A 57,671-nucleotide genomic window follows, 5' to 3' on the forward strand; every position below is an offset into this window, starting at 1 on the left:
CTACGGCGCATGTCTTGCGCCCGGTTGTTTTCTTGGCGCGCGCCCCCCGTAGGAGCGGGTTCACCCGCGAACACCGGCGCAGCCGGTGCCATGTTCCGCGTTGCCTGCTTCGCGGGTAAACCCGCTCCTACATCTACGGCGCATGTCTTGCGCCCGGTTGTTTTCTTGGCGCGCCCCCCGTAGGAGCGGGTTCACCCGCGAACACCGGCGCAGCCGGTGCCATGCCCCGCGCCGCTTGCTTCGCGGGTAAACCCGCTCCTACACAGGCCTGCAGCAACCCCTCGGCTTGCGCTAAGATGCCCGCTCATGTCTGTGGAAGTAGCCTGGATGAGCAAACCCGGTCAAATGGTGCTGGTTGCGCTGCGCAAGATGATCGCTTCGGGCGAGCTGGCGGCCGGCGAACGCTTGATGGAAGTCCCAACCGCTGAACTGTTCGGCGTTTCACGCATGCCGGTGCGCATGGCATTTCGCACCCTCGAACAGGAAGGCCTGCTGGTGCGCTTTGGCGGCCGGGGGTTTCAGGTGCGCTCGGTCAGCGCCGACGACATCGCGGGTGCGGTCGAGGTGCGTGGTGTGCTGGAGGGGTTGGCTGCGCGTCAGGCTGCAGAGCGTGGCTTGTCGGTGCAAGCACGCGCTGCGCTGCAACAGTGCCTGGTCGACGGCGATCAGCTGTTCGACAAGGGCTTTGTGAGCGAAGACGACTTGCAGGCTTATCACGACCTGAACATGCGTTTTCATCAGGTGATCATCGACGCCAGCCACAACCCGGCCATTGCCGTTGCCCTGGCGCGCAACGACCACCTGCCGTTCGCCTCGGTCACCGCACTGGCGGTGGATCGCCATGATCTGGCCCGTGAGTACCGGCGCTTCAACTTCGCCCACATGCAGCACCACGCTGTGTTCGATGCCCTGGTCAACCGCCAGGGTGCTCGCGCTGAAGCGATCATGCGCGAGCACGCCAATGCCACCTTGCGCTATGCCGAAACCTTTGGCGGGGCAGCGGCAGACGCGGGCATGAAAGTCATCCTGCCCTCGTCGTAAGCCGGGTCAGATATCCAGCACCAGCAGCGGCGTCTTCGAGCGCGAGCAGCAGGGCGTGAACTGATCGTTCAAGGCCTGCTCCTGTTCGGTGAGAAACAGATCGCGATGGTCCGGTGTACCCTGTAGCACGCGTGTCAGGCAGGTGCCGCAAATACCCTGCTCGCACGACATGGCGATCTCGATACCGTTCTCTTCCAGCACCTGCACCACGGTCCGCTCGGCTGGCACCTCGAACACCTGTCCCGTGCTGCCCACCTGCACCGAGAAACTGCCGTCGTTGCTGGCATCCACCGGCGCTGCAGCGAAGTACTCGCGGTGCAGGTTGGCCTCCTGCCAGCCCAGCCCCTTCGCGCTGTCCAGCACATGCTGCATGAAGCCGCCTGGTCCGCATACATACAGGTGCACATCATCTTGCGGATTGCCCAGCACCTGGGCGATGTCCAGCGCCGTTTCCGGCTGCTCGTCAAAATGCACGAACAGCCGATCAGCGAACGGCGCACTGCGAATCCGCTCGACAAACGCTGCACGCTCGCTGGAACGGGCACAGTAGTGCAGCTCGAAGGCCTGGCCGCTGTGGGACAGCTGCTCGGCCATGCACAGGATCGGGGTAATACCGATGCCGCCAGCAAACAGCAAACTGCGCTGTGCCCTCTCAGCCAGCGGGAACAGGTTGCGCGGCGCACTGATACGCAGCCGGGCACCGGCCTGCACCTGCTCGTGCAGGCTACGTGAGCCGCCCCGCGAAGCCGGGTCGTTGAGCACGCCAATCAGGTAGCGATGGCGTTCTTCGGGGTGGTTGCACAGCGAGTACTGGCGCACCAGCCCGTCGGGCAGGTGCACGTCGATATGGGCGCCGGCGCTGAACGCCGGCAGCAGGCTGCCATCTGCCGCTGCCAGTTCGAAGCTGCAGATACCCTGCGCTTCATCGTTACGGGAGACCACTACGGCATCGATCATGTCGGCTGTTCCTCAGGCAGGGGTGGCGCTGGTGGCGATCAGTTGCGGCTGCGGTGCACGCTCTTTGGCGATGATCCGCTCCAGCACCTTGCGTGACTGCACGCCGCCGGCATCGATGTTCAGCTTCAGCAAGTTGCGCTCGGGGTAGGCCAGCAGGTTTTGCTGCTGACGTTCGAGCATTTCCAGGTCTTCGCTGAAAATCTTGCCCTGGCCCTCCCGGATGTTGTCGGTCAGGGTCTGGTCGTGCGCAGCGAAGTTGCGCGCCATGCCCCAGAAGTACCAGATAGAGGTATCGCTTTCCGGGGTGATGAAGTCGACCACGATGCTCGACGCCTTGTGCTGTGCATCGGCGTGGTAGCCACCCTTGCCGGCATGCGCCACGCCCACTTCGATCAGTACATGGCTGGGTGGGGTGAAACGGCAGATCTGCCAGCGGTCCACCGGTACATCATCGGCCAGGCCGTTGCCACGCAAGGCCATGCGCCAGAAGGGCGGTGCCATGATGTTTTCCATGTGCCGGGCGGTGACCACTTCGTCGCCGGTGACGGTGGTGACCGGCGGTGCTTCGTCGATCTCCTTCTGGCCGATGCTGGACGCGTGCACATAGGTTTCATGGGTGAGGTCCATGAGGTTGTCGATCATCAGGCGGTAGTCGCAACCGATGTGGAACAGCCCGCCGCCGTAGGCCCACTCATCATTCACCGCCCATTCCAGATGCGGAATCAGCGCCGGGTCGGCCTGCGCCTGGTCACCGGGCCAGACCCAGATGAAGCCATAGCGCTCGACGGCCGCAAAGGTCTTGTTGCAGGGGAAGCCACGCACCCGTTGGCCCGGCATCGACACGGTCTTGCCGTCGCAACCCATCACCAGGCCGTGGTAGCCGCACACCAGGTTGCCGTCCTCGACATAGCCCAACGACAACGGTGCGCCGCGGTGCGGGCAGAAGTCCTCGACGGCGGCTACTTGGTTCTCTCGGGCGCGGTAGAACACGATTTTTTCCCCGCAGATCTGCCGGCCCAGGGGTTTGGTGGCGATCTCATCGGGGGTGCAGGCGACGTACCAGGTATTTTTGGGGTACATGGAAGGCTCTCCGGGGTTTTGTTTTTATTTAATGGATCCATTAAGGCAGCGCATGTAGTGAGTGGTCAATGAATTTTGCTTGTATTAAGTGAATTCTGTGCGATTATCGGTTTTTAGTGGATCCATTGATGGATGTCTCCAACGATTCGCGGGGGCGGCTACAGCAGCACGTCGTCTGACCAGAAGAGCGCTGGCGAGCGCCGGTGCAGAAGCAGGCCTGGCCGAACCTGCTATGCCTAAAGGGACACCCAACCCATCAAGGCCACTCGATGCTAGCCATCGAACAACTTTACAAATCATTCCCCACCCCCCAAGGCCCGCTCCCCATATTGCAGGGGGTCGATGTGCGCCTGGCGCGGGGCAGCAGCCTGGCGCTGATGGGCGAGTCGGGAAGCGGCAAGAGTACTTTGCTGCACCTGGTGGCTGGCCTGGACCGAGCTGACAGCGGCCGCATTCTGATCGACGATGTTCCGCTCGACGGCCGTTCGGAAGCTTCGCTGGCGCAGTGGCGGCGGGAGGGGATCGGCCTGGTGTTTCAGCAGTACAACCTGATCAGCAGCCTGGACGTGGGCCTGAACCTTACCTTCCAGGCCCGTCTCGCCGGGCGGCATGACCCGCATTGGGCGGCTTACCTGGCGCAGCGCCTAGGCCTGGCGGACCTGCTTGAGCGGTATCCGGAACAACTGTCTGGCGGCCAGCAGCAGCGCGTCGCGATCGGCCGTGCACTTGCCGGGCGCCCGGCCTGGCTGCTGGCTGACGAACCGACCGGCAGCCTCGATGAAGCCAGCAGTGACGAGGTGCTGAGTTTGTTGCTGCAGTTGGTCGCCGAAGCCGGCAGCGGGGTACTGATGGTGACCCACAGCCCGCGGCTGGCGGCGCGTTTGCAGCACCGTTGCTACCTGCAGGCCGGCCGTGTGCGGCCCGAGCAGGGCTGATGAAGCTTTTGTCGCTGGCCCTGTTGGCGCTGCTCAGCCACTGGCGGCGCCATCGTGTGCAGTGCTTCAGCATCTTCACTGGCCTGTGGCTGGCCACGGCGTTGTGGACCGGCGTGCAGGCGTTGAACAGCCAGGCACGCAGCGACTATGCCCGGGCCAGCGCGGTATTGACCGGGCCGTTGCAGGCGCAACTGATCGCGCGCAATGGCGAGCGCTTCGATCAGGCGTTGTACGTGCAACTGCGCAGGCTGGGCTGGGCTGTTTCGCCGGTGCTGGAAGGGCGCTTGCGCTTGCCGGGCGAGCCCGCACGCAGTGTGCGACTGATCGGCATCGAGCCGTTGAGCCTGCCGCCTGCCAGCAGCGTTGCCGGGGTGCAGGTGCAGGCATTCGACCTGCAAGCGTTCGTCGGCTCGCCCGGGCAAGCCTGGGTTGGGCCAGACACCTTGCGTCAACTGAACACAAGCCCCGGGTCGCCGACCCGCGACAGTGAAGGGCAGTTGCTGCCGCCTATGGTTTTGCAGCCTGCGTTGGCACCCGGGGTCATCGTGGTGGACATCGGCCACGCGCAGACGTTGCTGAACGCACCGGGGCAGTTGTCTCGTCTGCTGCTGGCCGATACGCCCGGGCCGTTGCCTGCAGATATCGCCCGCTACCTTGAACTGCAGCCGCGGCAGGACGATGGTGGCTTGCAGCGCCTGACCGACAGTTTCCACCTCAACCTGACCGCGCTCGGCCTGTTGGCGTTCGTCGTCGGCTTGTTCATTGCCCACGCCGCAATCGGTCTGGCGCTGGAGCAGCGCCGTGGGCTGATCCGCAACCTGCGCGCGTGCGGCGTCAGCCTGAAGACCCTGCTGGGTGCCCTGGTGCTGGAGCTGGGCCTGTTCGCGGCACTGGGTGGGCTGGCCGGGGTGGCCAGTGGTTACGCATTGGCCGCGTGGCTGCTGCCCGACGTGGCCGCCAGCCTGCGTGGCCTGTATGGCGCCCAGGTCGCCGGCACGTTGAGCCTGCCGGCGGGCTGGTGGCTGCTGGGTGTGCTGGTGAGTGTCCTCGGGGCATTGCTGGCCGGCCTGCAGAGTGTAATGCGCGCTGCCCGGTTGCCTTTGCTGGCGCTGGCGCAACCCCAGGCCTGGCGGCTGGCGCAGGGGCCATGGTTGAAACGTCAGGCTTTGATAGCGGGCTTGCTGCTGTTGCTGGCCTTGGCCTGTGGCGTGTTCGGGGCTGGCCTGCTTAGCGCGTTCGGCATGCTGGCAGGGTTGCTGCTGGCAGCGGCGCTGTTGTTGCCGGCCTTGCTTGATCGGGTACTGGCCTGGCTGGCGCGTTGTTGCCACCGGCCATTGGCGCAATGGTTCGTGGCTGACAGCCGCCAGCAGTTGCCAGCCCTGAGCCTGGCGTTGGTCGCCCTTTTGCTGGCGCTGGCTGCCAGTGTTGGCGTGGGCAGCATGACCGAGGGTTTTCGCAAGACCTTTGTCGGTTGGCTTGACCTGCGCCTCTCCGCCGACCTGTATGTCACCCCACGGGATACGGCCCAAGGCTTGCAGATAGTCGAGTGGCTCAAGCAGCAACCTGTGGCCAGCGTGGTCCTGCCCGGCTGGCGCGCAGACATGCAGCTGCAAGGTTGGCCGGTGCAAGTGCAGGGCATTGTCGATCACCCTGCCTATCTTACGCGCTGGCCATTGCTGGAACAGCATTCGCGTGCTTGGCAGCAACTGGCCAGCGGACAAGGCTTGATGCTCAGTGAGCAGTTGGCCAGGCGATTGAACCTGCAACTGGGAGACAGCCTGATGCTGCCCGCAGACACGCCAGCCATGCCCGTGGTGGGGATCTATGCCGATTACGGCAACCCCAAGGGGCATGTGCTGGTCAATGCCGACTGGTTGCGCGCCCACTGGCCACAGGCAACCCTGGCCGGCTTGAGTGTCGACCTGAGCGCTGAAGGGGGGGCATCGCTCAAGGACGCGCTGCAACGGCACTTTGCCCTGGATGACAGCCGGGTGGTCGAGCAGGCGCGCCTGAAACGCTGGTCGACCGACGTGTTCAACCGCACCTTTGCCGCCACCGCAGCCCTCAACAGCCTTACCCTTGGCGTGGCCGGTGTGGCGTTGTTCATCAACCTGCTGACCCTGAGCCAGGCCCGGCTGGGCCAGTTGGCGCCGCTGTGGGCGTTGGGGGTGCGGCGCATGCAACTGGTCTGGCTGAGCCTCGGGCAGACACTCATGCTAAGCAGCTTCACCGTGCTGCTGGCAATCCCGCTTGGGCTGTTGCTGGCCTGGTGCCTGGTCGCGGTGGTGAACGTGCAGGCCTTCGGCTGGCGCTTACCGCTGTATGTGTTCCCCATGCAACTGCTGCAGTTGACCGTGCTGGGCATGCTCACCAGCCTGTTGGCCTGCGCCTGGCCGCTGTGGCAACTGGCGCGCCGCCAGCCGCGCGAACTGTTGAGGCCGTTGGCCGATGAAGCTTAATGCGTGGCTGTTGCTGACCGGGTTGTTGTTGTGCGGCTGTGATCAGCCAGCACCGCAAAGCTATGCCGGGCTCGGGCAGCAGGCTGGCGAATTCAGCCAGGTGACCCGCGATCATCGTCTGGTATTCCCGCATGACCACGGCCCCCACGACGGCTTTCGTATCGAGTGGTGGTATGTCACCGCCAACCTCAAGGACGCCCAGGGCCGAGATTGGGGCGCCCAGTGGACACTGTTCCGCTCGGCCCTGCGCCCCGGCCCGGAGACCACCGGCTGGAACAGCCCGAACCTGTGGATGGGGCATGCAGCACTGACCGGGCCGGGTGGCCATCAGGCTGCTGAAACCCTGGCGCGGGGTGGTGTCGGCCAGGCCGGCGTGCAGGCCCAGCCGTTTCGCGCATGGATCAATGACTGGGTGTTACAGGGCCAGGGCGGTACTGAACACCTGCAGATGGTCGCAAGTGGCGACGGTTTTCGCTATGACTTGCAGTTGCACAGCGATCTTCCCTTGGTGCTGCATGGGGAGCAGGGCTACAGCGAAAAATCAGGCAAGGGCCAGGCTTCGTACTATTACAGCCAGCCGTTCTACCACGTCCAGGGGCAGGTCCAGCGTGGCAGCCTGTGCATCGCGGTTACCGGGCAGGCCTGGCTGGACCGGGAATGGAGCAGCCAGCCACTGGCGCCCGGACAGACCGGCTGGGACTGGTTTTCCCTGCACCTGGACAGTGGCGCCAAGCTGATGCTGTTCCAGGTGCGGGAGGCCCACGGGGAACCGTATCGCGCCGGGACCTGGGTTGGGCCACAGGGGGAGGTGGTGGTGCTGGACGCGGCACAGATCCGCCTGCAGGCGCTGGCCTGGTCTGCGCAGAAAAACGGCAAGCAGGTACCGACGCGCTGGCGGGTGCAAGTGCCGGAGCATGGGGTGGATGTGCAGGTCGATGCCGTTGAGCCGCAGGCGTGGATGCAGACACGGTTCCCGTATTGGGAAGGGCCGGTACGCTTGAACGGGAGTGCGGGCGGGCGCGGGTATCTGGAGATGACCGGTTACTAGGCGCTGTGTGTAAAGTCTTGAGACGAAGAGCTGGTTAGCCGGCGAGTTAGCATGCAAGCCTCAGCCAGCCATACCCATATCACACGATGCGCTGAGCCCACTTTCCGGCATAGGCACTGTCGACAAACAGGGTATTCACTGACGGGTACCTGCTCATCAATGAAGCTCAGGAAGAATTGGCTGTTTTAATTGGGGGGTATCATTTTCTGGACTTGCCTTTGGTGGGTTTAGATTAATTGATATTTGTACGGCGGTGGTCCGCGCGGTCTGTTGGTTAAATTCGTTGATATGGATCAATGCATTGCTGGTGCATTGAGTGCATCTGTTTGGCGCTACTCGATTGGGGGGGCAAGCAGAATCCTGGTCGAAGGTTTTCCTGTCGCTTGTAGGAAGTTTCCTAGTTTTGTGCGGGGGGTGGCGAAATGTGAAGAATTGGTGCATGTTTGATCTGGAAGCATTTCAAGTGTTGCCTTGGGGGAGCGGTAGTTGCTGGCAATGAATTGAATTCCATTGCAGTTGCCAATGGGCCTGAAATGGATCGTTGTCAGTGATGTCACTTTCGTCGAGGCCGTTTCCAGTGGCTTCAGGAGGAGTTATGGCTTCAGGCAGTTTTCAAAGTGAGGTGCCGAGGGCGCGCGTCAATATTAAACTTGATCTTCATACGGGTGGGGCCCAGCGTAAGGTTGAGCTGCCGCTTAAGCTCATGCTGATGGGGGATTACAGTAACGGAAAAGAGCAGCGTCCGCTGTCCGAACGGAGCAAGGTTAATGTCAATAAAAATAATTTTGACAGTGTGCTCTTGGAGTTTTCACCGAGCCTCAAACTGGTCGTTGAAGATACGCTGGCCAGCGAAGGTGGAGAAACGCCTGTTGAGCTGAGTTTTCAGCGGATGAAGGACTTCGAGCCCGAACAGGTCGCTCGACAGATACCCCAATTACGTGCGCTGCTGGCGATGCGCAACCTGCTGCGTGAGTTGAAAGCCAATCTCTTGGATAACGCCACGTTCCGTGCCGAGTTGGAACGCATACTGAAAGATGAAGCGCTGAGTAATGAACTGCGTAAGGAACTGGCTGCCCTTGCCCCTCAAGGCGGATGCTAGAAAACCATCATCTCTACAGACGGGAAGCTAACAAATGTCCGAAGAGCAATCCTCTGCGCAATCGCGTGGCGCCACTGTGCGGGTGGAAGACAGCCAGAATGTCTATCACACATTGTTTGAAAAAATAAATCTCGAACCCCTTGAGCAGATGGGCGGTATCGACGCCTACCAGAGTGTGGATGTTCTGTCTGAGGCAACACCCAATCAGCGTGTTACTGCGTCTGTAAGTGTTTTTCTTGAGCGGCTCAAGCAAGTCTCCCCGAAAGTGGAGCGTCTGGACAGGGCCCTGCTGGACGAACACATTGCCTCGATTGATGCCCAGATCAGCAGTCAGCTGGACGAAGTGATGCATCATCCTGACTTTCAGCGTGTAGAGTCGATCTGGCGTGGGGCGAAGTCGTTGATCGATCAGACGGACTTCCGCCAGAACGTCCGCATCGAGTTGTTGGATATCAGTAAAGAGCATCTGGCCCAGGACTTCGAAGATGCGCCCGAAATCGCTCAAAGCGGCATGTACCTGCATACGTATACTCAGGAATACGATACGCCGGGTGGTGAGCCTATTGCGGCGGCGGTCTCAAACTACGAGTTTGGCCGTGGGGCGCAAGACATTGCACTGTTGCGGAATATCTCGAAAGTTGCGGCCTCCGCTCATATGCCATTCTTGTGCTCGATGGGCCCTGCGTTCTTTGGCAAGCAAACAATGGAGGAGGTCGCCGCGATCAAGGATATCGGCAACTACATGGACCGTGCTGAGTACATCAAATGGCACGCTTTCGCTGAAAGCGATGATGCCCGCTATGTCGGCGCCACATTGCCCTGTACGTTGGGGCGACTGCCTTACGGGCCTGATACGAGTCCGGTTCGGCTGTTTAACTATGAAGAGCGAGTCAAGGGGCCAGATCACAGCAAGTACCTCTGGGTAAGCTCGACGTTCGCGTTTGCAGCCAATATGGTCAAAAGCTTTATAGCCAATGGTTGGTGCGTACAAATTCGAGGGCCGCAATCAGGGGGTGCTGTAACGAATCTGCCGATCCATCTCTATGACATGGGTACGGGCAGTCAGGTCAAGATTCCTTCGGAAGTGATGATTCCGGAAACCCGCGAGTTTGAGTTTGCCAATCTTGGGTTGATTCCGTTGTCGTACTACAAGAATCGCGATTATGCGTGCTTTTTCTCCGCGAACTCAGCGCATAAGCCGGCGATCTATGACACACCTGAGGCCACGGCCAACAGTCGTATCAACGCTCGGCTGCCTTATGTCTTCCTGCTTTCGCGCATCGCTCACTATCTGAAACTCATCCAGCGGGAGAACATCGGCACAACCAAGGATCGCCGCCTGTTGGAACTGGAATTGAATAGGTGGATCAGCGGCTTGGTTACCGAAATGACGGACCCCGGCGATGACTTGCAGGCGTCTCATCCGCTGAGGGAGGCAAAGGTGGTTGTCGAAGATATTGATGACAACCCAGGCTTCTTCAGAGTCAAGCTGTTTGCGGTGCCGCATTTCCAGGTTGAGGGTATGGACATCAACCTGTCGTTGGTTTCGCAGATGCCCAAAGCTAAATCCTGACGGCGAACCCGGGAGTTACTAATCGTGAAGATCGATCGGCCTATGTGGGCGTCCGGTGTGGTGTTGTCTGCGCAGCAGTTTCAGCAGCAGGCCCGCTTTGAATCGTGGACCAACCAGGCAGTTGCTTCCTTGGCATGGGTTCATCCGTGGGGTATTCGCGCAGTCGCATTTGATGCAGACGCACTGCAGCTAGGCAAACTCCTGGCCACTCGGCTGCAGGTGTGCATGCCCGATGGAACGCTGATTGACACGGATCGATTGGATCGGCTTCCCAGTGCCCTGGAACTGTCCCGGGCGCTGCCTGACGACAGTCAAGCGGCAACGGTGGTGCTCGCTTTGCCGCTGGAACAGGCCAATGGCAACAACTGTCTGTTCGAGGGTGCCCGAGTTGAGCGCCCGGTCAGATACCGCCAAGTGTGGCGGGATGTACAGGATCACTATACCGATGAGGTGCAGTCAATCAGCGTACTCGAACATGCACTGAGCTTGCGCCTGAATGAAGATGACAACGCAGACTACCTCACCTGCCCAGTGGCACGCCTTGTCCGGGATGGGCGGGGGCGTTGGGAAATTGATCAGGATTACATCCCCCCGTTGCTGAGGTTTGATGCGCACGCTGGATTGTTACTTCAGCTGGATAACTTGCTGACCCAGCTGTCCTCCAAACGTGAGCGGCTGATGGGGATGCGTCGCGAGAGCAACCAGCGCATGGCAGATTTTGCTGTCGCTGATGTGACATTGTTCTGGTTGCTCAACGCGTTGAATACCTATCAGCCGGTGCTGGCAGACCTTAAAGCACACCCTGCTCGGCATCCGGAGTTGGTGTACCAGCAGTTGGTGAAATGCGCGGGGGCGCTGTTGACGTTTTCGTTGGACCAGAGTGTCGAGGACATTCCTGCCTATCAGCATACGCACCTTGAGTCTGTTTTCCCGCCGTTGATGCGTACGCTCTCCACATTGCTGGAGGCGAGCCTGCCGTCACGTGTGCTGGCTTTGGTACTCGAAGCGCGCAGTGCCAACCGATGGCAGGTGGCCCTGAACGATCCTCGTTTGCTTGAGCCAGACGGGGCTGACTTTTACCTGTCGGTGCGCTGCCGGCTGCCAGCCGTGCAAGTGCAAAGCCAGTTCCCACGGCTGTGCAAGATCGGCTCGCCTGATGATGTGGACTATCTCGTCAATGCAGCACTCGATGGCGTTCCCTTGAAACCCCTCAGCCATGTGCCTGCGGCGATACCGCTGCGTTTGGAAAACCAGTACTTCGCACTGGATCTCGGGCATGAGAAAGGGCGTGCCATGTTGGAGGACGGCGTATGCGCGCTCTATGTGCCGAGCGTGTTCCAGGACGCCACACTTGAGCTGTTCGCGGTGCTGCGCTCATGAGTCTCGCTCAGCAGAAACCCGGCACAGCCAAGGTGGATATCGACGCCTTGTTACAGGATACCTACTTGCTGGTGGTCGAGTTGCGACATGGCACAGGTGTGCACAGTAGCCCGGAACTTTGGCCGCGTTGCGTGGCGGATGTCGAGCATGTTCGGGCCTCTCTTCAGGAGGAGGGCCTGGATCGCCATAGCATCGAGCTTATCAGCCATGCGCAATGTGCCTTGCTGGATGAGACAGTGCTCGCTTGCGCCGAAGGTAAGGCCCATGAGGACTGGGCAATGGAGACCTTGCAGGCCAAGTTTTTCAGCAGTCATCAGGCGGGGGAATCGCTTTATGAAGACATGCGCACCGTGCTTCGGGAGGCCTCTGCACACCCTTATGTCTTCACGGTCTTTCAGCGGGCGCTGATGCTCGGTTTTCGGGGGCGCTACCGCGATGTGAATCATCCAGAGCGGCAGCAATTGTTCGCTGCAATCGATGCGCATGTACCGCCCCTTGACACAAGTCAGTCCCTGGTCACCCAGATAGGGCCTACTTCACACCTCCCGATGTGGGGTTGGCTGCAGTCTCCTCTGGTCCACGTGGTGGCCGCATCTGGCCTGCTGATAGGCCTCTGGTGGGGGCTTGACCATACGCTGGGTGAGGCAGTGGCCTCGCTCCTGCCGGTGCAGGGGTGAGCGAGATGCAGCTGAGACAGGAGCAGGGGCTCTGGCTATGGGCCGGAACGTTGTCCTTGCTGCTCATTGCCACGCTTCCGCTTGCTGTTGAGTGGCAGCTCACGATCGCCGTGGTCGTCACGGGCGGAGTGTGGGCAGCATGGCGCCGAAGCAGGCGGATTGCCGGCGGCGAGGGACATGAACTGCAGTGGAGCAAGGGCACTAGCCTACCTGCAGGATCCTACCGCCATCCGGTTGTCTTGGTGGTAGGCGATTGTCTGGCTGAGCTGTTTGGTCCGTTACCCGCTGAGCAATGGGCATTGCGGGTAACGGGGGAGGGTTGCTATGTCCGGGTGCCCGACGCGCAGAAGCTGCCCACGACGATTGCCAGCCTGTTGCTGCAAAGGCCCGAATGGAATGAACAGCTGAGTGTCATGTGGGTCGTGGATCCCTCCGTCCATACAGATGTTGCAGTGTTGGCGAATGAACTGCGCAATGTGCACCGTCAGATTGTGAGGTTGCGCGAACGTGGTAGCCCACTGTCGCTGCTGGTGGTGGGGTTTTTCCAGAGCACTTCGCAGACCTCGGCCTGGTTTACCTGGGCAAGCGCCAAATCGAGCGTGCAAGTGCATGAATCAGGTATGTGCATGAGCCTGGCCGAATGGCAGGGTTGGAGCGCGGATCCTGATCTCCGGGCTGCTCGACTGCGAGACACGGTGCAATTGAGCGCTGCTGCTGGCTGGTTGAAAGCTCTCTGTATGTCGGAAATGCGCGTGCGGACTTCTCGCCAGGAGATCGCGGCCACCGCCTTTGCCCTTGCATGGACACCCAATTCCAGCGAGCGCCCTGACAACAACCTATGGCACCGCTGGCTGCAGGAGCGGACTGGGCTGAGCTTTGACCAAGGTACGTCTGATGATGCCTATGCTTCATTGCCGTTCCCTGACGCTCTGCTCCATTTGCTGCCTCGCAGTGCTCAACGTAATAGGCAACACAGAGCGGTGCTGGTGGGGGGCTGGCTGTTTGTGTTGGCAACCTCCATCGCGTTGGTAAGCTCTGCATGGCAGAACACATTGCTGGTACGCCAGGTCACCGAAGACTTACGGCGCTATGCCACTGCTTCGGTGAGTGCTGAGCCTGACAAGGGTCTCCAACGGGAGGGCGCGCTGGCAGTGCTTCGTCAGGATGCCGAGCGCTTGGACCACTATTACCGCCAGGGTGAGCCGTGGTCGCTGGGCCTCGGCTTGTACCAGGGCGAAAAACTGCGCCCGTCATTGCTGGCGGCCATCAACGGCCACCGTATCCCGACGATGCCTCAGTCTTCGCCTGCCAGCCCTCAAATGGTTCGCTTGGACAGCCTCTCGCTTTTCAGCAGTGGCAGTGCGCAGCTGAAGGCGGATTCAACCAAGGTCCTGGTCACTGCATTGGCGGGCATCAAGGCCCAGCCAGGTTGGCTGATTGTGATCACGGGGCACACGGACGCTACCGGCAGCGACGAACAAAACCTGCGTTTGTCGCGAGCACGTGCGGCCGCGGTACACGACTGGATTCAACACATGGGCGACATCCCCAGCAACTGCTTCGCGGTGCAAGGCCTGGGAGCCAGCCAGCCAGTTGCAAGCAACGACACGGAACAAGGACGGTCGGCCAATCGCCGAGTTGAGATTCGTCTGGTGCCGGAGGCGGGGGCTTGCCTGTCCTCGACTGCGGCCTCTGGGCTGCAACCCCTGTCGCATTCCGCGACCTCCAACATTTTAAAGAGGATTTTCTAAATGGCTATTCCTGTTTACCTGTGGCTGAAAGACGATGGCGGTGCCGATATCAAAGGTTCGGTCGATGTCAAAGACCGGGAGGGCAGTATTGAAGTGGTCGGCCAAGATCATGATCTTTATATTCCCACCGATAATAATACTGGAAAATTGACCGGTACGCGCATTCATACACCGTTTGTTTTCTCAAAAGAAATCGATGCTTCCTCCCCTTATCTCTATAAGGCCGTGACAACTGGCCAGACGCTCAAAGAAGCCGAGTTCAAATGGTACAAAATCAATGATGCTGGCCAGGAAGTTGAATACTTTAACACCAAGCTGGAGAACGTCAAGGTCGTGAAAGTTGCACCCAAGATGCACGACGTAAAAGACCCGGCAAAAGAGAAGCATAACCATCTGGAGTTGGTCGAGCTTCGCTACGAGAAAATTATCTGGACCTACAAGGATGGAAATATCATCCACTCGGATTCCTGGAATGAACGTACTACCGCCTGATGGAACTTGGCCGTCGGTCTGTAATTGCTGATGGTCCCCAGTGTATTGGGTTGAGCGTCCGCGTGCGGGCGCTCAGCCAAGTACACCATGGTTTCAGATACGTCCACTGATGACGTTACGTTGACCATTGACGACAAGGATGCCCTGTATGGCACATGATCCTACCCGCTTGCTCCGCCGTCTCAACGCTTATTGCACCCAGGCACTGACGGCGGCAGCGTCGTTGTGTCAGGCACGTGGGCACAGTCATATCAGCATTGAACACTGGTTGTTGAAGTTGTTTGAGCAAGGAGAAGGTGATCTTGTGGTCATCGCCCGCCGTTATGGGGTGGATGTGGATGCCCTGTGGCAAGGACTGCTTGAGTACTTCAATACCTTGCCGCGCAGCGTGCTCAGCAAGCCCCAACTAAGTCTCGAAGTGCAGCAACTGATCAGCAGCGCCTGGCTACTGGCATCGATGGATCGCGACTGTGAGCAATTGCGCTCCGTGCATGTGTTGGCGGCCCTGATTGAGACACCGGACTTACTCAAGTGCTCAGCCGCTTGGCCTCTATTGGGTATAGGTTCAACACAACTGCAACAGGTGGTAGCCCTGCTTGAATCGGATTCGGAAGAAAGGCAGCTGGTGCAGACTGTGTCGTTCAACCCCGCGACGGGACGGAAGGCCAAGCTTACAAGCGCTGCGGATAGCGATGTGGCGCAGCCAGCGATCCTCGATCAGTTCAGCCATGATGTAACCGCCAAGGCCGCAGCGGGGCAGATCGATCCAGTCTTCGGACGTGACGATGAAATTCGTCAGGTGATTGACGTACTGAGCCGTCGCCGCAAGAACAACCCCATCCTGGTAGGAGATCCCGGTGTCGGGAAAACCGCCCTGGTCGAAGGACTTGCTTTGCGCATTGCCAGCGGCGAAGTCCCGGATAGCCTGAAACCGGTGAGTATCCGTACGCTGGACCTGGGGCTGCTTCAGGCTGGAGCCGGGGTCAAAGGTGAGTTCGAGCAGCGGCTCAAGAACGTGATCGATGCCGTCCAGCAATCGGAAACACCCATCCTGTTATTTATCGATGAAGCGCACACCCTGATCGGTGCTGGCAACCAGCCGGGGGGCGCTGATGCCGCAAACCTGCTGAAACCTGCCTTGGCGCGTGGCGAGTTGCGAACCATCGCTGCCACGACCTGGAGCGAATATAAGCAGTACTTCGAGCGCGATGCTGCGCTGGAGCGGCGCTTTCAGATGATCAAGGTGGATGAGCCGGATGATGCCAATGCTTGCTTGATGCTGCGCGGGCTCAAAGCGCGTTACGCCACCTATCACGGCGTGCACGTTCAAGACGCTGCAGTGCAGGCGGCGGTTAGTTTGTCCCGGCGTTTTCTGACGGGGCGCCGCCTGCCGGACAAAGCGGTTGACCTGATAGACACCGCGTGCGCACGCGTTCGCATGAGCCTCGATTGCGAGCCGCAGGCGCTGGTCCAGCTGAAGTCGCAAAAGACGGCCCTGACTGCAGAGCGAACTGCGTTGGAAGAGGATGCACAGCTTACTGGCAGGCTGATGGAGCCTCGTTTGGCGAAGATCAACGCCCAGCTGGTTCATCTCGAGAGCCAGCAGGCTGCGCTGGAGCTGCAGTATCAACAAGAGCTTGAGCTTACCCGTCAGTTGCTCAATGTTCGTCAGGCCGAGCAGGTCGATACAGCGGCCTGCGCGAAGCTGCAACAGGAACTGAGCTACGTACAGGGGAGTCGGCCGCTCCTATCGCTGGACGTGTGTGCCCGCAGTGTGGCTGAAGTGATCGCCGACTGGACGGGGGTGCCCCTTGGTAGCTTGCTCAAGGACGAACATGCCAGCTTGTTGAACCTGGAAGATCAGTTGGCCGAACGCATTGTTGGGCAGGACTCGGCCCTGCTTGCACTCGCTCAACGGCTACGTGCCGCGCGAACAGGGTTGACGAACGACAACGCGCCGATGGGCGTTTTCCTGCTGGTCGGCACCAGTGGCATCGGCAAGACGGAAACAGCACATGCCCTGGCCAGTAGCCTGTTCGGCGGTGAGAAGTCGCTCATCACGCTCAACATGTCCGAGTACCAAGAGGCGCACACCGTCAGCCAATTGAAAGGGTCTCCGCCTGGCTATGTTGGCTACGGCCAGGGCGGCGTACTTACCGAGGCCGTTCGCCAGCGCCCCTACAGCGTCGTTTTGCTGGACGAGGTCGAGAAAGCCCACCGAGATGTACTCAACCTGTTCTACCAGGTTTTCGATCGTGGCTTCATGCGCGATGGTGAAGGCCGAGAGATCGATTTCCGCAATACCGTCATCCTGATGACCTCCAACCTGGGCAGCGACCTGCTGCAAAGCTGCATCGAATTGCAGCCTGCCACGGAAGACGCCGCCCTCCAAGAGCTGTTGCGCCCCGTGCTACGCGAGCACTTCCAGCCTGCACTGCTGGCACGTTTCCAGACATTGATTTTCCGCCCGCTGGGGGCTGATGCGCTCAGGCGCATTGTCGCGATCAAGCTCGACCAGGTTGCCAGGCGTTTGCAGCGTCATTACGGCTTGCAGTGCGAAGTGGACGGCTCACTTTGCGAAGCCTTGGTCGCCGCCTGCCTGCTGCCCGATACCGGCGCCCGCAACATTGACAGCCTGCTGAACCAGCAGATTTTGCCGGTACTTAGCCAACAGCTACTGCAGCGCCAAGCCCATGGCCAGCCAGCTCAAACGGTAACGCTTGGGTTCTGCGAAGACACCGGCATCAGTTTGAGCTTTTCCGATGAACACGACGCAGCGCTGCTGGCTGGCGAGAGGGCTTGATCATGGCGAAGCCTTTACTAGGTTCCACCCATAACCATTACACGCTCGAAATCGATGAACTGGATGCGGTTGAGCTCGATGTACTGTCGTTCATAGGTGAGGAATGGCTGAGTCAACCGTTCAAGTACACGGTGGCGTTTACCTCTTCCACGCAGGACATTGATGTCGCCAAAGTCCTCGGGAAGGACGCCAGTTTTCAGATGGGGTCGTCAGAGCAGACACCGGCCAATGCGATCTCTGGGGCGGCGTCACGCACGTTGCATGGCGTGATTACGGGTTTCAAGCGCCTCTCCAGCTCCAAAGATGAAGCCCGTTATGAGGTGACCCTGCAGGCTCGCTTGGCGCTGCTCAGCCGTGGCAAACAGTACCGGATTTACCAACATCAGTCGGTTCCGGAGATCGTCGAAAGCATCTTGCGCAGCCGCCACCAGTTTGAGGGGCAGCACTTTCTGTTCGACCTGCTACGCGAATACCCCAAGCGTGAACAGGTCATGCAGTACGGTGAAAGTGACCTTGCCTTCATCAGTCGCATGTTGGCAGAGGTGGGCATTTGGTACCGCTTCACGCACAACGACAAGCTGTTTATCGACGTTGTCGAGTTTCACGATCACCAGCAACATTATCAGTTCGATGTCAGTCTGCCGCTCCGCCCCCTGTCTGGCCTGACCAGCAACGGCCAGGATGGCGTCTGGGCGCTGCAGGTCAGCCATGCGGTGGTGGAGCAGCACATCAACGTTCGCGCCTATCACCACCGCGATGCTACGGCTTTCCTGGAGGGGGACGTAGATCACAGCCGGCATGCGACGACAACCTATGGTGAGGGTTACCACTACGGCGAACCCTACACCGCGCTGGGTGACGCAATTGCCCAGGATGAGGAACTGGAGAGTGAAAGTGGCTACTTCTACGCGCGCCTGAACCATGAACGCTTCCTCAACGGCCAAACTCGCTGCAGTGGCATTAGCAGCAGCGTGACACTCGCCCCAGGGCAAGTGGTTACAGTAACTGAAGGGGCACCGCAGGTCTTTGAGCCTGGGGTCGTCATGACGCATCTGACCGTCGAGGCTGCACGGGACCGTAGTCTGGAAGTCACCTTCGAGGCTATTCCCTACTCAGAGTCGATATGCTTTCGGCCGGCACTGCCGAACAAGCCACAGATCGCGGGCACGGTGCCGGCGCGGGTCACCAGTACCCAGCAGAACGATCCTTATGGCCATATCGACCTGGAAGGTCGCTACAGAGTGAACTTCCTGTTCGATCGGGACAGTTGGAAAGCGGGCGAGGAGAGTGTCTGGCTACGACTGGCGCGACCCTACGCGGGCGACACCCATGGCCTGCACCTGCCGCTGATCTGCGGCACCGAAGTGGCGGTGGCGTTTGAGCAAGGCGACCCGGACCGGCCCTATATTGCGCATGCTCTGCACGATAGTCAGCACCCCGACCATGTAACGCTGCGCAACTACAAACGCAATGTGCTGCGCACGCCTGCGAACAACAAGTTGCGCATGGACGATACGCGTGGGCAGGAGCACGTCAAGCTCAGTACCGAGCACAGTGGGAAGAGCCAGCTCAATCTGGGGCATCTGGTCGATGCCGATCGCCGGCCTCGCGGGGAGGGCGCGGAACTGCGCACCGATGGGCATGCCGCGATCCGTGGCGGCAGTGGCATCTTCATCAGTGCTGATGCTCAGCCTCAAGCCCAAGGGACAATGCTGGAGATGGGAGCAGCGTTGGCTCAGCTCAATAACGCTCTGGCATTGGTGAACGCACTGGCGCAAAGCGCAGCTGTGTCGGGAGCATTACCAGCTGATAATCAGGCCCAACAGAGCCTGCGGGAGGCATTGGCGCGGCTCAAAGATGCGGGACTCCTTGCCTCGGCACCTGCCGGGATAGCTATGGTTACACCTGCAAACATCCAACTATCGGCAGAAAACTCTATTACAGCTACGGCTGGTGATAGTGCTGACTTCAGCCTATTCAAACGTTTCAGCGTGGCCGCAGGTGAGGCAATCAGTCTGTTCGCCCAAAAGTTAGGGCTCAGATTAATTGCGGCTCGTGGCCCTGTGGATATTCAGGCACAAAGCGATGCGATGACGTTACAAGCAGACAAGGAACTTTCTTTAAATAGCAGTAATGGCGAGATCGTTCTCAATGCCCAACACGGCATCACTCTGGTTAGCAGAGGTGCCTATATCAAAATAAAAGACGGATCTGTTGAGATCGGTGCCCCGGGTGAACTGCATATCAAGAATGACAATATCGCTTGGGGAGGCACTGCCTCATTGGAGAAGGCCCTGGCACCGATGATTCTGGAAGATCCTGTTTACAGCAATCCCATGCAAGGTGGCTTTCAAGTTAGAGATAAAGTCAGTGATAAGCCAAAACCTTACGTACGGTATCGAATTGAAGCTGCCGATGGCAGCGTGCTGAGAGGCATGACAGATGGGAATGGTTATACACAATCCCACTATGGAGTTGATCTTCAAAGCATAAAGTTATTCTTTGAGTAACTTCGGAGTGATAGGAAATGAGCGGTGCGGATATTTCAGTAGCAGAGTGCACGGTTTGCAAAAGTAAACCCGTTGTAGTGGCTCATCATCAATCGGTGCAGTGTTATTTTTGTCCGGAAACCGAAGAGTTGGTTTTTATTGCTGACAGTGAGGCTGCAGAGTTTGAGGCGCATTGGAAGGAAATGCAACAGTGCGTAAATGATTTTCATCAGGAAAAAATTAATTACTCCGTTGCAATTGAAAAATATGGAATTGCTGCAGAAACCACGGCAGCGCCTGAGGCATCATTTCATGACGCTGTAGTGCGAGCTGAGAAAAATTTGGAGTTGAAGCGAGAAAAGTTAAAAGAAAAAATTGGTGAGTTTTCTACCCAAGACATGAAATATAATGATGTTGTGGAGCTTATTCCTGTTAGTGGTCAGTCTGCTAAAAGAAAAGCTGGTGAAAAACGAGCGCCTGTAGTTTATGTAAAGAAAGGTTACTACAGTAAAGGCAAGGATGGCAGAAAACTCCATACTGTTTCGTTGAAAAGTAGTGACAAAAAAGGCGGCGCTGAAAGTATCTTTGAGCGACGCAGTGATGGAAAAATTCGACGCATAGACGACAAGAAGCTTAAGCGGCAACTTGCCGGATTGAATTGGCCAAAAATAAAAATTGATCTGAAGGATGTTGTCAAATGGGCAGGCCTTGGTTTTGATCCGGAGGCGCTGAGTATGGATTGTTCACTCTTTGACTGGGCAGATAGCTGGAATGCTGCCGCACAAGGTGAGGCAACGTGGGGGGATCATATTGACTTTGAGGGCGGAGCACAGTTTATGCGCTTTGTTTCCAATTTCGGCGCAAATGTTGAAATTGATCCACGTAAGCAACAATTCTCCATCAAAGGAGAGGGTGGCGGCAGCTTGACTGCGGCTGCCGGCATAGCGTCCTTTTCAATTTACGCCCCGGATCGCATCGGATGGGCGCTTACAGTTAATCCCTCTGATGAGAACGAGGTCTCGTTTGATTTAGGGATGATGCGCTTAAGTTTGAGCGTTCGCTTGGCCGCATTTATTGGAGCGACGCTTCAGGTGGAGGCTCTATTCCAGGTGGTCAGGAGTGGTGACCAGCAAACCGTCATGGGCCAACCTGGTCGTTTGAGACCTTTCAGTGAAAGAAAAAGCAAAGCTTATGATTTTCATAAGCAGATGAGCAGTGAAGATGAAGGGATAAAACTTTCGGCAGAAGCTTTTGCGGGTGCGAGGGCGGAAGGAACACTGACGGGATCACTGCAATGGTTAAAGCCGACAGCGGCAGGGGAAACAAATGGCGGTATATTGGAGACTACTGGAGAGTACGTCGATTTTTGTAAAATAGGACCCAGTATTGCAGGGTTGGCGGGGGTGGGTGCCGGCTTAAGTTTTCATTGTACTTTTATTAATGGGAAGTTTTGTTTTCATTTTGCAGCCTCTCTATGCAAAGGGGCGGGTGCTAAAGGTGGCTTTGTTTGTGAAGTGAATGGCAATACCTTTCTAGAGTTTGGTGCTTGGTTGATTTATCAACTGAATCAAAGGAATTATGGTTTTTTTAGAGTCATGGATGTTGATGCATTTAGTGTGTATACGAAGTATTGTGTTATGCAAATGGAGCTCCTTGAAGTCGATGTGTATGAGCATTACTCATTCGCAAAAAAATCGATTGAAAACATTGTAAATGATTTCACAAAACAGGTTGGTGAATTGGCTGATGAGACGAAGAGGAGGGTTGATGCTTCGAGACGACGGAATCAGTTAGCTAAAAATGTTATCATCCGACAGTTGGATCTGTTGCGCTACACACCTGAAGCTAAGGGTATATTGCTTTATCTTCTAACGCGACATGGTAAGTGGGATAATATAGATCCAGGAAACATAGAGTTTCTCGATCGCTACGGCGAACGAAAAGAGGCGGTGCTTTGTGTGCTTAGAAGTATTCAGAGCAAGCCGGAGTGGCGTAAAGTATTGTCTCGTGTCAATGCGGAAGGGAATGGCCCATCAGAAGGATACGCTGAGTTGGACGCCGTCGAGGGGCATGAGCGAAGCTTGGCAGACTTTCTTAAGTTAGGGAAGGATCGAGATAGAGAATTCTATAAAATAAAATATGAGCGAAGCGAATTGGCCATAATTTATGATCGGTTGAAGGAGTTTAGTTCTTCTGGTTATGCGCTCGCTATGAATGATACGGTCTATTATAAGCTAAGCGTTGGTCGTAATCCGAATTACCCGCGACGCTGCAAGTTTGGTCCGTGTGGTGCGGATATTGTCTGAGTAAGTCCAATTGGAGTGGTCGTGATGATTTTTAAGGTGTCTGTATTTTTGTTGGTTTTTTTGAGTTTGTCAGGCTGTGACCAGTTGGCGAGTGGAGTTGATTATAAGGAGCTCGAGATAACGCCGATAGAGATGAAGCATTTTATCGAAGAAGTAAAAAGGGACTTGGTGTTTGTTGAGGGTGGTGAATATTTGATGGGGGATTATGGCTTAGAGTACGGGTCGGAGCAAATGTCTTATGATAGTGATGGAGACAGTCGGCCGGTACATAAAGTCAAGTTGAGCACCTTTTCTATTGCAAGATTCAAGGTCTCAAATAAAGAGTTTGAGATGTATCTTAAAAGCAATGGTCTTAAGTTACGTTCTTTTGAGGTGGGGGGAATACAGAAAAAGTGGAAGAACATTCATTCTTTACCTGATTTGCCGGCGCATATGGACTGGTATGAAGCCGACCGCTATTGCAACTGGCTGGCTAAAGTGTCCAATCTTCCCTTCTCATTACCCACGGAGGCTCAGTGGGAGTACGCGGCACGCAGCCGCGGGCAGTTTTTGATGGTGGCCACTGATGACGGTACTTATAAGCAGACCAATGATGGTTTTACTAAATATGGGGGAGGACCAAAAGGAATTAACATTTCTACTTCTCGAGATCGTCGGGATTTTGCTAGACAAATGGGGTGGAGCACGGAGGGGCTTACGCCCTTGCCGGTGGACAGGTTTCCCCCCAATCCGTTGGGCCTTTATGCCATGTCGGATAATGGGCTGGAGTGGGTTAAGGATTGGTATGACGAAAATTATTATCAGTACTCCCCTGAAATTGACCCTCAGGGGCCGGAAACACCAGTGACCAAGGACTACTATGGCCGGGATACAAAAGTTACACGTGGTCAGGCATATGCCAATCCAAGCTGGGGAGGAGGAGTGAATGTGCACAGAACCCCTGAGAATCCGCATGGTTATGCATCCGAAGATAAAATGGTTGTGTTGGGCGATAAAACGGCTCGGTGTGTTGTTAATAGTCACAATCGGATTGAGTAGCGGCGAGCTCTCTATTTCAGGGGCATTAAATATAGGCTGCCTGAAAGGTGGTAATGATTTTATTATTAGGTGCTTAATGATATGCGCGGAGTTATTCGTGTTGGCGACAAACTGTCTTCGGGAGGCAAGGTACTTGCCGGCACCCGTGGGTTGAAATTTATGCAGCTTGATGTCGCTTGCGTAGGTGATGCTGTTTTTTGTCCAATACCTGGGCACGGCGTGAATGAAATAGCAGAGGGGGATACAGGTTCGAAAGTTAAAGGTCGGCCCATTGCTTTAGACGGTCATTGCTGTTCCTGTGGTTGTGAGTTAATCACGTCGCTTCCTCAAGCAGGTAGGCTGTGAGATGGCAGTTGACCTGAACTCATTACCCGAGAGGCGATTGCTACCCCAGCAACCTCGGCACTGGCGATGGGGTGTGGTCATCTTGTTTTGTTCGATCGTCGTTGGCGGGTTGATGGTCCTGCTTTGGCGGGTGGACAGTTGGCATACATCATTGTGGTTTTGGATCTGCGCATTATTAGGGGTTTTGATTGCCGGGTTATTGTTCTACGCACTGCGTTTGTTGGCGTACGAGAAGCATCGAGATTATATAGAGAGTTGGAATGAGAGTCGCGACGAGTTGGAGCGGTCACTCATTCGGCGCGGCCAGCGTACGGTTGCCGTATTGGCCGTATCCTATTGTTCCGGGGCGGGTAATAATAAACTTGCTCAGGCCCTACGTTTGGGTAGTAAGCCTCTCCAGCCTATTTATCTGGAAGGACAAGCCTTGACAATGCGGTTGAGCCAATTAAAACCGTCGGTACAAAATCACTCAAAGTCCGAATACGCTAAGCGTTTACGTGGATTTTTACAACAAGTTGTACGTGGGTTGGAGTCTGATTTAGAGATCGGGGCGCGCAGTCTTGCTGTGGATGTTCGTATCAGGCATAACCAAGTGCTTTGCAATGAAGAGCTTCTGTCTATTTGGTCTGCAGTTACCACCAACCCCCGTTTAACTGATAGCGTGGTCTTTGCAAAGGCCGATGATGGCGTAATGTGGCTGGACACTTGGTTGGATGCGCCGGAACGACATCAGTTGTTAGTGTCCGTCGAAATTAATCTTTTTCTAAACCCCGTTGCTGAGCAGGCCGAGACCGTGACAGCTGTGTTGTTGGGCTCTTCGCAGTGGTGTAACACGCAAAAAATTGATTCGATCGCCCTGGTGCATCGCCCTGTCCAACTTGAGTGCGCTGGTCGCTCTATCAAGGATGCAGTTACGGATGCATTTCTTTGGGGGCAGCTGCGTGCCGGAGAAGAAACGTACTTCAGTTGGCAGGCTCAGGTGCCTGGTGACGTTTTACGTGAGACAAGTATCGCTATGAATGCAGCACGTTTCCCTTTTAACGTGGCCAGGTGTCATCGATTGGATGATTCGTTTGGTTTGCCTGGATGTGCAGTAGGTAATGTCGCATTAATCGTTGCTAGTGAGTGTGCCAAGGCGGAGGACGGCCCGCAGGTGGTCCTGCTACACGATGCCTCTGCTCAAATTTTTATTGTCCGGCCTGCATGAGATCTTGAAATAGGGATTGATCGTGAAAAAGAAGAGAATCAGCGTCTGGATAGTGATCCTGTGTTTGCTCGTTGCGGGTGGGGTATTGATCTGGGTCGATAATCCCGTAGTGCAGGTGAGGAGTGAGACTGCACGCTTGCAATGGTCAGCAGTGTTGTTGATCGGCTGTTTGATATTTCTCTTTCTCGATGGCGTCGGCGAATTGGCTATCCGAATGTTGGGCGCGAGAGATTTTAGTGCTCTGATGGGACAAAAGCTCGGAGTCAACTGGACTCGTTCGACTGGCAGTAACGTGGTTTCTAATGCTGAGGATCCATTCGGCGTACCCGAGTTGAGGGCGCATTTGAAGGGACGCTACGGCTTCTTCTGGCAGCGCAAAATTCGACTGTTGTGGGTGGTCGGTGAGTCTGAGCAGATCGAGGCGATTGCCCCTGGGTTGAGCGAGCAGCGTTGGCTGGAAGGGCAAAACACCGTGCTGCTGTGGGCCGGCAGCATCCAAGGTGAACCGCAAGACGCGTTGCTTTTGCAGTGGCGCGGCCTATGCCGCAACCGTGCGCTCAATGGGGTGGTCTGGGTGTTGAACAAAGACCAAAGCAATAACGTGAGCGCGATGAACGATAGCGTTCGTCGTTTGCAGAATCTGGCCAAAACCCTACGCTGCCAATTGCTGCTGCATGTGTGGCAGGTCTGCGACAGTATGTGGCCGCAGCACTCGCGCGAAATCGGAGCGGTAGGCTGCATGCTCCCGGTACCATTATCGCCAGTGCGGCTCGCCGACCACTTAGGCATGCTCGTACAACCCTTACGTGAGCAGGGTCTATCGCAGCTTCAAAAAGACTCTGATCATGATTTCTTGCTTCGATTGTCACGCGATGTTGCGACCGAGGGTGTCTCCGGATGGTGCGCTGCATTGTCCGCGCTGTTCCGGCGACGCGACGTCTGGTTGCGTGGAGTGTGGTTCAGCTTACCGCTGCGACTCCAGAACAACCTTCGCGTGGATCACCACTGGCCTGAAGACCCAGCATGGTCAGGGATCCTCAGCGATCGCTCCGCCCGAGCCCGGCGACTGGGCTGGCACCCCGCCAGAGTCGCCTACGTTTCTGCGCTCGGCCTCGCTTTCATTTGGGGCATCGGCTTGCTGTTGTCGTTTGCGAGCAACCGTGCCGAGGTCGGTCAGATAGCGGCGGCGTACAGCGCTTTGCAGCAGCCCGTAGCAGGTACAGACACTAAACAGGCACTGGGCGAGTTGGTACGTGAACTCTCCCGCCTGGACTACCGATCAGAACACGGCGCACCGTGGTATCAGCGCTTTGGCCTGAGCCGGTCGCACGAGCTGCGTGAAGCGGTGTGGCCCTTCTATACGCAGGCCAATAACCAGCTGCTCCGTGACCCAGCCGTCGCTGAGCTGGAAAAACGGCTCAAGGCGTTGGTCAACTTGCCTCCGGCGAGCTCTCAGCGGACAAAGCAGGCTTACATCTACCTCAAAGCCTATCTGATGCTGGCACGCCCAGAAAAAGCCGATGCTGCTTTCCTGGCCGAGACCTTGGGCGCTGCCGAACCGGCATTGTGGACATTCTACGGCCAGCATCTGCCCGAGCACCCTGACTGGGCGATCAAGGCCAATCTCAGGTTGATCGCCCAAACACGCCAGGTGCTGCTGCGTGAACTGGGTCAGCGAAACGCTGAAAGCAGCCTGTACCAGCAGGTCCTCGACACCGCGGCGAACCACTACCCGGCGTTGGGTTTGCAACAGCTGGTCGGCGACACCGATGCAAGCGCTCTGTTCGCCAGTGCTGAACAGGTCCCTGGTGTATTCACCCGCCAAGCCTGGGAAGGGCAGGTTCGTGCAGCCATTGAAGACTCGGCGCAAGCCCGGCGCGAAGAGATCGACTGGGTACTCAGCGACCACCCCAACGACATCGCCAAGGCGCTGAGCCCCGACCAGCTCAGGGAGCGGTTGACTACCCGCTACTTCCAGGATTACAGCAGTGCCTGGCTGACCTTCCTCAACAGCCTGCGCTGGCAGCAGGGCCATGGCCTGCGCGATGTGATTGCACAGTTGACGCTGGTGAGTGACGTGCGCCAGTCACCATTGATCGCCTTGATGAACACGTTGAGCTACCAGGGCCAGGCCGGCGTTCGTGGCCAGGCCCTGGCCGATTCCCTGATCGAATCAGCGCAGAAGCTGGTAGGGCAAAAAGCAGCACCGATCATCGATCAACTTCCCCAAACACCCAGCGGCCCGCTCGATAGTACCTTTGGCCCTTTGATGGCGTTGCTGGGCAAGGACACTGAAGGGCGATCAGTCGATGGCCGCCTGAGCCTGCAAGCCTTCCTCACGCGGGTCACCGGTGTGCGCTTGAAGCTGCAGCAGGTGGTCAATGCGCCCGATCCCGAGGCGATGATGCAGGCCGTGGCACAGACGGTATTCCAAGGCAAAGGCGCGGACCTGACCGACACCCAGGCCTATGGCAACCTGATCGCCGCCAGTCTCGGCGCTGACTGGGGGCCAGCGGCCAATACGCTGTTCGTGCAGCCGCTGGATCAGGCGTGGCAACAGATTCTGCAGCCGTCGTCGGCCGGCCTCAACCGGACCTGGCAGCGCGCGATCGTCGATGAGTGGCAGGGCGCTTTCAGCGGCCGCTATCCCTTCGCCGTCACCAGCAGTGACGCCTCATTGCCCATGCTGGGGCAGATGATCCGCGCCGACTCCGGGCGGATCGAACAGTTTCTGGCACAGCAACTCACGGGGCTTCTGCGCAAGGAAGGCAGCCGCTGGGTGGCCGACGCGGGGCAGAGCCAGGGGCTGCGTTTCAACCCGGACTTTCTCACCGCGATCAACCAGCTGAGCCAGTTGGCCGATGTGCTGTACACCGATGGCGGTATGGGCTTGAGCTTCGAGCTGCAAGGCAAGCCTGTGCGTGATGTGGTGCAGACCACCTTCGTACTCAACGGTGAAAAGCACCACTACTTCAACCAGCGAGAAAGCTGGCAACGCTTTCGCTGGCCCGGGCAGGGTGATCATCCGGGTATCAGCCTGACGTGGAGCAGTGTTCATACCGGCGAACGTCTGTTTGCGGACTACCAGGGCACCTGGGGGCTGATTCGTTTGTTGGAGCAGGCCAACGTCACGGCGTTGGATGATGGCGACAGTCGCTTTCGGGTCGTGCTGGATGCGCCAGATGGCCTGGGCCTGACTTGGCATTTGCGCACGGAGTTGGGCGAAGGGCCGCTGGCGCTGCTCAAGTTACGCGGGTTCAGCCTGCCGCGAGAGATCTTTCTGGTAGAGGGCCGTGATACCCCGCAGTACACGCACAATGGGGGCTTCGAATGAGCCTGAAAAGCCTGATCGAAAGCTGTTTGTCCACCAGCGAGCCACTGGTCATTGCCCGCAAACACAGCGAATCCTGGGAGCCTTGGCTAACGCCCATCAGCGGTGATGCACCGGTGGGAGAGGACCCGGGCTACGACGACGATTTCCAGCGCATGCGCGAAGAGGTCAACAAACTCTCCGGGGCGGATGTCGACCTTGTGGCCCAACTGGCGCAGAAGCTGCTCCAGCAGTCCTGCAAAGACCTTCGTGTTGCCACCTACTACCTGTGGGCACGCTTGCATAGGGACGGTGAGTCCGGCTTGGCAGATGGCCTGAGTTTGCTGGCGGCGCTGATGGAGCGCTATGCCTGCGACATCCTGCCGGCGCGTCCCCATAGCCGCAAAATGGCCCTGGAGTGGCTTGCCGGCAGCAGGGTCCTGGCAAGCCTGTCGCTGTACCCTCAGGTGGTCAAGGCTGAAACTGAGCGAACGGTGGCTGCGCTGGTGTGGTTGGAGCACGGCTGCAGCAACTGGCCCGCAGACCAGCGACCGCGGCTGGACGCCTTGTACGGCGCCCTCAGCAATAGACTCGCTATGTCGGGAGGTGTTGATGCAATCGTCCCGCAGACCAGCAATGACTCACCGCCGAGAAGTAGCGCCCCTGGCCCGAGCGCATCACCCATCAAGTCCGGTCGCGATTTGCTGGACAGTGGCCGGGGCTTGGCCAGCTACCTGCGTGAACAACCAGAAGGTTGGCTGGCAGCGCATAGGCTGATGAAGAGCCTGCGCTGGGACACCGTGCATCAGGTACCGCCCCAAGACGCACAGGGCATTACCCGGCTGGCGCCCCCGCGCGGTGAATACCGTGCCCAGTTAAAACGCCTGCACGTGCAGCAACGCTGGAGTGAGTTGATCGACCAGGCCGAGCGGATGTATGCCGAGGGCGTCAACCATTTCTGGTTGGACCTGCAATGGCATCTGCATCAGGCCTTGAGCAAATCACCCCATCCGCACAGTAGCTGGGCAGCCATCGTCAAACATGACCTGAACATGCTGCTGCAGCGCTTGCCTGGGCTGGACATGCTGTATTGGAACGATGGCTCGGCTTTCGCGGATGAAACCACACGCGAGTGGATCAACCAGCACGTCAGCGACAGCCGCTCCGCGCAATGGCTGCCTGCTGCAGCCTCGGCAACCACCACGGCAACCTGCGAAATCCTTGCGCTGGAACCTGAGGCACTGGCGCAAGCCGATGCTGAGGGTGTCGAGCAAGCGCTGGCGTGGCTTGCAAACCGGCCCGATACGCAGGCCGGGCGGCAACGCTGGTTGCTGCGCCTGCTGATGGCCCGGGTGGCCGAGCAGTACGGCAAGGCCGAACTGGCCATTCATTTGTTCACTGAACTGGATACCACCGCGCACCACCACGCGCTGACCGACTGGGAGCCCGAGCTGATCTTCGAGGTCAAGGCGCGTTTGCTCAAGCTGCTGCGTTTGAAAGCCCAGCGCAACGATGCCGACCGGCCAGTCCTGGCGCGGCAGATGGAACAACAGCTGGCGGCGCTGGTAGCCATTGACCCGGTACGCGCTGCGGTGCTGTGCAGCTAACTCACATTGATCAGGATCCTGTTTTGAGCAAGGACAACCCAACCCTACGGTACTTTGATGCCGAGATGCGCTACCTGCGTGAAGCTGGTAAAGAATTTGCCCAGGCGTTTCCGGACCGCGCGGCGGAGCTGAACCTGAATAAACCTGGGGCGCAGGACCCCTATGTGGAGCGCCTGTTCGAAGGCTTCGCGTTCTTGATGGGGCGCCTGCGCGAAAAACTGGACGACGATTTGCCCGAACTGACCGAAGGGCTGGTCAGCCTGCTGTGGCCGCACTACCTGCGCACCATCCCCTCGCTGGCAATCGTTGAGCTCATGCCTGATGTCAGCCAGATGAAAGGCACCGAATCCATTGCCAGGGGGTTTCAGGTGTTGTCTCAGCCAGTGGGTCCGCAACGTACCCGCTGCCGCTACTCCACGACACAGGACCTGCCGCTTCAGCCGCTCACGCTCGACACCGTGCGTCTTGATCACGAGCCTGATGGGCGCGCGGTGCTGCGTTTGCGTTTCTTGTGCGGGGAAATGGCAGATTGGAGCCGGCTGGATCTTGCTCAGATACCGCTGTACCTGAACGCCGATGCCGCATTGGCCAGTGCACTGCATCAAGCACTGACTTTGAAGGTACAGGCGTTATATGTGCGTATGCCGGGCGAGGCAGAACGCCAAACACTTGAAGGCCATTTCAAGCCCAAGGGCTTCGCCGATGATGACCGTCTTTGGCCCAAAGGTGATAGTGCGTTCAGCGGCTACCAGCTGCTGCTTGAGTACTTCACCTTCCGCGAGAAATTCATGTTCGTGACGCTGTGCGGTTTGGAGTCGTTGTCATTGCCACTGGGCGCTACTTGGTTCGAGCTTGATGTCGTGCTGTGTGAAGCATGGTCGCATGCCTTCACGCCCAGCGAGGAGCACATCCGTTTACACGCGGTCCCCGTGATCAATTTGTTCCCGCTGGATGCGGACCCGCTCAACCTGGACCCGCTGCAGAACGAGTACCTGCTTCGCCCGATGCGGCTGCAGGACGGGCACACGGAAATCTATTCCGTGGACAGGGTGTCCGGTTCCAAGAACAGTGTCCGTCAGGACTACGTGCCTTTCAGCAGCTTTCGCCACAAGGGTGGCATGCTCCGCGATGAAGCCCCCGAGCGGTATTTTCATACCCGCCTCAGGCAGGGCGCCAATGGTCTTCATGACACCTGGCTGATCCTGGGCGGGGAAGGCTTTGACAAGGATGTGCTGCTCAAGCGCAAAAGCCTGTCACTGCGCCTTACCGGGACCAATGGCCAACTGCCGCGCAAGGCCCTGCGCAGTACATTGCTCGACGCGGCCGCGCAATCCACCCAGGCGGGGCTGCAGGTGCGCAACCTGACCTCACCCACGCTGCCATGTTATCCGCCGAATCGTGACCGGTTCCACTGGCGGGTACTGAGCCACCTGGGCTCGAACTTCTTGCCCATGCTCAATAGTGCTGAAGTGCTGCGTGGCACGCTGGCGTTGTACGAGTGGACGGGTAGCGAAACCAATCGCCGTCGCTTGGAGGCCATCGTTGAGGTCAAGCATCACCTTATCCAGCGGTTCGAAAAAGGGTTCTTGCTGCGCGGCGTGGATATCCAGGTGACGCTCGACAGCAATGGTTTTTCGGGGGAGGGGGACATCTGCCTGTTTGGTGAAATGCTCAGCCGGTTCTTCGCACTGTATGCCGACATTCACTTGTGCACGCAACTGACGTTGATCCTACAACCGACGGGGAGGTGCCTGCGATGGAGCGAACATCACAGTCAGCGTATTCCAGGCTGAAGGCTGAAGGGTTTTTGCAGGTACTGGAGGGGCAGGTTGCCTCGGCCAACGTGTATCGCGTCTGCCAGTTGCTCGAGCAGGTACTGGCCGATCATCCTCCGCTGGGCAGTACCGCACACCCGGTTGATGACGGGGTCCGCTTTCGGCCCGACCCAGGCATGGGCTTTCCCGCCAGTGAGCTGAAGGCCATAGAGTTCGACGACGCCTGTCCCGAACGCCCTATAACGATACGAACGCGGCTACTTGGTTTGTATGGTGTCGATTCGCCGCTGCCAACGGCCTACCTGGACGACATCGCCCAGCGCCGTGAGGGCCACGAAGCAGTAGAGGCGTTTCTCGACATCTTCAACCATCGGGTATTCACCCAGTTCTATCGGATCTGGCGCAAATACTCGTATCCCGCCACCTTTGAGGCGGGCGGTAGCGATGCGACTTCACAGTGCCTGTTGGGCTTGATCGGCCTTGGAGTACCCGGTACTGCCGAGCGTATCGCCACGCCCATGTCTCGCTTTTTGGCATTGCTCAGCGTGATGCGCTTGCCGACCCGCAACGCTGAGGGCATTGGCGCGTTGGTCAAGCTGCTGGCGCCGAGCACGGAGGCACATGTCACCGGGCATTGGCCGCAACGTGTCGTGCTTGAGCGACCAGCCAGCCTGGAAACGAAAAGCCCGGTAAGTCTTTCCCAAGGCATGCCGCTAGGCGCTGTCGGAACGGATGCGAACAGCCAGTTGCGCCTGTTGCTGCACACCAATGATCCGGAAGAGGCGCGCGAGTGGCTTCCTGGGGGGCAGTTGCTGCTCGACTTGCGGGTGCTGCTGGAGGTGTACCTGGGGTGGCGCTGTACGGCCAAGCTACAGCTGTCGATTCCGCTGCGTCTGCTGCCCGTGCCGGTACTGGGCCGTGCGCAAGTCAGGTTGGGAATGACGGCAGTACTGGGGTTGCCGACCGGTGAAGAGGCTACAGCCAACACCGACACCATCACAGTCAACCTGGGCCGCTATCAAGGCCTACAACTGAATCCTTGCGACAGGGAGGTATCGCATGTGGCGTACCGCTTCTAAACGCTTCACGGTCGTGGCGCTGGTGACACTGCTGGGCGGCTGCGGCCTCACCCAGAAGGTTGTGGAGGGTACGGCTTCCACGGCCCGTGCGGTTTTCTACAAGCAAGTCAAAACATTGCATCTGGATTTCACCGGCCGGTCAGCGATGAATACCGACAGCATGGAGATGAGTGGGTTGTCCGTTTCGGTGCTGGTGCGTGTCTACCAGTTGCGGGATCACAAGGCTCTGGACAAGGCAACTTACGACGATCTGGTCAGCCACGGCGAGCGCGTGCTGGGGGGCGACCTGTTGAGCGAAAAAGCCGTAGTGGTCAAACCTGGTGAGGCGGCTCAGCTCAGCACGCCTTTGCATAGGGAGGCTCAGTACATTGCCGTGATTGCGTTGTTCCGAAATCCGGACATGGAGCAAGACGCGTGGCGTTTGACCTTGCAGCGTGATGACCTCGATCCGGACCAGCCCAGGGTTGTCGAGTTGGGTGATAACCGCTTGAAGTTGCGGCCGCGCAGCGAGGACTGAGCACATGATCGAACCAAGCCCTTCGCTTTACGAAACGCTGCTGCAGAATTTCAGCGGCGAGTTGGAGCTGGATCGGGTCAGTGATGATGATCAACTGACGCTTTCGGTTCTGGACAACCTTCAGCGCATTCTAAACAGCCGGGCCGGCACACTCGCGCATCTGCCGGACTATGGCTTGCCGGATATGGGCACGGTTCTTCAAGGGTTGCCGGCCTCGGCCCATGGTTTGATGAATGACATCGTGAGCACGTTGCGCAGGTATGAGCCGCGGCTCGCAGAAGTACGCATCGAGCTGGTGCCGCAGCGACGGCCCGGCCATTTGGAATACGCACTCGATGTACGCATCAAGGGCGGTGGCCGCGCCACCTTTGGGACCACGCTTGCACCTGACGGGAGGGTGGTTGTACGTCACCTGAAACAGGAAGGCTATCTCGCCAAGCTATAGACCTACGGACAAGGAGGCCAGATGACGGCGCTTTTTGAAATGCGGATTCTCTTGGGCGGCGACCCAGGCAGTTTTGATGAGTTCAACGTGTTGCGCGGCGAGTTGGCCAAGCTTGATCATCCTGCGTGTCCTGACGTTGACTGGGCAAAAGTTGAAGCGTTGTGCTTGAGGCTCTTCGAACGGAACGGGGTGGAGCTGCAGACCGCAGTGTCCTTTATCCTGGCGCGTAGCTACCGTACGGGGCTCGCTGGTTTGACCGAGGGGGTGGCATTGCTCGCCACTCTCACGGACGAGTGGCCGCGCTTGTGGCCGGTGCAGGCTTCAGCTCGGATCGAGCTCATCGCCTGGTTGTTTGCTCAGCTACATCCCCTGGTTCGAATGCTGGAATGGGGCGTATCGAGTCTGGCGACGCTGAGGGAACTGATCGTTGAGCTGGGGCGGCTTGAGCACCGTTTGGAGCGGCTTGGCCATGCTTCCTTGGCTTCGCTGAAGGTGTTTCGACAGCAGATCAGTAGCGTGATGCAGCGGATGTCGGGAAGCAGGGACGTGCCGATGCCGCTTCCGTTGCAACCATGGGCATCACCAGCCGAGCCAGCGCTTAGCCCTCCGATCGCTGCGGTTGTCTCAGCACCACCGACTTACACCTTTGTAGTTGAACCAGCGGCGCAGAAACGCGCGGTGTTGCCGTGGTTGCTGACACTGACGGTCACCAGTGTCTTTGTGGGGTGGCTGGGCTGGCAAGAATGGGCATCCAGGCAAGTCAAAGAGCCGCCCACGCCTGAGCCGATCCAACTCGACAGTCTGAATCTGTTTGATCCGGGCAGTGCCGAACTGAAGCCCGGTTCAACCAAACTGCTGATAAACGCACTGGTTGGCATCAAGGCTCAACCGGGTTGGCTGATTGTTATCTCCGGGCATGCGGATGCACGGGGTGACGCGGCCAAGAATCTCGACCTGTCCCGTGCCCGTGCTTCAGCCGTGCGCGACTGGATGCAACGGATGGGGGATATCCCGGACAGTTGTTTTGCTGTTCAAGGTGTCGCGGCCAGCCAGCCGGTCAGCAGCAACCACACATTCGATGGGCGGGCGGAGAATCGTCGTGTGGACATCCGGCTATTGCCGCAGAGCAGTGCGTGCGGGGGGGGAGAGCGATGACATTCGCGTTGAGCCGCGTAGCGATAGCATCTAACCCCAATATCCCGTCGATGCCGCCGCTCCCTTTCAGCGCGGTCTTGTGCCGCGAAAGGGTCGAGTCACCCTTTCAATCCTTGATCAGCCCTCGCAGCACTGCCCGCGCTTCTTCAGTACGCAAGCATTCGATGAACAGTCGGCTTTCCCGCGCCACCGTGGCCTCCAGCTCCGCCCGCTGGCTGTCCTTGAGCAGCCGCTTGCTGATCCGCAGTGCCGCCTGCGGGTAGCCTTGCAGCTGCCGCGCCAGCGTGCGGGCAGCGTCCAGGCACTGTTCGCCGTTTTCATGCAGCTCATTGGCCAGCCCCCAGGCCAGCATCTGCTCGCCATCCAGCAGCGCATTGGTCAGCAGCAAGCGTGCCGCCCGGGCCTGGCCAAGCACACGCGGCAGCAGCAGGCTGGAACCGAACTCCGGGCACACACCCAGCGGCGCGAAAGGCATGCGCAGCTTGGTCGAGCGGCTGACCAGCACCTGGTCGCAGTGCAGCAACAGGGTGGCCCCGATGCCGATCGCCGCACCACTGACCGCTGCGATCAGCGGCTTGTCCAGGCCCATGATCACCCGCATCAGGCGGAACACCGGGCTGTCCAGGTCGCTGGGCGGGTTGTCGAGGAAGTCGCGAAGGTCGTTGCCAGCGCTGAAGCAATGCGGCCCACCGGTGATGATGATGGCATCGACAGCGGGGTCCTCACTTGCCGCCAGCAACAGGTCACCCAGCAGCTGGTACATGGCAGTGTTCAGGGCATTGAGCTTGTCGGGGCGGTTGAAGGCCAGGGTCAGCAGGCCTTGGTCCAGTTCGCGTGTGATCAGGTTGTTCATGGCAGCCGCTTTTGTTGTTGTGAGGGGACCCTGCCGGGCAGTAGCGCTTAGGGTTTATCACGCAGTCCGGCTTGTTGTACAGTCGTTCAGTCCAGCCCCTAACCAGAGACCCACCGATGACTCAGGAAGCCCGCTACCACCGCATGCTGCCGGAATTGCGCAAAGCCAACCTGGTCGAGGCGACCCTGGTGTGCCTCAAACGCCATGGTTTTCAGGGGGCTTCGATCCGCAAGATTTCGGCCGAGGCCGGGGTCTCGGTCGGGCTGATCAGCCATCACTACGCCGGCAAGGACGAATTGGTGGCAGAGGCTTACATGGCCGTCACCGGTCGGGTAATGGGCCTGCTGCGTGAGGCCATGGCCCAGGCCGCGCCCAATGCCCGCGAGCGATTGTCGGCGTTTTTCCGTGCCTCGTTCTGCGCCGAACTGCTCGACCCGCAATTGCTCGATGCCTGGCTGGCCTTCTGGGGCGCGGTGAAGACCGCCGATGCGATCAACCAGGTGCACGACCACTCCTACGGCGAGTACCGCAACGAGCTTGGCCAGCTACTGGCCAGACTGGCCAAAGAGGAGGGCTGGCAGGGCTTCGATGCCGACCTGGCGGCCATCAGCCTGAGCGCCTTGCTCGACGGCCTGTGGCTGGAGTCGGGCCTGAACCCCGGCACCTTCAGCCCCGAGCAGGGCGTGATCATCTGCGAGGCCTGGGTCGACGGCCTGCAGGCTGGTGGCCGGAGGCGCTTCAGCCTGCCCGAGGGCTGTTGATCACCTGTTCAGTAACGAGTACGCTGCTGTTGCGAGTGTGTAGAACAACACCAATAAAAAGAGACAACACGCAATGACGCCTCGGGTATTGATCGTCGATGACGATCCGCTTATTCGTGACTTGCTGCAGGCCTACCTGTCCCAGGAAGGCTACGACGTTCACTGCGCCGATACAGCCGAAGGGGCCGAAGCCCTGCTTGCCAGCCAGGATGTCGACCTGGTGCTGCTGGACATCCGCCTGCCCGGCAAGGACGGCCTTACCCTGACCCGCGAACTGCGGGTGCGCTCGGAGGTTGGCATCATCCTCGTCACCGGGCGCAATGACGACATCGACCGCATCGTTGGCCTGGAATGCGGGGCAGATGACTACGTGATCAAACCGCTCAACCCCCGCGAGCTGGTGTCCCGGGCGAAAAACCTGATCCGCCGCGTGCGCCATGCCCGCGAGGCGCACCCCGCCCCGGCCTGTGCGCAGTCGCTGAAGCAGTTCGCCGACTGGGCACTGGATACCGACCGCCGGCGCCTGATCGACGCCCGTGGCGGGCAAACCCTGCTGACCCACGGCGAATTCCAGTTGCTCAGCGTATTTCTACGCAACAGCGGCCATACCCTCAGCCGCGACCAGTTGATGGACCAGATTCGCAACCGCGAGTGGGTGCCCAACGACCGCTCCATCGACGTGCTGGTCGGCCGCCTGCGGCGCAAGCTGCATGACGACCCGGCCGAACCGCAGTTGATCATCACCATTCACGGCACCGGCTACCTGTTCACCGCCAGCGTGGCAGCATGATTCATCGCGCCTGGTTGTTGGCGCTGGCCTTGACGTGGCCCACCCTGCACGCCAGTGCCAGTGAGCCGGTGCGTTACTGTGACTACCCGGTGTACCCGCCCATTTCCTGGAGCGACGGCCACCAGGTGCGTGGCCTGGCCCCGACCGTGGTGCGCGAACTGTTCGCGCGCATGGGCTACGAGGTGCAAACCGTCGTGCTGGGCAACTGGAAGCGCTGCCTGATGGACGCCGCCGCCGGGCGGGTGGATGTGGTGCTGGCCTACAACAGCGACCAGCGTGACCAGCGCATGCGTTTCTCCAAGGTGCCGGTGGTGCGCGAGGAAGTGGCCGTGTTCTACAACCGCAAGCGGCCGGTGCAGTTCCAGCAGCTGGAGGACCTGGCGGGTTACCGCGGCGGCCTGCTGTACGGTGAAAGCTATGGCGCCGAGTTCGACCGCTTCGTCGCCCGCCACCAGAACATCGAGCGGGTATCGTCCAGCCAGCAGAACTTTGGCAAGCTGATCCGCGGGCGCATCGACTATGTGATTCAGGAGCGGCGCACCGGGCTGCTGTTCATCGAGCACCTGCCCGGTGCGCAGGATATTCGCGCATTGCCCACGGCACTGAGCGTGGACTACCTGCGAGTGGCGGTATCGCGACAGTCACCCTTGAGCCAGCGCATGGCTGAAATCGATGCGCAGTTGCAGCGGATGAACCAGGCGGGCGAGATCGCGCGTTGGCTGGAGCAAAGTGAAGTCACTTACCGCGACATGATCAACCTGCCGGCGGATGCACGATGATCCGCCTGCGCACCGATGGCCTGCTGCGCCGTCTGCTGCTGTTCATTCTGCTGTTCAGCTTGTGCTTCACGGTGCTGGCCAGTGGCGTGCAGCTTTACTTCGAGTACCGTCGCGAAATGCGGGATATAGAGGCACGCATGGCGTTGATCCGTGCCGGCTACCTGGCCAGCCTGGAACGCAGCCTGTGGGACCTCGACGAGGCGCAGCTGGATGTTCAGCTGCGCGGCCTGGTGGACTTTTCCGATGTGGCGCGGGTGCGTCTGGTCAGTGATGATTTCCCGCTGTTACGCGGTGAGGCCGACCCCCAAGGGCCGCTACGCATCGAGCGCTTCCCCCTCGACTACCAGCCGCCCTCAGGGCCGGTCAGGCATCTGGGGGAGCTGGAAGTCAGCATCGACCTTGGCGCGGTACACCGGCGGCTTTACGCCACGGGCCTTGCCAGCCTGTTGTGGATGGGTGTGTTTCTGTGCGGCCTGGCAGTGGCGTTGTCAGGGCTGTTCTACCGCCTGGTCACCCGCCACCTGCAAGTGATGGCCGAGTTCGCCCGCCGCATTGGCGCAGGCCAGTGGCAGGAGCCCTTGCGCCTTGGCCGCCGTCGTTCATCGCGCCCCGACGAAATCGACACTGTGGCCAATGCCCTGGACGATATGCGCCGCGCCATCCTCAGCGATATCGAGCGCCGTGAGCGCGACCGCCTGGCACTGCAGGACAAACGCGACGAATTGCAGGCCATGGTCGAGCGGCGTACGGCCAGCCTGGCTCGGGCCAAGGACGAGGCCGAGGCAGCCAACCTGGCCAAGTCGCGCTTTTTGGCGACCATGAGCCATGAATTGCGTACGCCGCTCAACGGTATTCTGGGCATGGCCGAACTGCTGCGCGGCGGGCGCCTGGAGGTCGCCGACCGCCAGCGTGTCGAGGCCTTGTACAAGGCCGGCGAAGGGCTGTTGGCGATTCTCAACGAAGTGCTGTATTTCGCCCGGCTCGAAGAAGGCGAGAGCCGCGCCGAGCGGGTGGTGTTTTCCTTGCGTCAGTTGTGCCAGGAAGTGCTGGCGTTGCTCGAACCCATGGCCATGGACAATGCCGACACCCTGCAACTGCAGGTCGATGAGCAACTGGCCGCGTACCAGCACGGCGCAGAGCAGTACCTGCGACAGGTGCTGAGCAATCTGCTGGCCAATGCCATCAAGTTCACTGAGCACGGCCAGGTACAGCTTACGGTGCAGGTGCTTGCCAGTAACGAATGCTCGCAGCGCTTGCGGCTGTCGGTCCGTGACAACGGTATCGGCATCGAACCCGCCGTTCAGGCGAAGATCTTCGACCGTTTCGTCCAGGCCAGCGAAGCGGTGACCCTGCGCTATGGCGGCACTGGCCTGGGCCTGGCGATTTGCAAGCACCTGGTGGAAAAGCTGGGCGGTAGCATCGGCCTCGAGAGCGCTCAAGGGCAGGGCAGCTGCTTTTGGTTCGAGCTCGACATGGCTCGCGGGCAGCCCGTCTCAGCGGGTTCACCAACCCCTTCGCCCTTGCCCAGCCTGGATATCCTGGTGGTCGAAGACGTTGCGCTGAACCGTGAGGTTGCCGGTGGCCTGCTGATGCGCGACGGTCACCGGGTAAGCTTTGCCGAAGACGCCGGGCAAGCCCTGCAGGCATGCGCGCAGCGGCGCTTCGACCTGGTTCTGCTGGACGTGCACTTGCCGGGCATGAGCGGGGTGGCGTTGTGCCGACAGCTGCGCACCTCGCCGGGGCCGAACCGCAACAGTCGGATCCTGGCGCTGACGGCCGGCGTGCAACCGGGCCAGGTAGCGGGTTATCTGGACGCTGGTATGCAGGGCGTACTGGCCAAGCCTTTGCGGCTGGACAACCTGCGCAAGGCGTTGGCTGACGTAGCGCCCGGTGAAGTGGCCAGCGCTGGCGCAGACATGGACTGGTCATTGCTCGACACCCACCGTTCCCTGCTGGGGGAGCAGAAGTTGCAGGGCCTGCTGAAGGTCCTGCACCAGTCACTGCAGCAGCACGCCATGGCGCTGGCCGAGGCGCTGCCAGCCCAGGACTTCACCGAAGTGCTGCACCTGGCCCACCGCCTGGCTGGCAGCTGCGATTCCCTGGGGTTTACCGGGCTGGCTACGCTGTTGCGTCGCCTGGAGGAGGCGGCCCGGCAGCATGACCTGCAGGCCATGCAAGCCCTCGGCGAGCCGCTGGCCACCCAGCTAGGTCAGGCCAACGCCACGCTGGAACAGCTGATCCAGAGCTGACGTACAAAAAGCTTACGACTTTTTACATCTTCGATCCGTTCGTACAACGGCACCTTACATCCGTTTCCAATAATCCATGGCAACCGTGTTGCACACGGTCCATGAGGCTTATTGGAGACAAGAATAATGACATGCCGTAGCGCTCAGCCCCTCATTCGAACCCTCCCACGCACCGGCCGCAAAGGCGAGGTGTGCCATGACTGACAACGTTGAGAAGATCCAGCTCACCCGCGCCCTGAAAAGCCGGCACATCTTCATGCTGTCGCTGGGTGGGGTTATTGGCACCGGCCTGTTCATGGGGTCTGGCGTAACCATCAATCAGGGCGGGCCGGTGGGCGCGATCCTGGCTTATTTGGTCGCGGGCTTGCTGATGTACCTGGTGATGGTCTGCCTGGGCGAGCTGTCGGTGCAGATGCCAGTGTCCGGTTCGTTCCAGGCCCACGCCACCAAATACATTGGCCCGGCCACCGGGTTCATGATCGGCTGGGTGTACTGGATGAGCTGGGCCACCACCGTAGGCCTGGAGTTCACCGCTGCCGGCATGTTGATGACCCGCTGGTTCCCGGAGGTGCCGATCTGGTACTGGTCGGCACTGTTCGTGGTGGTGCTGTTCGGCCTCAACGCCCTGGCCACGCGTGCCTTTGGCGAGGCCGAGTACTGGTTCTCGGGCATCAAGGTGGCAACCATCCTCGGCTTCATCGTCATTGGCCTGCTGGTGATTTTCGGTGCCATCCCCGTGAGCAGCGGGGCACCTGCACCGATGCTGAACAACCTGGTGGGCGAGTCGCTGTTCCCCCATGGCCTGTCGGCAGTGTTCGCGGTGATGATGACCGTGGTCTACGCCTTCCAGGGCTGTGAAATCATGGGGGTGGCTGCCGGTGAGACCGAGCACCCGGAAAAGAGCATCCCGCGGGCGGTGCGCAATGTGGTGTTCCGCGTGCTGATTTTCTATGTGCTGGCCATTGCCGTGCTGTCGGCCATTGTGCCGCACGAGCAGGCCGGGCTGATGGAAAGCCCGTTCGTGCAGGTGTTCGACATGGTCGGAATCCCTTACGCCGCCGACTTGATGAACTTCGTCATCCTCACGGCCATCCTCTCGGTAGGTAACTCCGGGTTGTATGCCTCCACGCGCATCCTCTGGGCCATGTCCAAGACTGGCATGGCACCCAAAAGCCTGTCGCCGCTGAGCAAGCGTGGCGTGCCGCTGCGGGCGCTGAGCATCACACTGTGCTTTGCGCTGATTTCGCTGATGACCAGCTTCGTTGCGGCTGACACGCTGTTCATGGTGCTGATGGCGGTGAGCGGTATGTCCGGCACCGTGACCTGGATCGTCATCGCTTTGGCGCAGTACCGCTTCCGCAAGGCCTGGCTGCGCGACGGCGGGCAACTGCAGGACCTGAAGTACAAGGCGCCGCTGTACCCACTGGTGCCGCTGCTGTGCATCACCCTGTGCAGTTCGCTGTTCGTGTTCCTGGCGCTGGACGAAACCCAGCGGCCGTCACTGTACTGGGGCTTTGGCTTCATTGCCCTGTGCTATGCGGCGTACTTCTTCGTCAACCGCCGCCGGCAGGGGGCCTTCGAGCCCAGCGCACCAAGGGTTTGATGCCGTAGTTCGTCGGCGGCAGGTGTTGGTCGCTGCATTTTCAGTACCTGTGAGGTCAAGCGCCGCCCGTGCGGGGCGCGATCTCACAGGCCATAAAGCCGTCACGACGAACGCCCTTGTGTAACGCCAAATACCGAGTTGTGCGAAGTTGTAACAGCCCATCCCGCCTTGTTGAACACTCGTTTAGTATCTTTCTCGTCAAGCCCTCCAAAACCATCACAACAACACCGAGGCCCCCCATGACCACCCCGTCGTCGTCACTGTTGAGCAAGGTCGAAGCCGGCGTTGCCTGGATCACCCTCAACCGCCCCGAGCAGCGCAACGCGCTGGACATTCCCACCCTCAAGCAACTGCACGCCTTGCTCGACAGCCATGCCAGCGACCCAACCGTTCGCGTGGTGGTGCTGACCGGCAGCGGCCGCAGCTTCTGCGCTGGCGCCGACCTGGCCGAATGGGCAGCCGCGGAAGCGGCGGGCACTCTGGAAAGCTACGGCTGGACCGAAACTGCCCATGCCCTGATGTTGCGCCTGCACAGCCTCGACAAACCCACCATCGCCGCCATCAACGGCACCGCCGTGGGCGGAGGCATGGACCTTAGCCTGTGCTGTGACCTGCGCATCGCCGCTGCCTCTGCGCGCTTCAAGGCCGGCTACACCAGCATGGGCTACAGCCCCGATGCCGGCGCCAGCTGGCACCTGCCACGGCTGATCGGTAGCGAGCAGGCCAAGCGCCTGCTGTTCCTCGACGAGTTGTGGGGCGCCGATCGCGCCCTGGCCGCCGGTTTGGTCAGCGAAGTCTGTGCCGACGAGCAGTTGCCTGCCGTCGTCGCCGAGCTGGCCGGGCGCCTGGCCAACGGCCCGACCTTCGCCTATTCGCAGACCAAGCGGCTGATGCGCGACGGTGCCCGGCGCACGCTGGCTGAACAGCTGGAAGCCGAGCGCCACGCCGGCCTGTTGTGCGGCCGCAGCCAGGATGGTGCCGAGGCCCTGCAAGCCTCGGTGGAACGTCGCGCTCCCCGTTTTACCGGCCAGTAATCCGATACCCGACCCTCATCAGGACCTTCGCAGATGAATTTCCAACTGACCCAAGAACAAGAAATGTTGGTGGAAGCGGTACGCAGCTTTGTTGCCAAAGAACTGCTGCCCCATGAGGAAGCGGTGGACCGCGCCGACGCCGTGTCACCCGAGCTGGCTGCGCAGATCCGTGGCAAGGCCATCGCTGCCGGGTTCTATGCCTTCAACATGCCCGAGGAAGTGGGAGGAGGCGGCCTGGACTACCTGTCCCAGGCGCTGATCGAACGTGAGCTGTCCAAGGTGTCCTGGGCGCTGCATGTCTTCGTTGCGCGGCCGTCAAAAATCCTCATGGCCTGCAAGGACGAGCAGATCAACGACTACCTGCTGCCGTGCGTGCAGGGCGAGAAGATCGACTGCTTCGCCCTCACCGAACCGGGCGCTGGCTCTGATGCCAACGCCATCAAGACCCGCGCCGTGCGTCAGGGCGATGACTTTGTCATCAACGGTAGCAAGCACTTCATCAGCCACGCGGGCCACGCCGATTTCGTCATTGTCTTCGCTGTCACCGACACCTACGAGCACAACGGGCGCAAGCGCAATGCGGTCACCGCCTTGCTGGTCGACCGGGGTACGCCGGGCATGACCATCCGCCGTGGTCCCAAGTGCGTGAGCAACCGTGGTTATCACACCTACGAGCTGTTCTTCGACGACTGCCGGGTGCCGGCCAGCAAGGTGCTGGGCGAAGTCGGCAAGGGCTGGGAAGTGGCCAACGCCTGGCTTACCGCTGGCCGGGTGATGGTCGCCGCCAACTGCGTGGGCCAGGCCCAGCGCGCCCTTGACCTGTCGCTGCAATGGGCCGCCGACCGCAAACAGTTCGGCCAGGCCATCGGCAGCTACCAAGGGGTGTCGTTCAAGCTGGCCGACATGGCCACACAGATCCGCGCGGCCGAGATGCTCACCCTGCACACCGCCTGGAAGATGGACCAGGGCAGCATGACCGACGGTGAGGCCGGCATGGCCAAGCTGTTTGCCAGCGAAGTGCTGGGCAAGGTCGCCGACGAAGCGGTGCAGATCTTCGGCGGCATGGGCCTGATGGATGAAGGGCCGGTTGAGCGCATCTGGCGCAACGCGCGTATCGAGCGCATCTGGGAGGGCACCTCGGAAATCCAGCGGCATATCATCGCCCGCGAACTGCTGCGCCCGCTGCTGCGCTGAGCGCCAGGAGAACACCCATGTCGCAATCGATTCGTGACAACCTCAAGCGCCTGCTGGCGCCCCGGCACCTGGCTTTTATCGGCGGGCGCAGCATGGCGCGGGCGCTCAAGCGATGCGCCGAAGGTGGCTTTGCCGGTGAACTGTGGCTGGTCAACCCGCAGCATGAAAGCCTGGAAGGCATCCCTTGCGTGGCACGGGTGGCCGACTTGCCCTACGCCCCGGACGCGGTGTTCATCGCCACCAACCGTGAGCTGACCCTGCAGTGCGTTGCCGAGCTGGCTGCACGCGGGGCCGGTGGCGCCATCTGCTACGCCTCGGGCTTTGCCGAAAGCGGCGAGGAGGGCTGTCAGTTGCAGCAACGCCTGCTCGACGTCGCCGGCAACATGGCCTTGCTCGGCCCCAACTGCTATGGCTTGCTCGACTACCTGCACGGTGCCGCCCTGTGGCCGGTGGCGCATGGTGGCCAGCAGGTGGAGAAGGGGGTGGCGATCCTCACGCAAAGTGGCAACTTCGCCTACAACCTGTCCATGAGCGACCGTTCCCTGCCGGTTGCCTACATGGCCTCGGTCGGCAACCAGGCGCAACTGGGTGTGGCCGAGCTGATGGATGTACTGCTCGACGACCCACGGGTAACCGCCATTGGCCTGCACCTGGAAGGCCTGAAGAACGTGCCGGGCTTCGCCCGCGCCGCGTGCAAGGCACTGCAGCAGGGCACGCCGATCATTGCATTGAAGACCGGCGTTTCGCAGATCGGCGCTGAACTGGCGCTCAGCCACACCAGCTCGTTGTCCGGCTCCGATGCGTTGTACGACAGCCTGTTCCAGCGCCTGGGCGTGATCCGCGTCAGCGGCCCGGTGAGCTTTGTCGAAACGCTCAAGGCCGCAGCCTGCGGACGCTTGCCGGCAGATGGCGAGCTGATTGCGCTGGCCTGTTCAGGCGGCGATGCCGGGCTGATTGCCGACTATGCCGAACGCAACCATCTGCAACTGCCGAAGCTCGAGCAAGGGCAGGTGGCGGCACTGGCGGAGGTGTTGCCGCGCTATGCCAACCTGGTCAACCCACTGGACTTCACTACGGCCATCTGGGGCGATGCAGCCGCCCTGCAACGTATGCTCGACAGTACCCTGAGCGGCGCCGCGGGCGCGGCGATGCTGGTGCTGGACTACCCGGCGGCCTTCACCGGCGAGCGCAAGGAGTGCGACCTGCTGTTGGGGCTGTACTGCGATGCCGTTGAACGCCACGGCAAGATTGGTTTTGTCACCTCGGCTTTCCCGGAACTGTTGCCTGCCAGTGCGCGTGAGCGCCTGCATGCGCGGGGCATCGCAGCCCTGCAGGGCGTGGAAGATGGCCTGGCGGCCTGGGGGCGCATCGTCGCTTATCAAAGGAACCGCCAGCGGTTGCTGGACCAGGGCGAGGCTGCGCGGGTACCGCTGTGCCCGCAGGCCCTCACGGGCGAAAGCCGACTGTTGGACGAATGGCAATCCAAGCAGGCCCTGCGCGCCTTCGGTCTGCCGGTGCCGGCAGGTGTGCTGAGTACGCCCGAGCGCGCTGTGGCAGACGCTGCCCGCGTGGGTTACCCGCTGGTACTGAAGGCGGTCAGCGCACAGCTGCCGCACAAGACCGAAGCTGGCGGCGTGGCGTTGAACCTGCGTGATGCCCGCGCCCTGGAAGCTGCACTGGTGCAGATGCGCCAGTGCATCGCTGACTACGCCCCGCAGGTTGCGTTTGATCAGGTGCTGCTCGAACCCATGGCCGAGCCGCCCTTGGCCGAGCTCATAGTGGGCATCAAGCGTGAACACGACTTTGCCCTGGCCCTGGTGATCGGTACCGGCGGCGTGCTGGTCGAACTGCTCAAGGACAGTGTCAGCCTGTTGCTACCCACCACCGACAGCGCCATCCGGGCGGCGCTGCTGAGCCTGCGTAGTGCCAGCCTGCTGCAAGGCTTCCGTGGCCGTCCGGCCGCCAACCTCGATGCCTTGGTCTCGGCCATCCGCGCGGTGGCCGATTACGCCTGCGAAAACGCCGGGCAGTTGCTGGAGCTGGATGTGAACCCATTGATGGTCGGTGCCAATGGCACCACCGCGGTCGACGCGCTGATCCGCCTCGGCCAGGCGCAAGGAGAACGACATGAATGACCTTACCCTGACTGCCGGCCAGGCGCTGGTGCGGTTGTTGGCCAACTACGGCGTGGAGACCGTGTTCGGCATTCCCGGCGTGCACACCCTGGAGCTCTACCGCGGCCTGCCGGGCAGTGGCATTCGCCATGTACTGACCCGCCATGAGCAGGGCGCCGGCTTCATGGCCGACGGCTATGCGCGAGTCAGTGGCAAACCGGGGGTGTGCTTCGTCATTACCGGCCCGGGCGTGACCAACGTCGCCACCCCCATCGGCCAAGCCTATGCCGACTCGGTGCCGATGCTGGTGATTTCCAGCGTCAACCACACCGCCAGCCTGGGAAAGGGCTGGGGCTGCCTGCACGAAACCCAGGACCAGCGCGCCATGACTGCGCCCATTACCGCGTTTTCTGCGGTGGCCCTGCAGGGCGACGACTTGCCCGAGCTGATCGCGCGCGCCTGGGCAGTGTTCGACAGCGAACGACCGCGCCCGGTGCATATTTCGGTGCCCCTGGACGTGCTGGCGGCATCGGTCAGCCGGGACTGGAGCGATGAGGTGGTACGCCGGCCGGGGCGTGGCCAGCCGTGCCGCGAAACCCTTGAGCAGGCTGCCCTGAAGCTCGCCGCCGCCAAGCGGCCGATGATCATCGCCGGTGGGGGCGCGTTGCACGCGGCTGAACAGTTGCAGCAACTCAGTACGCGGCTGGCGGCGCCTCTGTTCACCAGCGTGGCCGGCAAGGGCTTGTTGTCGCCAGATGCGCCACTCAATGCCGGCGCCAGCCTGTGCGTAGAACCCGGCTGGCAGTTGATCAGCCAGGCTGATGTGGTGCTTGCCGTAGGCACCGAAATGGCCGACACCGACTTCTGGCGTGAGCGCCTGCCGATCCGCGGCGAGCTGCTGCGCGTCGACATCGACCCGCGCAAGTTCAACGATTTCTACCCCTGTGCCATTGCCCTGCAGGGCGATGCCCGGCAAACCTTGGACGGTTTGCTCGAACACCTGCCTGCCCTTGAGCGTGACCCGGCCCAGGCCAGCGCGGCGGTGGCCGCCCTGCGCCAGGCCATCCGCAATGGGCATGCCCCGTTGCAGGCCACGCACCAGGCCATTCTGGACCGTATCGCCGCCGTACTGCCTGACGATGCCTTCATCAGCAGCGACATGACCCAGCTGGCCTATACCGGCAACTACGCCTTCGCCAGCCGAGCGCCACGTAGCTGGCTGCACCCCACCGGTTACGGCACCCTCGGCTACGGCCTGCCGGCCGGCATTGGTGGCATGTTCGCCAGCGACCACCGCCCCGGCCTGGTACTGGTGGGTGATGGCGGCTTCCTGTACACCGCCCAGGAGCTGGCCACTGCCGTCGAGGAGCTGCACCGGCCGCTGGTGGTGTTGCTTTGGAACAATGACGCCCTCGGCCAGATCCGCGACGATATGCTCGGCCTGGATATCGAGCCGGTCGGCGTGCTGCCGCGCAACCCGGATTTCATCGGCCTGGCCCGCGCCTTCGGTTGCACCGTGCACCAGCCACGTGACCTGGACGCGCTGCAGGCCGACCTGGCCAGTGGCTTCGCCACCCCCGGCGTGACGTTCATCGAACTCAAACACACCTGCGTCTGTTAAGGCGCGCACAACGACAAGAACACGAGTAACCATCATGCCCTTTCGCCGTACGCTTCTGGCTGCATCCCTGGCACTACTGATCACCGGCCAGGCCCCCCTGTATGCGGCCCCCCCGTTGTCGATGGACAACGGCACCAACGCCTTGACCGTGCAAAACAGCAACGCCTGGGTCGAAGTCAGTGCCAGTGCCCTGCAACACAATATCCGCACCCTGCAGGCTGAGCTGGCCGGCAAGTCCCGGCTGTGCGCCGTGCTCAAGGCCGATGCCTATGGCCATGGTATCGGTCTGGTGATGCCGTCGATCATCGCCCAGGGCGTGCCCTGCGTGGCGGTGGCCAACAACGAGGAGGCCCGGGTGGTCCGCGCCAGCGGTTTTACCGGGCAACTGGTGCGGGTCCGTGCGGCCAGCCTGAGCGAGCTGGAAGATGCCTTGCAGTACGACATGGAAGAGCTGGTGGGCAGCGCTGAGTTCGCCCGCCAGGCCGATGCCATCGCCGCGCGCCATGGCAAGACCCTGCGCATCCATCTGGCGTTCAACTCCAGCGGCATGAGCCGTAACGGGGTGGAGATGGCCACCTGGTCCGGCCGCGGTGAAGCGCTGCAGATTACCGACCAGAAGCACCTCGAACTGGTTGCGCTGATGACCCACTTCGCCGTGGAAGACAAGGACGATGTACGCAAGGGCCTGGCGGCATTCAACGAGCAGACCGACTGGTTGATCAAGCACGCCAGGCTAGACCGCAGCAAGCTCACCCTGCACGCCGCCAACTCGTTCGCTACGCTGGAAGTGCCGGAAGCGCGCCTGGACATGGTACGAACGGGGGGCGCGCTGTTCGGCGATACCGTGCCGGGGCGCACCGAGTACAAACGTGCAATGCAGTTCAAATCGCACGTGGCGGCGGTGCACAGCTACCCGGCCGGCAACACCGTGGGCTATGACCGCACCTTCACCCTGGCCCGTGATTCGCGTCTGGCCAACATTACGGTCGGGTACTCCGACGGCTACCGCCGGGTATTCACCAACAAGGGCCATGTGCTGATCAATGGCCACCGCGTGCCAGTCGTGGGCAAGGTGTCGATGAACACGCTGATGGTCGATGTCACCGACTTCCCTGATGTGAAGGGGGGTAACGAAGTGGTGCTGTTCGGCAAGCAGGCCGGGGGCGAAATCACCCAGGCCGAGATGGAAGAAATCAACGGCGCGTTGCTCGCCGATTTGTACACCGTATGGGGCAGTTCCAACCCGAAGATGCTCGTCGACTGAAATTGCCATTGAAAGGAGATTGCCATGCGCTACGCCAAGCTTACCCAACGCATCGCCGGCGACGGGGCCGCGGCCTGGGACATCCATTACCGCGCCCTGGCGCTGCAGGCCGAGGGCAAGGACATTCTGTTGCTGTCGGTGGGTGACCCGGACTTCGACACCCCCGCGCCTATCGTCGAGGCGGCCATCGACAGCCTGCGCGCTGGCCATACTCATTACGCCGATGTACGCGGCAAGCTGGCGCTGCGCCAGGCCATCGCCAACCGTCACCGGCAACGCAGCGGCCAGACGGTGAGCGCTGACCAGGTGACAGTGCTGGCGGGGGCTCAGTGCGCGTTGTTCTGCGTGGCCCAGTGCATACTCGACCCAGGCGATGAGGTGATCGTTGCCGAACCGATGTATGTCACCTACGAGGCCGTGTTCGGTGCCTGCGGCGCCAAGGTGGTGCCGGTACCGGTCAAGCCTGAGAATGGCTTTCGCGTGTGCCCGCGTGACGTCGCCGAGCGCATTACCCCGCGCACCCGCGCGCTGGCCCTGAACAGCCCGCACAACCCTTCAGGGGCGAGCCTGCCGCGCGCGACCTGGGGAGCGCTGGCCGAACTGTGCGTTGCCCATGACCTGTGGCTGATCTCTGACGAGGTCTACAGCGAGCTGCTGTATGAAGGCGAGCATGTCAGCCCCGGCAGCCTGCCGGGGATGGCCGAGCGCACCGCAACGCTGAACAGCCTGTCGAAATCGCATGCCATGACCGGCTGGCGCATGGGGTGGGTGGTCGGCTCGACAGCACTGGCCACGCATCTGGAAAACCTCGCCCTGTGCATGCTCTACGGCTTGCCGGACTTCGTCCAGGATGCCGCCGTGGTGGCGCTGGAGCACCCGTTGCCCGAACTGGACGCCATGCGCGAAGCCTACCGCCAGCGGCGCGATCTGGTGTGCGAGCAACTGGCCGGCTGCCCGGGCCTGAAGGCGTTGAAGCCCGATGGTGGCATGTTCGTGATGGTCGACATCCGTGAAACCGGCGTCAGCGCCCAGGCCTTCGCCGACTACCTGTTGGACAGCCAGGGCGTGTCGGTGCTCGCCGGCGAGGCATTCGGCCCTAGCGCTGCCGGGCATATCCGCCTGGGCCTGGTGCTGGGCAATGAGGCGCTGGCCGATGCCTGCCAGCGCATTGCCCGCTGTGCCGACGAACTGAAACGGGAGTACGGCCATGCATGAGTATGCGCGGCTGTACATCGATGGCGCCTGGCAGGTGCCGAGCGGGCAGGGCATGGCTGAGGTGATCGACCCGGCCACCGAACAGGCCATTGGCCGGGTACCCTTGGGCACCGAGGCCGATGTCGAGCGGGCGGTGATGGCGGCGCGGCGGGCCTTCGATGGCTGGTCGCGCACGCCGTCCAGCGTGCGCGCCGGGTACATCCGGGCATTGGTCGCACAGCTGAAAAACCGTGCGGCGGAAATGGCAGCGGTCATCACCGATGAGCTGGGCATGCCGGTGCAGTGGTGCCAGGCGGTGCAGGTCGAAGGCCCGATTGCCGGGTTGGAGCAATACGCCGAACTGGCCAGGCTGATGGACGAGGTGCGCGACGTCGGCAATTCGCTGGTGTACCGCGAAGCCGTTGGCGTGTGCGCATTCATCAACCCGTGGAACTACCCGCTGCACCAGATGATCGGCAAGCTGGCGCCAGCCCTGGCCGCGGGTTGTACGGTGGTGGTCAAGCCCAGCCAGGAAACACCGCTGCACGCGTTCCTGCTGGCCGATATGATCGAGGCCATTGGCCTGCCGGCGGGGGTGTTCAACCTGGTCAGCGGCCCGGGGGCCAAGGTCGGCGAAGCGCTGGCCCGGCACCCGCAGGTGGACATGGTGTCGTTTACCGGCTCCACCGGCGCCGGGGTCAGGGTGTCGCAGGCAGCAGCACCGACGGTAAAGCGGGTATGCCTGGAACTGGGCGGCAAGTCGCCGCTGCTGATTACCGCCGACGCTGACCTGCACGCTGCGGTGCGCCATGGCGTGCAGGATGTGATGATCAACTCGGGGCAGACCTGCACGGCACTGACCCGCATGCTGCTGCCGACCAGCCGCTATGCCGAGGCGCTGGACATTGCCGAGGCCGAAACCCGTGCACTGGTCATGGGCGACCCGCGTGACCCGACCAGCTTCCTCGGGCCAATGTGTTCCGCAGGCCAGCGGCGCACGGTGCTCGACTATATCCGCCTGGGCCAGGAAGAAGGTGCGCGCTTGTTGTGCGGCGGTGATCACGGCGGCTTCGAGCGCGGGTTCTACGTGGCGCCGACGTTGTTCGCCGACGTCGACAACCGCATGCGCATCGCCCAGGAGGAAATCTTTGGCCCGGTGCTGTGCCTGATACCTTATGCCGATGAAGCCCAGGCAGTGGCCCTGGCCAATGACTCGCCATTCGGCTTGTCCAGTGCAGTGTGGGCCGGCGGCCGCGAGCAGGGCCTGGCGCTGGCGCGGCAGATACGTGCCGGGCAGTGCTACATCAACGGTGCCGCGTTCAACTACCAGGCGCCGTTCGGGGGCTACAAGCAATCGGGAAACGGCCGCGAGTGGGGCGAAGAGGGCCTGGCGGAGTTCGTCGAGGTCAAGGCGGTGCAGTGCTGAGCCACTGCGGCAAGATAACCTGTTTTGTGTGAGGAGAATGCTTGTGAATGTACTGATCGTCCACGCTCACCCCGAGCCGCAATCGTTCACGGCTGCCCTGCGTGACCAGGCGGTGGAAACCTTCCGTGCCCAAGGCCATCAGGTGCAGGTCAGCGACTTGTACGGCATGGGCTGGAACCCGGTGGCCAGTGCCGATGACTTTACCCAGCGCGAGAACCCCGAGTACCTGGTGTATGCCCTGGAGCAGCGCCAGGGGGTCAAGCGTGGCGCCATTGCCGCGGACATCCAGCAGGAGCTGGACAAGTTGTTGTGGGCCGACTTGCTGGTGCTGAATTTCCCGATCTTCTGGTTCTCGGCACCGGCCATGCTCAAGGGCTGGATCGACCGGGTGCTGGTGTCGGGGGTGTGCTATGGCGGCAAGCGCTTCTACGACCAGGGCGGGTTGGCCGGCAAGAGGGCGCTGGTGACCGTGACCCTGGGCGGGCGCGAGCACATGTTTGGCGACGGCGCGATTCACGGGCCGCTGGAAGACATGCTGCGGCCGATCCTGCGGGGCACGCTGGCCTATGTCGGGTTCGAGGTGTTGCCGCCGTTCGTGGCGTGGCATGTGCCTTACATCAGTGCTGATGCACGGCAGGACTTTCTGCAGCAATACCGGCAGCGTCTGGAGCAGCTTTCGGACGACCAGCCACTGGTGTTCCCGCGCCTGGCGCAGTTCGATGAAGCGTTGTACCCGCTGACGTGACCTTTCTCCTGTACTGAACACTGGGGCCGCGTTGCGGCCCTTTCGCGACACAAGGCCGCTCCCACAGGATTACCGCCAGCTTCGAAGGCTGCACCGTCCTCCCACAGGATTACCACCAGCTTCGAAGGCTGCACCGTCCTTGTGGGAGCGGCCTTGTGTCGCGAAAGGGCTGCAAAGCAGCCCCAACATTTTGTCGGCATACGATGTTCTGCAAACCTTCCAGCGCCACCTGCCAAAAAGCGACCACCCACACATTCGGGGTATGTCACCCCTGGGCAAATCCACCGATAGTGAACCCATCGGCTCGATCCGGAGCACTCACACGATGGAGTTGCCATGCGCAAGGTACTGAAGGTGATTGGCGGTCTGCTGCTGGCGTCTGGCGCCAGCCTGGCCCAGGCGGCAGAGGTGGACAGCGGTAACACGTTACGGTTGTACAACTGGACCGACTACATCGGTGAAACCACCCTGGCCGACTTCGAGAAGGCCACCGGCATCAAGGTCATCTACGACACCTTCGATGGCTACGAAACCGTGCAGACCAAACTGCTCACCGGCCGTTCCGGCTACGATCTGGTCATGCTCAACGCCTCGCTGGTCCCCCCGCTGATCAGCGCCGGCGTGTTCCAGGCACTGGACAAGCAGCAACTGCCTAGCTGGCAAAACCTCGATCAGCAGGTGGTCAACAACCTGCAGGGCTACGACCCTGGCCTGAAGTACTCGGCGCCCTATACCTGGGGCAGCTCGGGGGTCACCTACAACGTCGACAAGATCACCGCGCGCATGCCCGACGCGCCGATCGGTTCGCTGGCCATGTTGTTCGACCCCAGGATCGTCTCGCGCTTCGCCGACTGCGGCGTCACCCTGATGGACGCGCCCACCGAGGTCATCCCGCTGGCCCTGCAGTACCTGGGCAAGGACCCGCGCAGCGCGTCTCCGGCCGACCTCAAGGCGGCCGAGCAACTGCTGCTGGGTATCCGCCCCTACATTCGCAAGTTCGATTCGGTGAATTACCTCACCAGCCTGCCCAATGGTGATGTCTGTCTGGCGCTGACCTGGTCCGGTGACTATGCCACCGCCCAGGCCCGCGCGGTGGAAGCGAAGAAGGACATCAAACTGTCGTTCTTCATCCCCCAGGAAGGTTCGCTGATCTGGTTCGACAACCTGTACATCCCCAAGGATGCGCCGCACGCGGCCAACGCCCACCGCTTCATCGAGTTTTTGCTGCAGCCGCAGACCATGGCCAAGGTCACCGACTACATCCACTACGCCAACAGCAACGCTGCCGCTACCGCGCTGGTGCGTGATGACATTCGCCAGGACCCGGCCATCTACCCCGACGCACCCACCCGCGAACGCCTGTTCGCGCAGAAAACCCAGAGCCCGAAGGACATGCGCGCCATCACCCGGGTCTGGAGCACGGTCAAGACCGGTTTCTGAACACCGCCCAACGATTCCCGCCAAGGAGCTGCCCATGGCCACCCCAAGCAAAGCATTCGCCATTGCCCACGACCCGCTGGTGGACGCCGACAAGGCCCACTACATGCACGGCTACCATGTGTTCGACGAGCACCGCGAACAAGGTGCGTTGAACATCGTCGCCGGTGAAGGCGCCTACATTCGCGACACCCATGGCAACCGTTTCCTCGATGCCGTCGGCGGCATGTGGTGCACCAACATTGGCCTGGGCCGTGAGGAAATGGCCGTGGCCATCGCTGACCAGGTGCGCCAGCTGGCCTATTCCAACCCGTTCTCCGACATGGCCAACGACGTCGCCATCGAACTGTGCCAGAAGCTCGCGCAGCTGGCGCCGGGTGACTTGAACCATGTGTTCCTCACCACGGGCGGCTCCACCGCAGTCGATACGGCTTACCGGCTGATCCAGTACTACCAGAACTGCCGAGGCAAACCGCACAAGAAGCACATCATCGCCCGCGACAACGCCTACCACGGCTCCACCACCCTGACCATGTCGATTGGCAACAAGGCCGCCGACCGGGTGGCGGAGTTCGATTACCACCACGACCTGATCCACCACGTCTCCAACCCCAACCCGTACCGCGCGCCAGACGACATGGACGAGGCGGAGTTCCTCGACTTTCTGGTAGCGGAGTTCGAGGACAAGATCCTCTCGCTGGGTGCCGACAACGTGGCGGCATTCTTCGCCGAGCCGATCATGGGCTCGGGCGGGGTGATCATTCCGCCCGAGGGGTACTTCCAGCGCATGTGGCAGCTGTGCCAGACCTACGACATCCTGTTCGTCGCCGACGAAGTGGTGACCTCGTTCGGGCGCCTGGGCACCTTCTTCGCCAGCGAGGAACTGTTTGGCGTCATCCCTGACATCATCACCACCGCCAAAGGCCTGACCTCGGCGTACCTGCCGCTGGGTGCGTGTATTTTTTCCGAGCGCATCTGGCAAGTGATTGCCGAGCCGGGCAAGGGCCGTTGCTTCACCCACGGTTTCACCTACAGCGGCCACCCGGTGTGTTGCACGGCGGCGCTTAAGAACATCGAGATCATCGAGCGCGAGCAACTGCTCGATCATGTCAAGGACGTGGGGGGGTACCTTGAGCAACGTTTGCAGAGCCTGCGCGAGCTGCCGCTGGTGGGTGATGTGCGCTGCATGAAGCTGATGGCCTGTGTCGAGTTCGTCGCCAACAAGGCCAGCAAGGCACTGTTCGCCGATGAGGTGAACATCGGCGAACGCATCCACAGCAAGGCGCAGGGAAAAGGCTTGCTGGTGCGTCCGATCATGCACCTGAACGTGATGTCGCCTCCGTTGATCATCACCCATGCACAGGTGGACGAGATCGTCGAGACCCTGCGCCAGTGCATCATCGAAACCGCGCGTGATCTCACTGCGCTTGGCCTGTACCAAGGCCGATGAACCTGGCGCAAAGGGCTGTGCGCGGGCGTGCCTGGCAGGCTAGACTGCCGGGCATGACCCAGGCCTCTCCCGACACCCCGCTTACCCTCACAATGGGCGCGCTGCAGCAGTGGCACGCGGCGTTGCAGCGCGCCCTGGCCCATGGCGAAACCCCCGAGGCGCTGGCGTATGTGGCCGCTGCCATCGGCCAGTTGGTGCAGGTGGAGTCGATGATGATCAGCCTTGAGTGCCAGGGGCGGGCGCCGCAGTTGCTGTACCAGCAAGGCATCCCCGAACGGCACCGGGCCGCCGTGCTGGAGCGCTATTTCAGTGCCGGCTACCTGCTGGACCCTTTCTGCCTTGCCGTGCAAAGCGGCCTGGCCGAAGGTTTCTACCACCTGCAGGAAATCGCCCCCGACAACTTCTTCGAAAGCGACTACTACAAGGCCTATTACCTGGGTACAGGTTGTAGTGAAGACAGCTACTACATCGTCGACCTCAGCCCAGGCCGCAAGCTGTCGCTGAGCCTGTTCCAGGGCTGCAGCGGCACGCGCCTGAATGCCGGGCAGGTCGACCTGTTGCGTGCGCTGGAGCCGATGGTGCGCGAACTGCTGGGGCGTTATGCCCGGCACAACCTGGAACCGGGCGCTGCATCAACCGAGCGCAGCAGCCTGCAGGCAGCGTTCGACAGCTTCGGCTGCCAGGTGCTGACCGACCGCGAGCGGGAAGTGGCGCACATGATCTTGCGCGGGCACTCGGTGAAATCTACCGCGCTGGAGCTGGGTATCTCGCCGGAGACCGTGCGCATGCACCGCAAGAACCTGTACATGAAACTTGAGATCAACTCGCAATCGGAGTTGTTTGCACGGTTTATCGACTGGTTACGCGGTGATCAGCTGGAAATCCATAGCGTAACGCGGTGATCAATTTTCTATACCTCCCGGTATATGGACAGCCCTGCACCTTGCCGCATAGCTTAACCCTCGACGGGGCGCGCCATGCTCAAGCCATAACAACAACGATGCCCCGTTACATTTCAGTCCTGCCAACCCAAAACTCTAAAAATGAGGCGGCAAATGGAAAGCATCGGCACCTATGTCATCTACGTCATCATGGTGTGCGCGGTACTGGGTGCCGTGGCATCCATCTACAACCCTGAAGGCGAGCTGGGCCAGGAGTTCATCGCCGGCCTGCACAGCATCGGCCCCATCTTTATCCCGGTAGCCGGCATCATGGCGGCGATCCCGTACATTTCAGCAGGTATCAGTCATGTGATCGCGCCACTGTTCCAGGCCATCGGGGCCGACCCTGGCATCGCCGGTCCCATCTTCATCGCCTCGGACATGGGCGGCTACCAGTTAGCCAAAGCGCTGGCGCAAAGCCAGGAAGGCTGGATCCTCGGCCTGATCACCGGCTTTCAGTGCGGCGCCACCATCATCTTCGTCATTCCGGTCGGGCTGGCCATGCTGCACAAGGCCGACCACAAGTACATGGCACTGGGGATCATGGCCGGGCTGCTGACCATTCCGCTGAGCATCATGATCATTGCCATGACCATGCAGGCGCTTGGCCTGAGCGTGCGTCCGGACATCGCTACCACTGGCGCCGCTACCCAGGCACTGCACTTCACCTGGGCAATGCTGCTGCGCAACCTGATGCCGCTGATCCTGTTTTGCATTGCCCTGGCAGCGGCATTGCGCTACTTCCCCACACTGATGGTGTACCTGTTCCTCAAGCTCGGCCAGTTCATGTACATCGCCGTGGTGTTGGTGCTGGTAGCGTCCATCGTGCAGTACTTCACCGGCCTGTTCAGCCACCTGTTCGGCAGCTGGGGTTTTGCGCCGATCATCGCCGATGCCGATGATCAGTTTCGCGCCTTGGAAATTGCTGGCTACATCGGCCTGATGCTGTGCGGGGCGTTCCCCATGGTGCACTTGCTCAAGCGCTTCCTGGCGCGGCCAATCGAACGGGTGGCCTCGCGCTTTGGCATGTCTGGTGTCGGTGCGGCCGGGGTATTGGCGGCCTCGGCGAATATCCTGGCCATGTTTCGCTTGGTCAGCGAAATGCCGCCCAAGGACAAGGTATTGGTGATCGCTTTCTCTGTGTGCGCCGCGTTCACCTTTGGCGACCACATGGCCTTCTCCGCCAACTTCCAGCCCTCGCTGATACTGCCGTTGATGATAGGCAAACTCAGTGGCGGCCTGATCGCCATGCTGCTGGCCAGTTGGCTGGCGGTGCCCAAGGCGCAGGAGCTGGGACGTCAGGACGCTGCCGCAGGTGTCTGCAAGGGGGTGGCCGAGCCGTCCTGAGCAAAAGCGTCATGCGCATGATCCGGAGCGTCCTGGGCGCTCCGGATTTTGTGTTTTTAACCGATCAAGGCGGTAAGGTCATGCAGGCCTTCGGTGCATGAGCGTGTGGTGAGCAATGACAAAAGATGAGGCAAACGAGTTGGCAGCGGTGATCGAGGCGATCGGCAGCGAACAGCTGGGACCGGCGCTGGATGCGTGGCTGCGCAGCAAGCTGACGTTCGACATGAGTTGCGCCTACCTGTTCCAGTTCAATCAACCAGCACTGCTGGTGCATAACGGGTACAACCGTACGGTCACGGAG

At 60.5% G+C, this 57,671-nt stretch carries 44 protein-coding genes (1 of these 44 running past the window's edge); 41 read left to right on the forward strand and 3 right to left on the reverse strand.

All coding sequences use genetic code 11. From position 1 onward, the window contains the following. Nucleotides 1-327 precede the first annotated feature (327 nt). Complete coding sequence (locus ACF8RA_RS09125; RefSeq protein ID WP_252459799.1) at nucleotides 328-1,041, forward strand: GntR family transcriptional regulator; 714 nt, start codon at nucleotides 328-330, stop codon at nucleotides 1,039-1,041. Between the two features lie 6 nt (nucleotides 1,042-1,047). On the opposite strand, the gene ACF8RA_RS09130 is transcribed toward ACF8RA_RS09125, so the two are convergent. After that, complete coding sequence (locus ACF8RA_RS09130) at nucleotides 1,048-1,998, reverse strand: PDR/VanB family oxidoreductase (protein WP_176682435.1); 951 nt, start codon at nucleotides 1,996-1,998, stop codon at nucleotides 1,048-1,050. Nucleotides 1,999-2,010: 12 nt separating this feature from the next. Continuing rightward, nucleotides 2,011-3,078, reverse strand: coding sequence for a Rieske 2Fe-2S domain-containing protein (locus tag ACF8RA_RS09135; RefSeq protein WP_392461194.1), 1,068 nt, complete (start codon nucleotides 3,076-3,078; stop codon nucleotides 2,011-2,013). A 269-nt stretch (nucleotides 3,079-3,347) separates the two neighbouring features. Here ACF8RA_RS09135 and ACF8RA_RS09140 point away from each other — a divergent pair, with 269 nt between their 5' ends. From ACF8RA_RS09140 to ACF8RA_RS09245, 22 genes are all read left to right on the forward strand, one after another. Further along, nucleotides 3,348-4,013, forward strand: coding sequence for an ABC transporter ATP-binding protein (locus tag ACF8RA_RS09140; protein WP_209966853.1), 666 nt, complete (start codon nucleotides 3,348-3,350; stop codon nucleotides 4,011-4,013). Next, nucleotides 4,013-6,472, forward strand: coding sequence for an ABC transporter permease (locus tag ACF8RA_RS09145; protein WP_392519099.1), 2,460 nt, complete (start codon nucleotides 4,013-4,015; stop codon nucleotides 6,470-6,472). Before ACF8RA_RS09140 ends, ACF8RA_RS09145 begins: the two co-directional genes overlap by 1 nt. Beyond that, entirely contained in the window at nucleotides 6,462-7,520 is a 1,059-nt protein-coding gene (locus ACF8RA_RS09150; protein ID WP_392487930.1) for a lipocalin-like domain-containing protein, read from the forward strand. The genes ACF8RA_RS09145 and ACF8RA_RS09150 overlap by 11 nt, the downstream gene beginning before the upstream one ends. A 595-nt stretch (nucleotides 7,521-8,115) precedes the next feature. Continuing rightward, on the forward strand, nucleotides 8,116-8,619 hold the full coding sequence (tssB, locus tag ACF8RA_RS09155) for a type VI secretion system contractile sheath small subunit (protein ID WP_004576422.1): 504 nt from the start codon (nucleotides 8,116-8,118) through the stop codon (nucleotides 8,617-8,619). 34 nt (nucleotides 8,620-8,653) lie between these two features. Continuing rightward, entirely contained in the window at nucleotides 8,654-10,192 is a 1,539-nt protein-coding gene (gene tssC / locus ACF8RA_RS09160) for a type VI secretion system contractile sheath large subunit (protein WP_004576423.1), read from the forward strand. A gap of 24 nt (nucleotides 10,193-10,216) precedes the next feature. After that, nucleotides 10,217-11,572, forward strand: a complete 1,356-nt coding sequence (gene tssK / locus ACF8RA_RS09165; protein ID WP_265959414.1) for a type VI secretion system baseplate subunit TssK — start codon at nucleotides 10,217-10,219, stop codon at nucleotides 11,570-11,572. Next, on the forward strand, nucleotides 11,569-12,249 hold the full coding sequence (gene tssL, locus ACF8RA_RS09170; protein ID WP_265959413.1) for a type VI secretion system protein TssL, short form: 681 nt from the start codon (nucleotides 11,569-11,571) through the stop codon (nucleotides 12,247-12,249). Before tssK ends, tssL begins: the two co-directional genes overlap by 4 nt. Before the next feature lie 5 nt (nucleotides 12,250-12,254). Then, nucleotides 12,255-14,000, forward strand: coding sequence for an OmpA family protein (locus ACF8RA_RS09175; RefSeq protein ID WP_392487929.1), 1,746 nt, complete (start codon nucleotides 12,255-12,257; stop codon nucleotides 13,998-14,000). Beyond that, on the forward strand, nucleotides 14,001-14,492 hold the full coding sequence (locus ACF8RA_RS09180; RefSeq protein ID WP_265959412.1) for an Hcp family type VI secretion system effector: 492 nt from the start codon (nucleotides 14,001-14,003) through the stop codon (nucleotides 14,490-14,492). It abuts the gene before it with no gap. A gap of 148 nt (nucleotides 14,493-14,640) precedes the next feature. Continuing rightward, complete coding sequence (gene tssH, locus ACF8RA_RS09185; RefSeq protein ID WP_392487928.1) at nucleotides 14,641-17,295, forward strand: type VI secretion system ATPase TssH; 2,655 nt, start codon at nucleotides 14,641-14,643, stop codon at nucleotides 17,293-17,295. Nucleotides 17,296-17,297: 2 nt separating this feature from the next. Next, entirely contained in the window at nucleotides 17,298-19,805 is a 2,508-nt protein-coding gene (locus ACF8RA_RS09190; RefSeq protein WP_392487927.1) for a type VI secretion system Vgr family protein, read from the forward strand. Nucleotides 19,806-19,822: 17 nt separating this feature from the next. Further along, entirely contained in the window at nucleotides 19,823-22,090 is a 2,268-nt protein-coding gene (locus ACF8RA_RS09195; protein ID WP_392514620.1) for a hypothetical protein, read from the forward strand. 24 nt (nucleotides 22,091-22,114) lie between these two features. Next, nucleotides 22,115-23,128, forward strand: a complete 1,014-nt coding sequence (locus ACF8RA_RS09200; protein WP_392514622.1) for a formylglycine-generating enzyme family protein — start codon at nucleotides 22,115-22,117, stop codon at nucleotides 23,126-23,128. Between the two features lie 81 nt (nucleotides 23,129-23,209). Next, on the forward strand, nucleotides 23,210-23,473 hold the full coding sequence (locus ACF8RA_RS09205) for a PAAR domain-containing protein (protein ID WP_082422857.1): 264 nt from the start codon (nucleotides 23,210-23,212) through the stop codon (nucleotides 23,471-23,473). A gap of 73 nt (nucleotides 23,474-23,546) precedes the next feature. Beyond that, nucleotides 23,547-24,680: a hypothetical protein gene (locus ACF8RA_RS09210; protein WP_392514624.1), complete on the forward strand. Its 1,134-nt coding sequence runs from the start codon at nucleotides 23,547-23,549 to the stop codon at nucleotides 24,678-24,680. 214 nt (nucleotides 24,681-24,894) lie between these two features. Then, complete coding sequence (locus tag ACF8RA_RS09215) at nucleotides 24,895-28,014, forward strand: ImcF-related family protein (protein WP_392487933.1); 3,120 nt, start codon at nucleotides 24,895-24,897, stop codon at nucleotides 28,012-28,014. After that, a complete protein-coding gene (gene tssA, locus ACF8RA_RS09220) occupies nucleotides 28,011-29,597 on the forward strand; it encodes a type VI secretion system protein TssA (RefSeq protein WP_392487923.1) in 1,587 nt (528 codons plus the stop codon). The genes ACF8RA_RS09215 and tssA overlap by 4 nt, the downstream gene beginning before the upstream one ends. A gap of 23 nt (nucleotides 29,598-29,620) precedes the next feature. Then, nucleotides 29,621-31,390, forward strand: a complete 1,770-nt coding sequence (gene tssF / locus ACF8RA_RS09225) for a type VI secretion system baseplate subunit TssF (protein ID WP_392487922.1) — start codon at nucleotides 29,621-29,623, stop codon at nucleotides 31,388-31,390. Further along, the gene (gene tssG / locus ACF8RA_RS09230) at nucleotides 31,354-32,451 is read left to right on the forward strand and encodes a type VI secretion system baseplate subunit TssG (RefSeq protein ID WP_392514626.1); all 1,098 of its coding nucleotides are present in this window, start codon (nucleotides 31,354-31,356) and stop codon (nucleotides 32,449-32,451) included. Before tssF ends, tssG begins: the two co-directional genes overlap by 37 nt. Next, the gene (gene tssJ, locus ACF8RA_RS09235) at nucleotides 32,432-32,968 is read left to right on the forward strand and encodes a type VI secretion system lipoprotein TssJ (RefSeq protein ID WP_004576431.1); all 537 of its coding nucleotides are present in this window, start codon (nucleotides 32,432-32,434) and stop codon (nucleotides 32,966-32,968) included. Before tssG ends, tssJ begins: the two co-directional genes overlap by 20 nt. Nucleotides 32,969-32,972: 4 nt before the next feature. After that, nucleotides 32,973-33,413 carry a type VI secretion system baseplate subunit TssE gene (tssE, locus tag ACF8RA_RS09240; protein WP_004576432.1) on the forward strand — a complete coding sequence of 147 codons (441 nt, stop codon included), beginning with the start codon at nucleotides 32,973-32,975 and terminating at the stop codon, nucleotides 33,411-33,413. 21 nt (nucleotides 33,414-33,434) lie between these two features. Beyond that, complete coding sequence (locus ACF8RA_RS09245; RefSeq protein WP_392519100.1) at nucleotides 33,435-34,568, forward strand: OmpA family protein; 1,134 nt, start codon at nucleotides 33,435-33,437, stop codon at nucleotides 34,566-34,568. A gap of 106 nt (nucleotides 34,569-34,674) precedes the next feature. Here ACF8RA_RS09245 and ACF8RA_RS09250 read toward each other — a convergent pair whose 3' ends face one another. Further along, on the reverse strand, nucleotides 34,675-35,421 hold the full coding sequence (locus ACF8RA_RS09250; RefSeq protein ID WP_392519101.1) for an enoyl-CoA hydratase-related protein: 747 nt from the start codon (nucleotides 35,419-35,421) through the stop codon (nucleotides 34,675-34,677). Between the two features lie 116 nt (nucleotides 35,422-35,537). Between ACF8RA_RS09250 and ACF8RA_RS09255 the strand changes: the two genes are divergently transcribed. From ACF8RA_RS09255 to ACF8RA_RS09340, 18 genes are all read left to right on the forward strand, one after another. Beyond that, the gene (locus tag ACF8RA_RS09255) at nucleotides 35,538-36,182 is read left to right on the forward strand and encodes a TetR family transcriptional regulator C-terminal domain-containing protein (protein ID WP_392519102.1); all 645 of its coding nucleotides are present in this window, start codon (nucleotides 35,538-35,540) and stop codon (nucleotides 36,180-36,182) included. Between the two features lie 73 nt (nucleotides 36,183-36,255). Continuing rightward, the gene (locus ACF8RA_RS09260) at nucleotides 36,256-36,972 is read left to right on the forward strand and encodes a response regulator (protein WP_176682440.1); all 717 of its coding nucleotides are present in this window, start codon (nucleotides 36,256-36,258) and stop codon (nucleotides 36,970-36,972) included. Beyond that, a complete protein-coding gene (locus ACF8RA_RS09265; RefSeq protein WP_176682441.1) occupies nucleotides 36,969-37,751 on the forward strand; it encodes an ABC transporter substrate-binding protein in 783 nt (260 codons plus the stop codon). Before ACF8RA_RS09260 ends, ACF8RA_RS09265 begins: the two co-directional genes overlap by 4 nt. Continuing rightward, the gene (locus ACF8RA_RS09270; protein WP_176682442.1) at nucleotides 37,748-40,000 is read left to right on the forward strand and encodes an ATP-binding protein; all 2,253 of its coding nucleotides are present in this window, start codon (nucleotides 37,748-37,750) and stop codon (nucleotides 39,998-40,000) included. The genes ACF8RA_RS09265 and ACF8RA_RS09270 overlap by 4 nt, the downstream gene beginning before the upstream one ends. Nucleotides 40,001-40,196: 196 nt before the next feature. Beyond that, nucleotides 40,197-41,603, forward strand: a complete 1,407-nt coding sequence (locus ACF8RA_RS09275) for an amino acid permease (protein ID WP_392519104.1) — start codon at nucleotides 40,197-40,199, stop codon at nucleotides 41,601-41,603. A gap of 239 nt (nucleotides 41,604-41,842) precedes the next feature. Beyond that, a complete protein-coding gene (locus ACF8RA_RS09280) occupies nucleotides 41,843-42,637 on the forward strand; it encodes an enoyl-CoA hydratase/isomerase family protein (protein WP_176682444.1) in 795 nt (264 codons plus the stop codon). A gap of 33 nt (nucleotides 42,638-42,670) precedes the next feature. Next, nucleotides 42,671-43,831 carry an acyl-CoA dehydrogenase family protein gene (locus ACF8RA_RS09285; RefSeq protein ID WP_392519106.1) on the forward strand — a complete coding sequence of 387 codons (1,161 nt, stop codon included), beginning with the start codon at nucleotides 42,671-42,673 and terminating at the stop codon, nucleotides 43,829-43,831. Between the two features lie 17 nt (nucleotides 43,832-43,848). Further along, nucleotides 43,849-45,966 (forward strand): acetate--CoA ligase family protein, encoded by a 2,118-nt coding sequence (locus ACF8RA_RS09290; protein ID WP_392519108.1) that lies wholly within the window; start codon nucleotides 43,849-43,851, stop codon nucleotides 45,964-45,966. Next, nucleotides 45,959-47,566: a 5-guanidino-2-oxopentanoate decarboxylase gene (locus tag ACF8RA_RS09295; RefSeq protein ID WP_392461198.1), complete on the forward strand. Its 1,608-nt coding sequence runs from the start codon at nucleotides 45,959-45,961 to the stop codon at nucleotides 47,564-47,566. Before ACF8RA_RS09290 ends, ACF8RA_RS09295 begins: the two co-directional genes overlap by 8 nt. Before the next feature lie 34 nt (nucleotides 47,567-47,600). Continuing rightward, nucleotides 47,601-48,830, forward strand: a complete 1,230-nt coding sequence (alr, locus tag ACF8RA_RS09300) for an alanine racemase (RefSeq protein ID WP_176682447.1) — start codon at nucleotides 47,601-47,603, stop codon at nucleotides 48,828-48,830. A gap of 24 nt (nucleotides 48,831-48,854) precedes the next feature. Beyond that, a complete protein-coding gene (locus ACF8RA_RS09305) occupies nucleotides 48,855-50,045 on the forward strand; it encodes a pyridoxal phosphate-dependent aminotransferase (RefSeq protein WP_392519110.1) in 1,191 nt (396 codons plus the stop codon). Continuing rightward, the gene (locus ACF8RA_RS09310; RefSeq protein WP_392461201.1) at nucleotides 50,038-51,450 is read left to right on the forward strand and encodes an aldehyde dehydrogenase family protein; all 1,413 of its coding nucleotides are present in this window, start codon (nucleotides 50,038-50,040) and stop codon (nucleotides 51,448-51,450) included. The genes ACF8RA_RS09305 and ACF8RA_RS09310 overlap by 8 nt, the downstream gene beginning before the upstream one ends. A gap of 43 nt (nucleotides 51,451-51,493) precedes the next feature. Further along, nucleotides 51,494-52,195 carry an NAD(P)H-dependent oxidoreductase gene (locus tag ACF8RA_RS09315; protein ID WP_176682450.1) on the forward strand — a complete coding sequence of 234 codons (702 nt, stop codon included), beginning with the start codon at nucleotides 51,494-51,496 and terminating at the stop codon, nucleotides 52,193-52,195. Nucleotides 52,196-52,531: 336 nt separating this feature from the next. Next, on the forward strand, nucleotides 52,532-53,635 hold the full coding sequence (locus ACF8RA_RS09320) for a polyamine ABC transporter substrate-binding protein (protein ID WP_176682451.1): 1,104 nt from the start codon (nucleotides 52,532-52,534) through the stop codon (nucleotides 53,633-53,635). A gap of 34 nt (nucleotides 53,636-53,669) precedes the next feature. Next, a complete protein-coding gene (locus tag ACF8RA_RS09325; protein WP_392514645.1) occupies nucleotides 53,670-55,082 on the forward strand; it encodes an aminotransferase in 1,413 nt (470 codons plus the stop codon). Nucleotides 55,083-55,135: 53 nt separating this feature from the next. Further along, a complete protein-coding gene (locus ACF8RA_RS09330) occupies nucleotides 55,136-55,984 on the forward strand; it encodes a helix-turn-helix transcriptional regulator (protein ID WP_392514647.1) in 849 nt (282 codons plus the stop codon). 153 nt (nucleotides 55,985-56,137) lie between these two features. Continuing rightward, on the forward strand, nucleotides 56,138-57,370 hold the full coding sequence (gene eutH, locus ACF8RA_RS09335) for an ethanolamine utilization protein EutH (protein WP_176682454.1): 1,233 nt from the start codon (nucleotides 56,138-56,140) through the stop codon (nucleotides 57,368-57,370). Between the two features lie 115 nt (nucleotides 57,371-57,485). Further along, a protein-coding gene (locus ACF8RA_RS09340) for a LuxR family transcriptional regulator (RefSeq protein WP_176682455.1) crosses the window boundary here: on the forward strand, nucleotides 57,486-57,671 show its start. 612 nt of this gene lie beyond the right edge of the window; the window shows 186 of its 798 coding nt (coding positions 1-186); the start codon lies at nucleotides 57,486-57,488; its stop codon lies beyond the right edge, outside the window.

The sequence above is a fragment of the Pseudomonas sp. FYR_5 genome (genome assembly GCF_043106315.1).
Classification (GTDB): domain Bacteria; phylum Pseudomonadota; class Gammaproteobacteria; order Pseudomonadales; family Pseudomonadaceae; genus Aquipseudomonas; species Aquipseudomonas putida_Y.

Bases quoted from the DNA above. Each gene is read 5' to 3' on its own strand.
- ACF8RA_RS09125 (WP_252459799.1), top strand. From the start codon at position 328: ATGAGCAAACCCGGTCAAATGGTGCTGGTTGCGCTGCGCAAGATGATC.
- ACF8RA_RS09130 (WP_176682435.1), bottom strand. From the start codon at position 1,998: ATGATCGATGCCGTAGTGGTCTCCCGTAACGATGAAGCGCAGGGTATC.
- ACF8RA_RS09135 (WP_392461194.1), bottom strand. From the start codon at position 3,078: ATGTACCCCAAAAATACCTGGTACGTCGCCTGCACCCCCGATGAGATC.
- ACF8RA_RS09140 (WP_209966853.1), top strand. From the start codon at position 3,348: ATGCTAGCCATCGAACAACTTTACAAATCATTCCCCACCCCCCAAGGC.
- ACF8RA_RS09145 (WP_392519099.1), top strand. From the start codon at position 4,013: ATGAAGCTTTTGTCGCTGGCCCTGTTGGCGCTGCTCAGCCACTGGCGG.
- ACF8RA_RS09150 (WP_392487930.1), top strand. From the start codon at position 6,462: ATGAAGCTTAATGCGTGGCTGTTGCTGACCGGGTTGTTGTTGTGCGGC.
- tssB (WP_004576422.1), top strand. From the start codon at position 8,116: ATGGCTTCAGGCAGTTTTCAAAGTGAGGTGCCGAGGGCGCGCGTCAAT.
- tssC (WP_004576423.1), top strand. From the start codon at position 8,654: ATGTCCGAAGAGCAATCCTCTGCGCAATCGCGTGGCGCCACTGTGCGG.
- tssL (WP_265959413.1), top strand. From the start codon at position 11,569: ATGAGTCTCGCTCAGCAGAAACCCGGCACAGCCAAGGTGGATATCGAC.
- ACF8RA_RS09175 (WP_392487929.1), top strand. From the start codon at position 12,255: ATGCAGCTGAGACAGGAGCAGGGGCTCTGGCTATGGGCCGGAACGTTG.
- ACF8RA_RS09180 (WP_265959412.1), top strand. From the start codon at position 14,001: ATGGCTATTCCTGTTTACCTGTGGCTGAAAGACGATGGCGGTGCCGAT.
- tssH (WP_392487928.1), top strand. From the start codon at position 14,641: ATGGCACATGATCCTACCCGCTTGCTCCGCCGTCTCAACGCTTATTGC.
- ACF8RA_RS09190 (WP_392487927.1), top strand. From the start codon at position 17,298: ATGGCGAAGCCTTTACTAGGTTCCACCCATAACCATTACACGCTCGAA.
- ACF8RA_RS09195 (WP_392514620.1), top strand. From the start codon at position 19,823: ATGAGCGGTGCGGATATTTCAGTAGCAGAGTGCACGGTTTGCAAAAGT.
- ACF8RA_RS09200 (WP_392514622.1), top strand. From the start codon at position 22,115: ATGATTTTTAAGGTGTCTGTATTTTTGTTGGTTTTTTTGAGTTTGTCA.
- ACF8RA_RS09205 (WP_082422857.1), top strand. From the start codon at position 23,210: ATGCGCGGAGTTATTCGTGTTGGCGACAAACTGTCTTCGGGAGGCAAG.
- ACF8RA_RS09215 (WP_392487933.1), top strand. From the start codon at position 24,895: ATGTTGGGCGCGAGAGATTTTAGTGCTCTGATGGGACAAAAGCTCGGA.
- tssA (WP_392487923.1), top strand. From the start codon at position 28,011: ATGAGCCTGAAAAGCCTGATCGAAAGCTGTTTGTCCACCAGCGAGCCA.
- tssG (WP_392514626.1), top strand. From the start codon at position 31,354: ATGGAGCGAACATCACAGTCAGCGTATTCCAGGCTGAAGGCTGAAGGG.
- tssJ (WP_004576431.1), top strand. From the start codon at position 32,432: ATGTGGCGTACCGCTTCTAAACGCTTCACGGTCGTGGCGCTGGTGACA.
- tssE (WP_004576432.1), top strand. From the start codon at position 32,973: ATGATCGAACCAAGCCCTTCGCTTTACGAAACGCTGCTGCAGAATTTC.
- ACF8RA_RS09245 (WP_392519100.1), top strand. From the start codon at position 33,435: ATGACGGCGCTTTTTGAAATGCGGATTCTCTTGGGCGGCGACCCAGGC.
- ACF8RA_RS09250 (WP_392519101.1), bottom strand. From the start codon at position 35,421: ATGAACAACCTGATCACACGCGAACTGGACCAAGGCCTGCTGACCCTG.
- ACF8RA_RS09255 (WP_392519102.1), top strand. From the start codon at position 35,538: ATGACTCAGGAAGCCCGCTACCACCGCATGCTGCCGGAATTGCGCAAA.
- ACF8RA_RS09260 (WP_176682440.1), top strand. From the start codon at position 36,256: ATGACGCCTCGGGTATTGATCGTCGATGACGATCCGCTTATTCGTGAC.
- ACF8RA_RS09265 (WP_176682441.1), top strand. From the start codon at position 36,969: ATGATTCATCGCGCCTGGTTGTTGGCGCTGGCCTTGACGTGGCCCACC.
- ACF8RA_RS09270 (WP_176682442.1), top strand. From the start codon at position 37,748: ATGATCCGCCTGCGCACCGATGGCCTGCTGCGCCGTCTGCTGCTGTTC.
- ACF8RA_RS09275 (WP_392519104.1), top strand. From the start codon at position 40,197: ATGACTGACAACGTTGAGAAGATCCAGCTCACCCGCGCCCTGAAAAGC.
- ACF8RA_RS09280 (WP_176682444.1), top strand. From the start codon at position 41,843: ATGACCACCCCGTCGTCGTCACTGTTGAGCAAGGTCGAAGCCGGCGTT.
- ACF8RA_RS09285 (WP_392519106.1), top strand. From the start codon at position 42,671: ATGAATTTCCAACTGACCCAAGAACAAGAAATGTTGGTGGAAGCGGTA.
- ACF8RA_RS09290 (WP_392519108.1), top strand. From the start codon at position 43,849: ATGTCGCAATCGATTCGTGACAACCTCAAGCGCCTGCTGGCGCCCCGG.
- ACF8RA_RS09295 (WP_392461198.1), top strand. From the start codon at position 45,959: ATGAATGACCTTACCCTGACTGCCGGCCAGGCGCTGGTGCGGTTGTTG.
- alr (WP_176682447.1), top strand. From the start codon at position 47,601: ATGCCCTTTCGCCGTACGCTTCTGGCTGCATCCCTGGCACTACTGATC.
- ACF8RA_RS09305 (WP_392519110.1), top strand. From the start codon at position 48,855: ATGCGCTACGCCAAGCTTACCCAACGCATCGCCGGCGACGGGGCCGCG.
- ACF8RA_RS09310 (WP_392461201.1), top strand. From the start codon at position 50,038: ATGCATGAGTATGCGCGGCTGTACATCGATGGCGCCTGGCAGGTGCCG.
- ACF8RA_RS09320 (WP_176682451.1), top strand. From the start codon at position 52,532: ATGCGCAAGGTACTGAAGGTGATTGGCGGTCTGCTGCTGGCGTCTGGC.
- ACF8RA_RS09325 (WP_392514645.1), top strand. From the start codon at position 53,670: ATGGCCACCCCAAGCAAAGCATTCGCCATTGCCCACGACCCGCTGGTG.
- ACF8RA_RS09330 (WP_392514647.1), top strand. From the start codon at position 55,136: ATGACCCAGGCCTCTCCCGACACCCCGCTTACCCTCACAATGGGCGCG.
- eutH (WP_176682454.1), top strand. From the start codon at position 56,138: ATGGAAAGCATCGGCACCTATGTCATCTACGTCATCATGGTGTGCGCG.